Origin of the sequence: Blautia sp. aa_0143 (assembly GCF_004167315.1) — a bacterium.
GTDB lineage: Bacteria > Bacillota > Clostridia > Lachnospirales > Lachnospiraceae > Blautia_A > Blautia_A fusiformis.
In genome coordinates, this window is record NZ_RCXU01000027.1 from 1 (window position 1) to 53,955 (window position 53,955).

The following is a 53,955-nucleotide window of genomic DNA, read 5'->3' on the forward strand; positions in this document are numbered from 1 at the left end:
GGTAATCAATTTCGATGCCATTTTGGCATAAAACGGGGCTGCCGCCCAGCAAAAATATTTGCTAATGCGACAGCCCCATCCGGATATACCAGAATGCATGACACAGGGTGAAGATATGCAGGAAGCATATGAAATGGCTGTGGATGCCCTTGGCCTGGCGTTGACTGCAAGAGAAAATGAAAAGGAACCAATACCGGAAGCTTCAGCTCTTGATGCCGTAGATCCGGAAGATGGAACTCTAGTGATCATAGAGTTTGATATGGCGGAGTATCGCAGAAAGAATTGCTCCCGTGCAGTGAAGAAAACATTGAGCATTCCAGAATGTCTTAATGAAGCTGCAATCCGTGAGAACATTAACTTTTCTCAGATCTTGCAGGAAGCATTGATGGTAAAATTAGGGATGAACAGGTAACAGAACGGCGGTCCTTGCGGGATCGCCATTTTTTGAGTGAAAATAAAAAAAGTTCGGATTATTCGGAAAGTTCGTTGTACAATACAATAGAAGCCAAAGGCATAAAGGTCGGCGGCTTTAGGAGTCTACATTTATATGATAGGTCACAAGAAGGCATCTGGCGTCATCAGCCGGGTGCTTTTTATATATAAAATGGTAATAGACATAATAAAAAATTATAATAACTTGACAAAGTGATAATTTAATGATATAGTATGAGTGTAGCAATCGATTGCTAATAAGGAGGAAGACGAAATGGCAAGGGGCATAGCAGAGCGTATGGCAGAAATAATTTCTGACCGTAAAATGACGCAAAAGGATCTGGCATCTTTATCAGGAGTGACAGAATCTGCCATTTCCCATTATTTAAAGGGAGATCGTATACCAAGAGGCGCCACTCTGATTAAAATTGCAAAAGCACTCAACACAACAACAGATTATTTGTTGAGCCAAGATGAAAAAAGTGGTTCACAAAAAGATTTTGATGATGCACGGGTGATCTTAGCACGGAATGCTTCAAAAATGACAAAGGAACAAAAAATGGAACTTATTAAACTTTTAATGTAACAAACAGGAGAGTATATGCGTCTGGAAAATGAACAGTATGAAGAGATTAAGAGGGTGGCAATAGATACCTTTTCTCTATATGGAATCAGATGTATTCCAATTAGTGCATTTGAAATGGCTACGAAAATGGGAATTAAGATTGTTCCATATTCTGCTTTAAATGAGGAAAAGAGAATTGCAGCAATGCGTGAAAGCAAAGATGGATTTTCAATTGGCAGTTCTCAGAGTCAAGAATGGATTATTTTTTATAATGATTCGTGTGAAAGTTATGGGAGAATCAACCAAACTATAATGCATGAAATTGGTCATTATGCTATGGGACATATTAAAGATGGAGAAGAGGAAGAAGCAGAGGCAAATTTTTTTGCAAAATATGCACTTGCGCCACCACCACTGATTGACAATTTCATAGAGAATGTTACCCCGGATGCAATAAGGACTACTTTTGACCTTAGTAATCAGGCTGCCAAATATGCATATTGGTATTATCGAAGTTGGCTATATAATGGAATAGGGCATTATACAGACTACGAGGAAAAAATGCTTGATTTATTTAAAGCTGTATAAGTCGAAAGGCTTTATACATACAAAAAACCAAGCAACATAAATATGGTGCTTGGCTCTTGTGAAAATGTAAATACAGTTGTTCAACTGGTTACAATTCCGTCTCGACAACTGAATTGTAACACTGTATTTATCCTTTTGCAAGAGTTAATTGCGAAAGGAGGGGATATCCATGTGGATTTTTAGAACGTGGATTACCAGGAAAGATGGCACGAAAGATTATGCCAAGGATCATGGTAAAAAAGCCTTCAGATTCTGGGTAGGTCCTGGACCGGAACCAGATAAAAAGAAGAATCAGTAATAGTTAACGAAGAGGCGTATTTACCAGTTGGACGCTTCTACCCAAAAGAAAGGTATAGGTAGAAGAAGATGGCCAAAACAAAATCTAGTGTTAGAGGAACTCAGAATAAAAAGATTGTGGTTGTAAAACCGTATACGAGAAGTGATGGTGTAAAAGTTAAAGAACATAGACGTTCAACACCGAATTAATATTGTAAAGGGCGTGTGGGAAATGAGAAATCATTTTTCTACACGCTTTTTCTAATTGCGGACATTTAGCTCAGCAGGTCAGAGCAATCGGCTCATAACCGGTCGGTTCTGGATTCGAGTCCCAGAATGTCCATAAAATAACGCGGGATGAAGTAATGGAAACTTGCAGATCTCCTAAGTCTGAAATGATGGTTCAAATCCATCTCCCGCTATTTATGAAAGGATAAGATATGTTAAGAAGTTGCAAATACTGTGGCCGGATTCATGATAGTAAATATCAATGCAGCAGCAGGCCGGTACGCAGGAAGATACGGACAAAGCAGAATAGTTTTCGAAGCACTGAGGCATGGAAGCGAAAGAGCCTGGAGATCAGAGAGCGGGACAAATATCTGTGCCAGATCTGTATGCGAAAGCTGTACGGAACCACACAGCAATATAACAACCGGGAAATAGAAGTACATCATATTGTACCAATAGCAGAAGACTGGGACGGAAGGCTTGACAATGACAATCTTATTTCATTATGTGGTAGGCATCATGAGATGGCCGAAGCCGGGAAGATATCGCAGGCGGAACTGAAAGAGATTGCCAGGCAGCAGGAGGATGAAATGTAATCCCCCCCGCCTAAAAAAATCTGAAAATTTTGACTTTTTTACGACCACATATGCCCACAGATTTATAATAAATTCCCACATCAGCGTTTTTATTCTTGACGGAAGGAGGGAGCACAATGCCAACAACACCAAAGTCTGCAGATATTATTCGGATGGAAGGAAAATCACACAGAACCAAGAAAGAACTCCGGCAGCGTGAACAGGCAGAAAAGGCTCTGCTTACAGGGATTCCGCTGAAAGAACGGCAGGAAGTGAAAGACAATGAGATTGCACATAAGGAATTTCTTCGACTGAAAAAGCTCCTTGAAAAGATCAATAAATTCGATGATATGTATGGAGCTGTGATAAACAGATACTGTATTTTATATGCAGAAACGAAGGAATTTGAGGAAAAAAGAGATCAGTTTTATAAACAGTTATGTGAGTTTCAAAATGAAAAAGACGATATGCTTATCAACAGAGAACTGACACGGAAAGAATATTACGGCATTGAAGCTTCCATGCAGAAAAGTCTGGTATCTATGGATCGGCAGATCCAGGCAAAAAGAAGAATGCTGGCAGAGATTGAGAAAGAAAACGTTATGACGATCGCAGCATCCCTCAGATCTGTTCCGAAGAAACCGGAAAAGAAAACCAATCCACTGAAAGAAGCGTTGGGCGGATGAAAGAAGGAAAAGCATACAAATATGCCGTATGGTGTTCCACGGAGCAGGAAGGAAAAGTCCCGGAATATGTTAAAAAACAGGCAGAAAGCTGGTTACATATTGCGGATGGAAATGATGAGGACGCTTATGTAGATGAACAGGAGTATGAAAAAATATGCAAATTACTAAAATTAATGGTCCACCCGGATCTTAGATGTAGTATTTATGATGGCCTGGAGGATTATGCGTGGTTTATGATCGTAGCCGGGCTATGCACATATTGCCGGAATTCAGAACAAAGAAGCCGGTTTTATGTAACGATTCTTCTTGAAATCGCACGAAAAAATTTTAAAACATTCAATTCGGCAGTGATATTTATCCTGCTGATGCTTACAGAACCGGATTTTTCCCGGTTCTTTTCTGTTGCGCCGGATCTGCAGTTATCATCGGAACTGAAAAATGCTATCCGAAAAATTATAAAAGTTTCGCCAGCATTATACGATGAGGATGAACCTGCATTTAAGGTCTTGAGGAGCCAGATCATATGTCTGCTCAATGAAAATGAGTATACGCCACTTGCATATAGCCAGGATGGAATGGATGGAAAACTGGCAAATGCGTATCTGGCAGATGAAGCAGGAGCATTGGATGATTATCCGGTAGAAGCAATGAGATCTTCACAGATTACTTTGTTTAATAAACTTGGAATTATCATCAGTACACAGTATCCCAACGATAATAACGTGATGATCGATGAAATTGACATTGCGAAAAAGACTTTGGACGGTCTGCTGGATGATCGGCGATATTTTGCTTTGCTTTACGAACCAGATGATGATCTGAAGCAGGGAGAAGCCTGGCAGACTGATGATCGTGCGATTTATCAGAGCAATCCGGTTGCAGTATCCCATCAATATATTTTTGATGAGATAAAAAAGAAACGTACCTTAGCAGTCCTTTATGAGAATAAAAGAGAAAATTATCTTTGCAAGCATAACAATATTCTCTATAAGGGACTTGGTGTGGAAGGTTATATAGATATTCAGAAAGTGAAACTGTGCAGGATCCAACCAGATCCACAGTGGTGGAATGGCCGTCAGGTATGGGTTGGAGTAGATCTTTCCCAGACGGATGATAATACTGCGGTGGCGATGGTGACAGAAGATAACGGATATATTTACGCTAGGGTAATGGGATTTATTCCAAAAGAGAAAATTAACATAAAAACCCAGAAAGAACATGTGGATTATCAGAGAATGATCAGTAAAGGGGAGTGTATTGCATGTGGTGAGGAAGTAATTGATTACAGTGTAGTGGAAAATTATGTGATACATCTGCTGGAAGAAGAATACGGAGTAATTGTGGAACAGGTTGGATATGACCGCTACAATGCAATTTCAAGTGTCCAGAAAATGGAAGCAGAAGGGCTGGAGTGTGTGGAAATCAAACAGCATAGTTCCGTCCTGCATCAGCCAACAAAATGGTTAAAAGAGCTGATCCTGCAGCAGGCATTCCGATATGAAGAGAACCGGCTTCTGGAAATCAATTTTCAGAATGCGAGATGTACAGAAGACACAAACTTAAACAAATATGTCAACAAAAAGAAATCCACCGGTAAGGTAGATGAGGTAGTTGCATTGATCAATGCGATGTATCTTTTACAGCAATATTTACTGAACGGTGACAATTTTGTTGCCCAGACAGCATAGGAGGGATAGCAAGGGGAATTTGGAAACGGAAAAAACGTGCGGATCCGGATGTGGAACCGGAAGTAGATGCCGCTATTTTAAGAGCCTGGTTATCAGGAGAAAGTATTGGAAGGGAAGGAGCAATGAATATTCCGTCCCTGGCCGGATGCCTGAATAAGATCGCAGGGACAATGGCAGCAGTTCCAATAAAGCTGTATAAACGGGAAGATGACAGGATCACAGAAGTGACGGATGACAGGCGAACGATATTACTGAATTCTGAAACAGGGGATACGCTAGATGCTTATCAGATGAAACGGGCAGTTGTTCTGGATTATTTTCTTGGGAGAGGCGGTTATATTTACATAGATAAAGTCAGGAACGAAGTACGTTCTCTCAGGTATGTGGCAGAAAAAAACATAAGTTTTAACCAGAATCCGGATGTGATATTTAAAGATTATGACATTTTAGTACAGGGAAACACGTACAGGCCATATCAGTTTGTACGCCTTCTGAGAAATACGGAGGATGGGGCACAGGGGAAAAGCCTTATTGAAGAAAACAAGCAGCTTCTTAGTGTGGCGTATAACTCCATGAAATTTGAGGAAACCCTTGTTGCAACAGGCGGTAATAAGAAGGGCTTTATTAAGTCTCCGAGAAGACTGTCGCAGCAGGCAATCAATTCTTTGAAAGAAGCATGGAGAAATCTTTATTCAAACAATACAGAGAGTGTGGTGATCCTGAATGAAGGCCTTGATTTTCAGGAAGCGTCCAATACATCTGTAGAAATGCAGCTGAATGAAAATAAAAAGACGAATGGGGATGAGATCTGTAAAGTAATTGGGATCCCGCCATCGCTGTTAAGTGGCAATGCCGGAGAACAGGATGAAAAAAATTTCATTAAATATGAGCTTTCAAACCTGCTGGCAGAGTTTCGGACTGCATTAAACCGGGCAATGCTGCTGGAATCTGAAAAACAGATGTATTTTTTTGATTTTGATATTTCAGAACTGATCAAAGGTGATATTGACAAGCGGTATAACGCATACAGTGTTGGAATTGAAAAAGGATTTCTTCAGACAGATGAGGTCCGAAAAAAAGAAAATATGCCACCTCTTGGTATGAAATTTATCAAACTGGGGCTCCAGGACGGATTGTATGATCCGGAAAGCAATAAAGTGATTGTACTTAACACCAGTAAAACATTAGATTTGACAAAAATAAAAGAAGGGGGCGATGACCCAGGAGAATAGAGATCAGAGAGCAGTCAGTTACGATTGATGGCTATGTAAATGCTGTTGCCAGAGACAGCAGACCGATCCGGGACAGAAGCGGGGAACAGTTTATTGAGCAGATTGTTCCGGGAGCATTTGAGAGAGCCATTTCACGCGCAGATGAAATAAAGATCCTGTTGAATCATGATTACAGCAGGGAACTTGGAAGTACCAAAACAAATCTGCAGTTGTTTGAAGACAATATCGGGCTTCGTGCAATTGCAGAAATTACAGACGCGGAAGTGATCGAAAAAGCAAAAAAAGGAGAACTGAGAGGCTGGTCCTTTGGATTTATAGAAAGGGCCGCAAAAGAGGAAGATACCGATTCCGGACTGAAACGCAGATTTGTTGAGGATATGGATCTGAAAGAAGTATCCATTATTGATAACAGGAAAATTCCCTGTTATGCAAGCACTTCCATCGAGATGCGCGCAGACGGGAATGAAGTACTGGAGGTAAGAACTCTGGAAACAAAAGTAATCTCAAGTGAACAGAAAGAAAAAGTGGATTATTCGAAATATGAAGCTACCATCAGAAGATTAGGGGGAAAATCATGAAAAGTCATAGAGGAAGAATTACAAATAAAAAGGCATTCCGAGTAGCTGCCAGACGATACCTGCAGGTAAGGGCAGAGGAATTAAAGAACCTGGAGGAAAAAAGAGCTGCCCTTGTAGAAGAAATGGAAGGGATTTTAAATAAGGCCCAGGAAGAAGAACGTGCCTTTGAAGAATCAGAGCAGGCCCGTTTTGATGAAATTGAGAAAGAAATCAATGCCATTGACAAGACGATCGAAGCAAAAGAAAGAGCCAGAAATCTGGGAAATCCCGGAGGAAAGAAAAAAGAAGACGGGGAAAATGATGATCTGACCGTTGAGGAACGGGCATTTGTGGATTATGTGAGAGGAACACTTACAAACGAAAGAGCTGCGAACCTTACTTATGCGGACAATGGTGCAGTGATTCCGTCTTCTATTGTCAATAAAATCATTGAAAAGGTAGTAGAAATCTGCCCAATCTACAGTATGGCTGACCGGTATAACATTGGTGGAACAATCAATATCCCATATTATGACGAAGAAACCAGTTCCATTAAAATGGCTTATGCGGATGAGTTTACAGAACTTACCAGTACATCTGGAACATTCAAGAGTATTTCGCTTGGTGGATTCCTTGCAGGAGCACTGACGCTGATTTCAAAGAAACTGATCAATAACAGTAATTTTGATGTACTGAATAAGATTATCCAGTATATGGCGAAAGCGATTTCTGTATTTATTGAACATGAGTGTCTGATCGGAACAACTGGAAAAGCTGAAGGACTTACGAACGTTACACGGGGTATTACAGCAGCGGCAGCAGATAAAGTTAAAGCTGACGAGTTGATCGATGTACAGGAGTCCATTCCGGATATTTATCAGAGCGGTGCTGTATGGATCATGAATAAAGCCACCAGAACCGCAATCCGAAAGTTAAAAGATAGTGATGGCAATTATCTTTTGAACAGGGATGTATCAGCACGGTGGGGATATACGCTTCTTGGAAAAGATGTGTATTGTTCCGATGCAATGCCAAAGATGGCAGCAAAAGCTACAGCAGTATATTATGGAGACTTTTCCGGATTAGCGGTAAAAGTGGCAGAGGACGCAAATATCGAAGTACTGAGAGAGAAATATGCAACGCAGCATGCAGTAGGCGTAGTTGCATGGATGGAAATTGATACAAAAGTGGAGGATTCCCAGAAAATCGCAAAATTGACAATGGCATCCGCTTAAAGTTGCGCCGGCGCAAAAGGAGAGGAAATATGAAGATCAGTGAAATAACTGCTGCAGATATATGGCGGCATATCAGGGAATCTCCGGAAGATATGGAGACAGAAGACAATACGGAGATTCTGGTTATGAAAAAAGCCGCCGTAGAATTTTGTAAAGGATATACGGGGCTGACTGAGGAGCAGCTGGACGAGCATGAGGACATTACGATTGCCGTCCTTATGCTCATTGCGGATATGTATGATAACCGCCAGCTGCAGGTTGATAAAAATGTTATGAATAAAACAGCAGAAACTATTCTGGGAATGTACTGTATCAATTTTCTGTGAGGTGGCGAAATGATTTATACAGGAAAATTAAACCGGCGGCTCACTTTCCAACGCCTTGAAGCCAAAGAAGACGAGATGGGACAGGATAAGTCATCCTGGCAGGATTATAAGACCGTCTGGGGGAGCGTAAAACCATACAAATCTTCGGAATATAACTTTATGGGAAAGCTTAAACCAGAGGTATCTCACAGGATATATGTGCGGTTCCGGAATGATATTACTGCAGATATGAGGATCAAATATCACGGCAGGATCTTTACAATAGAAGGTCCGCCGCTGGACATTGATGAAAGACATGAACTTCTTGAGATACAGTGCAGGGAGGTGTTTGAAGGAAATGAGTATCAAGTTTGATATAACTGGAGATGGAGAATTTGCTGAGGCTATGGAAAAGGCTATGAAGCAGTTTCCTGCTTCTGCGGAAAAGGTTTTGAGGAAAGAAGCAAGGAATATTGCTGAGGATCTTGGAACAAGGGTAAATGCAGAAGCAAAAGGGCATCATTGGAAAGCTAAAGATTCAGAGGAAGAACCAGTTAGATTAGCAGAAAGCTTCCGGCAGGGAAAAGTGATCCGATCAGGAACTAACTACACGGTTGCTGTTACAACGAAAGCTCCACATTATCATCTTTATGAAGAAGGACACGACTTGGTTACTCATAACCGGAAAAACCGTTGGGGAAAAGGAAAACCGGGAACTGGAAGAAAAGTTGGTAAGGTATACGCTAAAAAGACTGTTGGAAAATATATGGCACGACGTTCAGAATATTCCGAAGCAATCGGCCAGGAGCTTCTAAATTCAATACTGGAGGATGCAGGATTTGACTCTTAAAGATATTAAGCAGGCTGTGAACCTCACATTAAAGGAATCCTATCCCGGTACAAAAATATACGGACCAGACACAATAGAGGGTTATACCAGACCTTCTTTTTTTGTTTATGTGACACAGACGTTTTCAGAGAGAACGAAAAATGCGGTCCATAAAAATGTTGAGATCGAAATTGACCTTATCCAGAAACGGTCTGACGAACTTGCGGCAATGGAATTCTTTGAAAAAATGGAATTTGTTTTTGGCTATAAACTTGAGGTTGGCAGCAGGAAACTGAATACCGATAACATAAACTGTATGTTTGAGGGGGAAAACAACAATATCCCTGTAGTGACATTTGAAGTGGAATTCTGGGATGAGGTGAAAAAGGAGGATAACAGTGAAATTATGAAAAACATGGAAATGAGACAGGAGGTAGGAAACTGATGGGATTACCAGCAATGAACATCACATTCGTGGTACGGGCGCAGAATTCGGCAAAAAGGCTGGACCGCGGATCTGTTGGAATGGTGCTCAAAGATGCAAAGGTTCCAAGTGGGAATCCGATAACAATTTTTTCAAGTGAAGATATCCCGGAGGAGCTGGGGACAGATAATAAAAACCAGATTGCCCTGGCACTCCGTGGAAATGACACGGCACCGCAAAAAGTTGTGGTATATGTTCTTGCTACTGCAGAGACAGATTACAATAAAGCCTTCAAATATTTTGAGCGGAAGAAAGTAGACTGGATGTGTTTCCCAAGTGCAAAAAAAGATTCCCAGACACAGAAGATCACAGACTGGGTGAAAGCTCAGAGGGAAGCTCATAACAGAGTGAAAGCTGTGTTACCGGAAACAGAAGCAGATACAGAGGGAATTGTAAATTATGCAACGAAGACAGTAACTGCAGATGGAAAGAGCTATACAGCAGAAACGTTCTGTTCTAGGATTGCCGGTCTGATCGCAGGAACAGGAAGTGATCAGTCCGTGACCTTTGCTGTTCTGGACGATGTAACAGCCTGTGAAGATCTGGACCGTAAATCGGTTGAAGCAGCCATTGATGCAGGAAAGTTTGTTTTGTTTGATGACGGAGAAAAAATCAAGGTTGGAAGAGGCGTGACATCGTTAACCACTTTAACCGGAAAGCAGAGCCCATGGAAAAAAATCCGTGTTGTAGAGACTATGGACATGATCAACAACGATATTGTTGAGCTGGCCGAGGATAACTACATCGGAAAATATCAGAATACATACAGCAATAAGTGTCTTCTGTTATCTGCGATCAAAACCTACATGGACGAAATCCTTGTAAATGGCCTGATCGAAGATTACAGCATTGAGTTTGACGTGGAGAAAATTCGAAAATATGTGATCGAAAATGAAAAGATCAAAAAAGAAGATGCAGAAGCCATGTCAGATGAGGAAATGCAGAAACAGTATACCGATGAAAAAGTATATTTCAAAGCAACTGTGACAATTTCAGATGTCATGGAAGACATCTATCTGGATATCACGGCATAAAAGGAGGGATTAACGAGGAAAGGTTATACACCGGACAGGGTTATTAATGGAACGTTTGGAGAGCTGTGGATTGATGCTGAATATATGGCAGAAACCACTGCACTTCAGGCAAAAATGAAATTTGATACCGCAGAAGTGACACAGGCAAGGACCTTAAAAAAGGGGTATAAAGTAACGGGAATCAGCGGATCAGGAACTGTAAAACTTAATAAAGTGACATCATACTGGCTGAAAAGAGCAGCACAGGCGATCAAGGAAGGAAAAGCAATCAGAGGCACGATCATCTCCAATCTGGATGACCCGGAAGCCTTTGGCGGCGAACGTGTACGGCTTAAGGATTGTATTTTTACAGAAATCCCAATTGCAGACTGGGAAGCCGGAAAGCTGGGCGAAGAGTCCATTCCGTTTAATTTTTCGGATTTTGATGTATTGGATGCTATTTGACAGGAGGAAAAGAACATGAATCTGATTGAAAAGCTGATCAGAGTTGATAAAGAGACAGTAGAGAAAAAGGAAACAAAGAAGATCCGATCTGCAAGGCTGACAAAGCTTCTGGGAGAGGAAACAGAGATCACGATTCAGGAAGTTTCGGGTCGGAAGCACAATGATATCATGCAGATGATGTTTGATGAGAAAGGAAAAAGAAATATTTCAGCAGCTTACGACACAAACCTGATGTTCTGTGTGAATGGAATTGTTGAACCGGATTTAAAAGATCCGGCTTTGCTGGAGCATTTTAATGCTGCGACTCCAAAAGATCTTGCCGCAATTCTGTTTCAGGCAGAAGCCGGAACCATTGCAGATGAGATTATTGCTTTATCTGGGCTTAAGACTGAGGAGAAGGAAATAAAAAACTGATCAGGACGGACAGGGAAGCAAGCATTGCTTATGCACTGTTCCGTTTGAAAAAGTGGAAAATTTCGGATTATTACAATATGGGTGCGGGTGAACGTCTGATCACCCGTGCTTTTTTGATGCAGGAGATCGAAGACATAAAAGAGGAGGCGAGGGAACGGGGCAAATAAAACAGTAGCAGCGGTAGTAAAGCTGATCGATGAATTTTCAGATCCATCGCGGACAGTAGCAAGACAGTCAAAAAATCTGGAAAAAAGAATTGGCAATCTTGGAAGTGTATTTGAAAATGCAGGGCAGTTTTTGGAAGGAGCCGGAGAAAGCCTTACAAAATCGGTTTCTGTGCCAATGGCAGCGGCTGGAACAGCTGCAATAAAGTTCGCTTCTGAATCACAGGATGCCTACAAACAGTTTGCGGCCGCAACTGGGACAGCAACCGAAAACCTGGGCAAATACCAGGATATGATCAACAATGTCTACAAGGACAACTTTGGAGAATCCATAGGAGATGTGGCGGATGCAATGGCAAAAGTTGACCAGAACATGTCCTATCTGGATGATTCTGCACTGCAGAGATGTACGGAGTACGCTTATACGCTGGCAGATACCTTTGATGTTGATATCGGGGAAAGTACCAGAGCAGCAGACAGCCTGATCAAGAATTTCGGCGTTTCCGCAAGAGAAGCATTCAATCTTATGGCACAGGGGGCTCAGAATGGCCTGGATTTTTCAGGAGAATTGTTTGATAACATTGATGAATATTCCGTACAGTTCCAAAAGCTTGGCTTGGATGCGGAGGACATGTTTTCGATTTTCGCAAATGGAGCGGAAAATGGAGCATTCAACCTGGATAAGATCGGTGATGCGGTAAAAGAATTTTCCATCCGTGCGATCGATGGATCAGATACAACAAAACAGGGATTTGAAGCCATCGGAATGAATGCCGATAAGATGGCAAAAAGATTTGCGGCCGGAGGCCAGGATGCGAAAGCGGCCTTTAACGAGGTAATCCAGGGACTGGCCGGAATGGAAGATCCGGTTGCCCAGAGTGCGGCAGGGGTTAATCTTTTTGGAACCATGTGGGAAGATTTAGGTCCGCAGGTTATTACAACGCTTTCAACAACCAATGGTGCCATCGACGAAACTAAAGAGACGATGGAGGAATTGGTCAACACCAGATATGACACACTCACAGGAGCACTGGGAGGGTTGTGGAGGACGATCCAGGTTGATGTCCTGCAGCCGGTAGGAACGATGCTGATCCCGTATGTGGAGAAGGGAATCACTGTGATTGATTCCCTGGTAGATCACTGGAACGAGCTGGACCCGGCTACACAGAAAACCATTGTGAAGTTTGCAGCCGTGGCTGCAGCAACCGGTCCGGTATTGCTAGGAGCCGGAAAGGTATCATCTGGAATTGGTGGAGTGATAAAAGACTCTGCAAAATTGAGTGGAGCAATTGAACGACTTACGGATGGAAAAACTGGTTTTAAAGCTCTTGGAGTAATTATGAAAGGGCCGGTTGGAATTGGCATAGCAGCTGTGGCAGCAGGAGCGTTTCTAATCTATAAAAACTGGGACAGAATCAGTCCTCTGCTCGGAAAAACAGCTGCACGGTTTGAATCGTTCTGGAATACCGTACAGCCACAGCTCCAGCCGTTTTTAGGACTATGTACAGAAATAGGCTCTTATCTGGAGAGCGGATTTATAAAAGCTGTACAATTTGTATTCTCAGAAGGATCGGATGTGATTGTAATATTCTTTGAAGGTGCAAGCCAGTATATAGACGGTTTTCTTGGCGTTCTTGAGGGAGTTACAACATTTATGAATGGAGTGTTCACTGGAAACTGGGAAAAAGCATGGAAAGGCTTAAGGGATATTGTTTCCAATTCTTTCGGAATGCTGGAAGCCCTTGTAAAAACCCCGATGAATGCAGTCATTTCCATTGTAAATGGTGCGATCAGCAGGATTAATTCTATCCATTTCACAGTTCCGGATTGGGTACTTGGAATTGGTGGTAAAAGCTGGAAAGGGCTTAACATTCCGCAGATTCCAGCTCTGTCAAAAGGAACCGATAACTGGCAGGGCGGTATTGTACAGATCAGTGAGAAGGGCGGAGAGATCGTTGACCTGCCAAGAGGTACAAGGGTATATCCACATGATGAATCTGTCCGAATGGCACGTTCCGAGAATAAAGGTACAGTAATTACCATAGCGAAACTGGCAGACAGCATTATTGTTCGTGAAGAAGCAGACATTGACCGGATCGCGGAAAGAATTGTAAAGAAAATAAAAGAAACCAATGATAATCTTCCGCAGACAGCGGTAGTATAGGAGGCGTAAATGATTAGTAAGATGGAAATATGGCTGAAATGCGGAAAAGATTCCATACAGCTTCCGATACTGCCAGCATCCTATAACGTTACAAGGGATGCCGGACATGAAACCGTGAACGTCCAGAACCTTGGAGATGTCACAATCCTTGGAAAAAGAGGACTCAGTTCCATAGAACTGGAGTCCTTTTTTCCAAATAAGGATTATTCCTTTGCAGCATATAAGAAAAAGCAGAGTCCATGGGAATATGTGAAGAAAATACTTTCCTGGCAGGAAAAAACACTCCGTCTGGTTGTTACCAAAACCAAGATCAATATGCAGGTGGTGATCAGCTCCTTCTCATACGGGGAGGAAGATGGAACTGGAGATATCAAATATAAGCTGTCTTTGATGGAATACCGGGCACCTAAGTACACAAAACCAAAAAAGAAAAAGACATCAAAGACTGCAGCTTCCACAACGAAAAAGAATATAAAGCAGGGAACGAAACGGGAAACGTCCAAAACGAAAGCAAAGGTGCATATTGTTTCCGGAAACGATACCTTGTGGAGTATTTCCAAGAAATATTACGGAACTGGATCATATGCGAACAAGATCTACGAAGCAAACAAGACCATTATCGAGCGGACTGCAGTAAAACATGGATTCCGCAGCAGTGCCAATAAGGGTGTGAACGGATGGTGGATCTTTGATGGAGAAAGGCTTGTGATACCATGAGATTAAAGTGGAAAGAGAATGATATAACAAAATATGTCACAAGCGTTACCTGGTCCGGAAGTGCACGTCAGGCAGCCCGGACCGTTGCGTTTTCTGTAGCATACAGTCCGAATGATAAAAGTGTAGAGACACTGGATATCAAGCTGGGAGATAAGATCGTATTTTATCCGGATAGCAATCAGAAAGTGCATTTTTTCGGGGCAGTTACGGAAAGAAACAGGAGTTCAGATGCCGGAGAGCTGCAGTATACGGCAAAGGATCATATGATCCATCTGCTAAGATCCAACGGGACATACCGGTTCCGGAACAAAACGCCGGAAAAGATTACGGAAATGGTATGTAAGGATATCGGTATAAACGTCAGAAACCTTGCAAAGACTGGACTGGTGTTAAATAAGATGTTTTTCCAGGAAAGGCCATATTATGAAATTATTATGGCTGCATACACAAAAGTGTACAGGAAGAATAAAAAGCCGTACATTGCCCAGATGAATGGGGATACCCTGGAAGTGATCGAAAAGGGGAAGACGATCCCGGGATTTCACATTAAGCAGGGTGAACGGATCCTTGAATCGTCTTACAGCGAGAATATGGATGATATGGTAAACCGGGTGTATGTATATAATTCTTCAAATAAGAAGATCGGGATCCTTACCAACACACGCTGGGCGAACATGTATGGAATATTCCAGAGCGCGATCACTGTGGATTCCGGTAATGGCAAGCAGGAAGCAATGAACGAGCTGAAAGGAATCAGTAAAAATGCAAGCCTGACATCAACAGGGGATTACCGGTGTGTTTCCGGTCTTGGGGTGATCATAGAAGATTCCAGGACAGGACTGAAAGGGAGATTTTGGATTGAGAGTGATTCCCATGAATGGAAAAATGGATCCTATACGATGAAGCTTGATCTGGAATTTAAGAATATCATGGACACGCAGGAAGAGGATGAAGAACAGACATCCTCAAGCTTGTCTGATTTATCAGAGAGTTCTGCTTTGGAAGATGTTCTGAACCAGGCAAGATCCTGGATCGGGATTGGGGAAAATCCGCCTGGAAGCAATCATAACGAGATTACGGTTTTGTATGGAATGGATGCTGCCTGGTGCTGCATGTTTATCTGGGCCTGTTTCAATAAGAGTGGACATGCAGATCTGTTCATGGGAGGAGCAAAAGAAGCTTATTGTTTTAATGTCCGGGATTACTACCAGGCTCGCGGAAAATGGGGCAGTACCCCGAAAAAAGGAGCTTTAGTAATTTATGGTGGTCAGGGACATATTGGAATTGTTGAAAGTGTCAATAGTGCTGGTGGATACACAAGCATTGAAGGCAACTATGGCGATGATGTGAAAAGAAGAGATTCCCATCAGAATGTCCTTGGATTCTGTTACATAGATTATCCGGTTACAAAATCGGCCGAAGGAAGCGATGAGGTGATAAGCGGAACAACCGTAGCGGTTCCGGGATCTGTAGCACAGACAGGGATCATAAAAGACTACACAAACTATTCCTATTTCTTTGGAAGATGGAACAGTGGCAGCACCCAGAAGATAATAGCAGATCTGTGGGAAAATAATGGAAAGCAAGGGAAGAATGGTATTGCAACCATCAATGGCTATTACCTGATAGCTCTCCGTCCGGTGTTTGGTTCCGCAGGTGATGTTGTAAGCGTGGTTCTGGAAGACGGAGCACGCTTCAATGCGATCATAGCAGATGAAAAAGGTGATGATGCCGGAAACCAATGGGGCCATGTGTATTCCGGTGCTGTGTCGATCGTGGAGTTTGAAAGCCTGGGAAATTCCGAGACAAATAATGGAGCGCAGCTTAATATCGGGCAATGGGCCGGAAAGAAAGTGACGGCGATCATTAACGGAGGGAGGTACAGCGGGCTATGACTCCTTATGAAGAGTTAATTGAGCAGATGAGAAAGGCGGGACGTTTTTACAACCCTCAGGTGCCGGAATTTGGCATAATGGGCCATGACGGGAGAGTAAAAATAGGATCGGGAATAATAAATAAAAGTGACTATTCAGTAAGCAGCAACCTGGCTGTTGAAGACGGAATCAATCATCTGGAAGAAGGTGATAAAGTCTTATTGATGAAGATGAATGATACTGAGGAATTTGTACTGATTGCAAAGGTGGTGGACCCGGTATGATGTTTCCGTTTGCAGATACGGAATCCGATGATATTACAGAAGAGGAATACGTTCCGAAAGAATATGGAATTGATTTCAAAACAGGACAGTTGTCCGGGAAGATCGTGGAGGGCGTAGATGCTCTCATGGTATGGTGCTGGATCGCATTACATACGCCAAGGTACAGATATTATATATATTCAGATGAATATGGACAGGAGTTTGAGGACCTGATCGGAAAACAGTATTCTGAAGGATATACGAATTCAGAGCTGGAAAGAATGACGGAGGAGTGTTTATGTGTAAATCCATATATAGAAGGGATCACAGATTTTGAATGTGTGAAAAAGGATGAAAAGATCATGCTGTCATTCAAACTTATAACAACACTGGGAGAACAGGAGGCGGAGATCTATGTTTGAGGATATGACATTTGAAAATATCATGGAAGCCATGATGAAGGAGATGCCGGACGATATCGATACATCAGAGGGAAGTCTTCTGTATAATGCCTGTGCAAAACAGGCGGTCCAGCTGGAAGAGACATATATGTTTATGGCCGGGATAGAAAAGAACATGTTTGCAGATACGGCGGATCTGGAACACCTTATCCGGATTGGAAATGACATCGGATGTTTCATAAATGAAGCTACCTATGCAGAATTTGAAGCACAGTTCAATTGTGCAGTTCCGGCCGGCAGCAGGTGGAATTGCGATGAGTACAACTATACAGTGTTCAATGTGATTGATGAAAACAAGCATATATACAGGCTCGGATGTGATACATCTGGAAGCGGCCCGAATACCCTTTTATCTGATCTGGACCCGATAACTTTTGTGGAAGGGTTTGAGTGGGGAAAGATACTGAAATGCAGGCTGCAGGGAAAAGACCAGGAGGATACCGAACTGTATCGGTCAAGAGTGCTGAACAGCTACAATTATCGAGGTTTTGCCGGAAACAGGGAGTATTACAAAGGTAGGATCAATGAAATGCCTGGTGTAAAGGCCTGTAAGTTGGAAAGAGTTTCAAAACCAGATGATCAGATCAAGGTAATGATTGCAGGAGATTCTTTCCGGACTCCTGATGAGGACGTTGTGAAAGAAGTGCAGAATACCGTTGATCCGGTGGTGACAAGCGGAGAAGGCGATGGAATTGCTCCAATCGGACACAGGGTAAAAGTGGTTGGTGCAGAGGAAGAGACCGTAAATATCAATACAGAAATTACATTTGAATCCGGATACGCCTATGAAGACATTAAGGAATATATCAATCAGGCCGTTGAAGAGTATTTCCTTGAAGTAAGGGAAAAATGGGAGAAGAATGATAATCTGGTTGTAAGGATTCTGCAGGTTGAGAGAGCAATCGTGGATGTGACAGGGGTAGAGGATGTTGCAGGAACAACCCTGAACGGAGCAGCCAAAAACTATACAGTTGGGAAAAACAAGCTTCCTGTGAAGGGGGAACTGACATGCACGTCAAAGTAAACTATCCGGATGCCGTGATGCAGATCAGGGAAATCAAGTGTTCTGTTAAAGCTGGGGATATTATTGGAGAAAAACTGGAGAATCATATCCAGGAACTGGATGATAATATCACGGTAAAAGAATCCAGGAAAAGTGGAATTGAAAGAAGAGAGCGGATATTAAATATCCAGCCTTCAAGCAGCAGTGATTTGGAAACACGAAAAATTGCCGTGATTGCAAGATGGTGTATCTCGACTATGTATACGGAAAGGATTCTTCAGAAAAGACTGCAGAGTATGCTTGGGGATGGATACAACCTGGAAGTGAACATACAGCAGAAAACAGTATCCGTTACGTTGCAGTTGAAACACTATAAAAACAGAAAAGTAATATGGGAAATGCTGGAAGGAATCGTACCGCTGGACCAGATTATAGACGTTATCATTATTTATAATACATACCGTGCATACAAGCCCTTTACCTATAAAGAACTTAAGGTAAAAACATACGATCAGCTTCGAACGGAGGTAATACAGTGAAGAAAACAAAGAATTACGCAATGCCTTATCCGGAACAGGATGATTATTTCAATGTTGAAGATTTTCAGGATATGATGGTTTCCGTTGACAATCTCATGAAGAAATTATCAGATTCAGGAGCTCAGATAAGTAGCGATGCTGAACATTTATATAATCAGACAAAAGCCCAGATGGACAATATCCAGAAAAGAATGAATGCTTTTACGGCATTAAGAGATGGTTCAACAACCGGAGATGCAGAGCTGAAGGATATACGTGTTGCCTATGATGGAAAAGAATATGGAAACGCCGGAGAAGCGGTAAGGGAACAGGCTTCGGATATACATAAAGCTCTCTTTGGTGCCGGTGCTTCCATCTGGTCAAAGGCGAAATCAGAATCCACGAAATATGTTGCGGAAACCAAAGGAATTTGTATTTTAAATGAACGCTTTACGGCAGCAGGCGTGGTTGCCAAAATAAGCAGAGGTACTTTTGCACAGAATGAAAGTACATTAAATTTGGACAGAGAATGTTCGGCTTATATTGTAGAATTTGAAAAAAATCCAGGAACCGTATACATGCCCAGTGCTGAGACCATAAAAATAGTAAGCACAACGAAAATAATATTTGAAGCAAACGGCAACGCACGCTGCTGGATCCCCGTAGAAAAAGGCCAATACCTTGCCGTAGACAGCACCGCCACTGCATACACAAGCGAAAGCAACCATGTGCCCTACATGCTCTACGATCAGGCGAACAAAACCCTGGAATTCCGGGGCTTTGGCTCTGCCGGAAGCATAGAACCCGTAGCTCCATATTCCCTCGCCCTGGAATATAAACTCGAATATGATATGGACGACACAGGCCTGGTGAAGCAGATTGATGCAAATAGAGAGGCTGCTGCTTCGCTAAAGGAAGATTTAGAGGGTATCGCAAAAAAACATGTTAACCTATTGGAAAATTTACAATTTTATCCAGGAGAATTTTATACTTATGAAAGTCATAATGTATCAGAAAATTCTGATTTTGGTAGATTTGAGTTATTTAATATTAACGCTAATGAAAATTATTATTTTATAGATATTTTTTCTAGTTTCTCTTGTGTTAAATATGATGATGGTAGTTATTCAAGAATTGAAAATACAACTACAGGTTTCGTGAGTGGAATTTTTAAACCAACGCAAAATGGTGTAGTTGCTATTACAGGCGTACGTAGCTCAAGTTCTAAGAATACGTTATTCACGTCAAGTAAAGAAATGTATGAAAATAAGATTTATGAATCTTATTTATCATTTAGCGAAAAAGCAAGTGATGAAGTAAGAAAAATTATGGATTATTTACCAAAAACATACTATGTTGAAAAAGACGAAAGTGGTGATTTTGTAAAGTTATCTGATGCGATTGTTACTGCTACAAAGTATATGGATTCTGTTGTATATCTAGGTGATGGAACATGGGATTTGATTGAAGAGTTTGGCTCTGATTTCTTTAATAATGCAACAGGTGGGGGCGCACCACGGTCGCCGGTTAGGGGCTTATTATTAAAAAATAGAATCCATATTATAGATAGCAGTAAATCAAAAATTATTTGCAATTATACAGGGGATAATGCTGTTATAAAGAAATGGTTTTCTGTATTTAATTCAGATATATACGGATTCACACTTGAAAATATAACAATTGAAGCAAGCAATATTAGATACATTATACATGATGAAAGAGATTCAGATACTGATTCATATATTAATAGATATATTAATTGTCATTTCAAATTTGATAATAGTGACAATGATACACCTGGTAGGACAGCGCAATGTATCGGTGGAGGATTAGGTATTGATGGATATATTGATATAAATGGTGGTGTGTTCGAATCTATTGATACTACAAAGACAGGCCACATATGTGTCGTTTCATATCATAATTCTGCTGGTGCTAATGCTAAAAACCACATAAGTATTAAAAACACATATCTTAAAGCATTGGGATATTTCAGAATTAATTCATACGGAGAGAGTACCGAAATTACGGAGTGTGAAATCACAAACTGTTCTATGGGAAGAAGTGTTCTGATTGGACATGAAACTGGAGGTAGTAACATGAATATAAATGTTACTCAGTGGAACAACGAAATCAGATAACTTAACTAAAGGGGGCGATAGTTAATTAGTAACGATTGAATAGTGATTAAAAATCTGTTATAATTTTTGTAATATTTATGAAGAGAGATGTACTAATGAATAATGATGAAATACAAAAAATCATATATGCTGTTTCAAAAGAACTTGAGATCAATTATGACAAGAATAAAACCGAACATTATGGATTATCAGATAGAGCATTGGTTCCTTTTGCTACAATTAAAAGCACAAGTAGAGTAGTTAGAAGTGAAGGAACAGATGAAGATAACGATATAGTGATATGCTATAATGAAAATGGTTGGTTTATATATGATATTACAGTTCAAGTTGGTGCCGGAGTGCAGAAGGTAATAGAAGAAAATATTACTCCAATATCCCCAAAAGATGTTTTCGAAAAATATAAGGAATTAAATTTATTCGAAAAAATGAATTTCATAAATACAGCCTATGAAATTTTAAACTTTTCCTCGAGCAAAATGTATTTATTTTGAGTAAAATGATAGATTATTCAGTGATATGAAAGGAGTATATAATGAGTAAAGAAGCAGAGTTAATTCTAAAGGCGTTTATTAATGAGGCACATGGTGAAATTGTTGATTTTATGGAGGTTACACCAAAATTACTGAATATGTCAGAAAATGTGTTTTATGCAGCATTGAAAGAGCTTGAAGATACCGGGTGTGTAAAAAATATTTTGTGGGGAAATGATGGAGAATGTTTGTATGATGACATTAAAATAGAAACAGATAATTTTAAAATGAAATAAATTTATATTCAAAAATGTCAATTACCGTTTGGGTGATTGACATTTTTTAGAAAGACAGGTGAAACATAAGAATTAAAGCAGAGCCGGGAGGCTCTTATTTTTATACTAAATTTTAAGAATTGTGTCGGCGCAACACCGGAGAAAGGAAAAAACAATGAAAGAAAATTACATTAAAGCATTATTTACAGCAATCTTTGCACTGATCAGCTCCATTTTGGGAGTTTTGACAGTGCCAGTTCTCCTGATGGTGGCCTGCAACGTCCTTGACTATGCCACCGGCCTTATGGCATCCACATACAGATCTGAGGACATCAACTCATATAAAAGCATCCGTGGAATTATGAAAAAGGTGTGTATGTGGCTTTTGGTAATCGTGGGAGCAATCATTGACCAGCTTCTTTTATATGCGTCCCAGACTGCAGGTATCACATTACCATTTACATTCCTGGTAGCCTGTATTGTAGCAATCTGGATTATCTGCAACGAGATCATCAGCATTCTGGAGAATATCAAAGATATGGGAGTAACAATCCCGGCATTCCTGATTCCACTTGTAACACATGTAAAATCTCAGGTGGAAGATAAAGTAAATATCGATACAGAAAAAGAGGATTCAGAGGGCGAGTGATCGTCCTCTTTTCTTATCAGTAAAGGAGAAACAATATGCTAAAAATCATGGGTAAATCCCAGGCAAGCATTGAACAGATGAGAACCTATATTAAGGAGGTTAATCCGCAGGTACCGGATTCCGTAGTAAAGATGATTCCTTTATACATTGCCGAAGGAACAGTCGAAGGAGTTCGCGGTGATATTGCTTTTGCCCAGTCCTGCTTGGAAACCGGAGACTTTACCTTTTTTAATTCTGCGGTGACATTCAATCAGAACAATTTTTGTGGCCTGGGTGTAACCAAAACGGGCATGAAAGGCAACAGTTTCAAGACACCAGCGGAAGGAATTCGGGCACAGATCCAGCATCTGCAGGCTTATGCCTCTACAGACAAACTGCAGAATCGTTGTGTAGATCCGCGTTACACATACGTCAACAGAGGTTGTGCGGAATATGTCGAGCATCTCGGCACGCATGAAAACCCGAAGAGCCAGGGCTGGGCATCCGGACAGAACTACGGCCAGAAGATCATTAACATTCTGAACAGCATATTATCAATTAAGACAGAGAAGGAGAATGATATTATGAATATCAATACAAGTTTTATCAGCAATAACAACAGCTATGCAGGTCAGACACCGGTGTATATTGTTATTCACAACACAGATAACTATGCAAAGGGAGCAAATGCAAAAGCACACGCAAAGGCCCAGCATGATGGAAATTTTAAAGGCTATTCCGCGCATGTATTCGTTGATGATACAGAAGCATACCAGGCACTTCCGTATGATCGTGGCGCGTGGCATGTAGGAGTTAATTATGGCGGCCGTTTGTTCGGGACAGTCAACAACAGAAATGCGGTAGGAATCGAGATGTGCGTCCAGGAGGGCTACAATTACGAGAAAGCATTCCAGAATACAGTCCAGGTATGCAAACAGATCATGAAACAGCTGGGAATCCCGTCAGACAGAGTTGTACAGCATTATGATGTATGCGCCAAGAACTGCCCGTCAGCAATCCGGGCCAAGGGTGACTGGAATCGTTTCAAGCAGCTGATCGGAGCCAAGACCACCACGGCAACAGTAGATAAATACTACCGCACAAGAAAATCCTGGGCTGACAGTAAGAGCCAGATCGGAGCATATAAGAGTCTTGAAAATGCAAAGAAAGAATGGAAAGAAGGCTACACCATCTACGACTGGAACGGAAAAGCGGTGTATCCGGTGGAAAAGACAAGTGCAATAACACTGACAAAAGAAATTAAAGTTCAGCTTCCGGTTATTAAAAAAGGCAGTTCCGGAGCAGCAGTATCTTCCCTGCAGGCCGTGCTTGGTGTTGAAGTAGACGGTTCTTTCGGAAACGATACAGAAACATCTTTGAAAGTATTCCAGAAAAACGTTGCTATTACTGCAGATGGCTCATGCGGAACAGACACCTGGACAAAGGTGTTTGAGCACATGAAGGCCAACACAAAATAAGTATAAGAACAGGTAAGAATGAAACGATAGCTAACAAATAGCTAACATCATGCGGAAAAAGCATGAAAATAAAGGAACAGCTGTTTCCGTACAGGAAGCTGCTGACGCTGGCAAATTCTGATTTCAGATAACGAAAAATAGTGAGAAAGGCTGTAAACCTTAGGGTTTATGGCCTTTTTCTTTTTGCTCTGCAATAGAAAAAAATATTCTCAAAAAGTGCGAAAAAACAGCAATAGCGAACACGTAGCTAACATTTTTGGGGAATTTATGAAATATTTTTTGGAGAAATTCATAAAATAAATCAAAGCGGCAGGGGAGATACTGAGAATATTTATGGAAGCGCTTGTGGATTATATTAAACCAGAATTGCTGATCACAGCGATCGCTTTGTATTTTATGGGGATCGCACTGAAGGAGGCTCAGGCTGTGAAGGACAAATATATTCCGCTGATACTGGGGTGTGCAGGGATCCTTATATGCGGAATTTATGTTTTTGCTACCTGTTCCTGTAAAAATGCACAGGATATTGCAATGGCAGTATTTACATCCACGACACAGGGAGTCCTGGTGGCGGGGCTTTCTACATATGTGAACCAGCTGATCAAACAGCTGGAAAAAGATGAATAATGGATTTTGTAAGGTAGTTTCAGATACTTGCAGCAGCTGCAGGAATTTATGTGCCAGAAGAAAGCCGTTCAGAACAGGATGCAGGTAATTGGCGGAAATGCCATAATTGAGAGTAGGAGAAAATATATCATAAAAAGGAAGGATACATCATGCATGAGCAGATGTATCCTTCCTTTTTGAATTGGTTATTTATGCATTTTTCAGTGCCTGATCCAGATCTTTGATAATATCATCTACATTTTCGATACCAATGGAAAGACGGATCATTCCGGGAGAAACTCCTGCTTCAACCAGCTGCTCGTCGTTCATCTGACGGTGGGTATGGCTGGCTGGGTGAAGGACCATAGTGATGGAAGCAGCAACATGAGTTGCGATGGTGGCAAGCTTCAGACTGTCCATAAAACGGACTGCTGCATCACGGCCACCGGTCAGTTCAAAGGAGATAACGCCGCAGGTACGGCCATCCTTCATATATTTCTGAGCCAGTGCGTGATATTTATCCTCCGGAAGTCCTGCATAATTTACATGAGAAACCTTTTCGTGTGCGTTTAGGTATTCTGCGATCTTCTGGGCATTGGAGCAATGGCGTTCAACACGCAGTGGAAGCGTTTCCAGGCCGAGGTTCAGAAGGAAGCAGTTCATCGGAGACGGAATAGAGCCCAGATCACGCATCAGCTGGGAAGTAGCCTTAGTGATGTAAGCTTTTTTTCCGAACTGCTTTGTATAGACAACACCGTGATAGGATTCATCCGGCTCTGTCAGGCCGTGATATTTATGGCCATAGGCATCCCAGTCGAAGTTACCGCTGTCGACAATGGCGCCACCTACCTGAACGGCATGCCCGTCCATATATTTGGTGGTGGAGTGGGTAACGATATCTGCACCCCACTCGAAGGGACGGCAGTTTACCGGTGTGGCAAAGGTATTATCCACAATAAGAGGCACGCCGTTCTGGTGTGCAACGTGTGCAAATTTCTCGATGTCCAAGACGACCAGAGCTGGATTGGCGATGGTTTCTGCAAAGAGAACCTTTGTGTTCGGTTTAAATGCGGCAGCAATCTCTTCTTCTGTTGCATCGGTATCAACAAAGGTGCAGTCAATGCCAAGCTTCTTGAAGGTGACGGCAAGAAGGTTGAAGGTTCCTCCGTAAATGGTAGAAGCGGCAACAACGTGATCGCCTGCCTCACAGATATTAAATACTGCGTAGAAGTTGGCTGCCTGTCCGGAAGAAGTCAGGATCGCAGCAACACCGCCTTCCAGATCTGCAATCTTTGCAGCTACGGCATCGTTGGTCGGGTTCTGGAGACGGGTGTAAAAATATCCGTCTGCCTTCAGATCAAATAACTGGCCCATTTCGTCAGTGGTGTCATATTTGTAAGTAGTGCTCTGATAGACAGGAAGTGCACAGGGCTCGCCCTTGGATGGGGTATAGCCGGAGTGGATACATTTAGTTTCTAAATTATAGTCGCTCATAGGGATAAGTCCTTTCTGCTGTGTTTTTCGTATGAATTTAACCGAATCAGGGAAGCCTGCCTGCGTTTCAGGGATTTCTGAGAGAATCTTTGATCCTTGCAGTTCGGCTAAATAAAGTATGAAAAATGCATTTGTGTATTTTAAATAAAGCTACATATAAGTATAACTCTTTATGTGTTGAAATACAACAATATTCTACATAAACTCCACTGTGGTATAAGGGAAATGAAATGTTGCGTTCTGGTGCACATAATAAAATGCTACATGATCAACGTTCGTAATAAGCATAGTAAGTCATTTTATATATGCGGAAATTTGAGCGAAGGTCGGAAAAATACTGTAAAACAAACAAAATATGTGAATAAAGTAACAAATAGTGAAAATCGCATAAAAACAAAATGGATATTTTGTACAAAAAAGATATTACGTTCACGTGCACAAGATGATAATATAACATCATCAAAAAGAACACAAAAACAGAAAACAATAAACAATAAAAAATGAACGGAGGAATTTAAAATGTTAAGAGTAGGAGTTATCGGATGCGGCGGAATGGGAAGAGATCATATCAGAAGACTGACAGAGAAGATCCAGGGAGCAGAAGTAGTAGCTGTTTCCGATGTATTTGAGGAAAGTGCCAAGAAAGCAGCCGAGATCTGCGGAGCAAAAGTCTATGCAGACAGTAAGGAGCTCATCAATGCAGAGAACGTAGATGCAGTATTTATCGTATCTCCGGGCTTCGCACATGTAGATTCTCTTCTTCAGGCGATCGAGGCCGGCAAGAGGATTTTCTGTGAGAAACCATTATGTACAACTGCTGAGGACTGCCTGAAAGTAGTAAAGGCAGAGGAGGCAGCCGGCAAACATCTCATCCAGCTTGGATTTATGAGACGCTATGACAAGGGATATCAGCAGATCAAGGAAGCACTTGCAACCGGAGAATACGGCGAGCCGCTGATCCTTCACTGTACACACAGAAATCCAGAGGTAGGTACCAATTACAATACACCAATGGCTGTGCACGATACCGCAATCCATGAGATCGATGTCCTTCACTGGCTTGTAGATGATGAGTATGAATCAGCACAGGTAGTAATGCCAAGAGTGACGAAATATTCCCACTCTGAGCTGAAGGATCCGCAGATCATGATGCTCCGTACTAAAAAAGGTGTATGCATTGATGTAGAAGTATTTGTAAACTGCAAGTTTGGATATGACATCAACTGTGAAGTTGTATGTGAGGACGGTGCACTGAAAATGGCACAGCCGGCTTATCCGTCTATCCGCAAGAATGCGGCAGTGTCCACTGCTATTGACACAGACTGCTTCGTAAGATTTAAAGACGCTTATGATAAAGAGGTTCAGGACTGGGTTGATAACGCAGAGGCAGGAGTGATCACAGGACCGAATGCATGGGATGGATACCTGGCAGCGATCACAGCAGATGCTCTTGTAAAAGCGCAGGAAACCGGACAGATCGAGAAAATCGTTTCAGCAGTTGAGAAGCCGGAATTTTATAAATAAATATATTTTACGAGCTCTACCTCATCAAGTGTGAGTTATCATACCAACTTATTGCTACAGACTTCCCCAATGAGTCTGCGGCGGCAGTTACCGGCAGGATCCGATTCCGCTTCGGCTTTGTTGAAAATGCAGTGGAAAACCTGCCGGTGAGATTAACTGGAAAAATTGGCTGAAAAGTAAAAACATATGGAGGGTATTGAAGATGAAATTAGGATTTAATGAAGCAACTGCACTGGAATGTAAAGGACAGTCTCTTATGGCAGACCTGGAGATGTGCGAGAAATATGGTTTTGATTATATTGAGATCCGCTTTGACTGCGTAAAGGACTATCTTAAAGAGCATACACTGGAAGAACTTGCAGACTGGTTTAAGAATCATCATCTGAAACCATGGGCATACAACACTCTGATCTTCTTTAACCAGAGAGATGAGGCAGGGGAAAAAGAGATTGACGAAGAAGTTGATTTTATCCTGAAGGTTTCCAAAGCGATCGGAATGAAAATGCTGATCACCGTTCCAAGCTTTGATGTAAAAGACAAATCTGTCAGTGAGATCAAAGAAGAAGCAGTTGCACGTCTTCGTTATCTTTCCGATAAGGTTGGCGCGGATATGAAGATCTCCTTGGAGTTCTGTGGTGCACCGAACTGCTCCATCAATCAGTTTGGAACAGCCTATGATGTGGTAAAAGCAGTAGACAGAGATAATGTAGGCGTTACCGTGGATACCTTCCATTTCCATGAGATGTGCTCCCGCCTTGAGGACCTGAGAGCTGCTGATGGCAAGAAGATTTTTGCATACCATTTAAATGACTGTGAGGATCTTCCGCTTGGCTCCTGCGGAGACGACAAGAGACTGTGGCCGGGTGAGGGTGTTGTAGATCATGCAGGAATCGCAGCTGCACTGAAGGAGATCGGTTTTGATGGCGTTTGCACCATCGAAGAGTTCCGTCCGGAATACTATGCAATGAGCCATGAGGACAACGTGAAAAAGGCTGCGGAAGTTACCAGAGACTTTGTGCAGAAATATTTCGGATAATTCATTCAGAAAGGTCCGACCTTAAACCGATAGGAGGTAGATACTATGGCTGGTAAGGGAATCCCTGAATTGTTGAATTACAAGCAGAAGGGGAAAGACTTGAATGAATTCATCAAGGTTCCGTTGTCGGAAAAGCTGGCATACTGTTTTGGTGATCCGGCACTGACCTTGATGTATACCATGACTACAACTCTGCTGATCTATTTTTATACCAACGTTGTTGGAATATCAGCAGGTGCGGTAGGAATGATCATGCTTTTGTCCCGTGTTTTTGATGGATTTTCCGATGTGCTGATGGGAACTATTATCGACCGGACTCATTCCAAGTATGGAAAAGCCAGGATCTGGATCTTAAGACTTGCGGTTCCTTATGCGCTGGCAGCGGTGCTTTTGTTCACCATGCCGCCAATGGGAAATATGGGAAAAATCATCTATGCTTTTGTTACCTATAATATCATGAATACGGTTGTATACACTGCTATCAGCCAGCCATTCCATGCACTGGGATCTCTGATGAGCCGTGACCGTCGTGACCGTGATGTGATCTGTAACATCCGCATGGTATTGTCGATCACAGCAAGTATGATCATTACTGCGTTCACACTGCCGCTGATCAATATCGTAGCGAATATTACCGGCAATCAGCAGATGGCCTGGATCCTAGTAACTGCCGGCTATGCGATCATTTCTGTCGGTGTACTTGTGAATACTTATATGGTCTGTACAGAGCGTGTTTCTGCAGCAAAACAGGAAAAGGAAGATATTCCTTTTGTGGAAGCATTTAAAGCAACCGTTACCAACCGGTATTTCCTTATCGCTCTGGGGCTGATGATCTTTTATACCGCATATCAGATTATTATCGGAACGGACCTTACTTATTACTGCCAGTATGTACTCGGAAATGTAGACCTCGTCATGCCTCTTTCCGCAGCTGAGAAACTGGCAACTGTGGCAGGAATTGCCCTTTTGCCGAAGGTGCTTCCCCGCTATGGAAAAAGAAATCTCATCTGTGTCGGCTGCATCCTGGGCGTTGCAGGACAGCTTCTGTTCCTGATGAATATTACCAGTGTTTCGCTTGGTGTTGTAACCTGTATCATGAGAGGTATCGGAATCGCCCCATTCTATGGTGTGCAGTATTCTCTTCCAAGCGATGCTATTGAGTATGGCCAGTGGAAAACAGGCAAGCGTGTGGAGGGTCTGATGTTCTCATCTATGAGCATGGGTCAGAAAGCCGGTTCCGGACTGACTTCTGCTATTATGGGAGGAATTCTTTCGGCGGCATACTTTGACGGAACAAAGGCGACAGCGGCAGAGCAGTCTGCAGAGGCAATCAGCGTGATCAAGGGATTTTATCTGTATGTTCCGATAGCAATCTGGGTAGTGATGTTTGTGATCGCAGCATGCTACCAGCTGGACAAAGTTTATGACAAAATGATGCGTGAACTGATCCAGCGAGAATCGGGAGAGGAAAGCGTCTCTGTGCCGGGCGAGATTCAGTCCATGCCGTTACCGGAAGCTTCCGGAAACCGGATCAACGTGGCAATTGGAAGACTGTATGGCAGCAGTGGAAGAAAGATTGCCGAGGATGTTGCAAAAGCACTGGACTGCAAGGTTTATGATCGTCAGATCATCTGTCTTATGGCAGAAAAGTTCGGTATGGAAAAAGCAGATCTGGAAAGTGTAAGGCAGTATCTGGATTCCTACAATTATGAGGATTCTGAGCTTACATTTTCCCCGTATGGACATTCATCGGCAGGTGCGGCAGCAGATTATACAGGTGTTCAGATGTTTGAGGTGCAGAGCCGGATCATCCGTGAGCTTTCTGAGAGAAGACCAGGTGTATTCCTGGGAAGATGTGCCAACTATGTGCTTCGTGGAGAGCCACATGCATACAGCTTTTTCGTTTATGCAGATGATGCTTACCGGGAAAAAGAGGGCCAGGAATATTATAAAGGCCAGTCTCTTGGAGAACTGGAGAAACGTGATCAGATCCGAAATGAATACTATGAGAAGTTTACCGGAATCCGCAGAGACGATCCCCATTATTACGATATGGTGATCAATGTATCCAAAACAGGTGCAGCCGGAGCGGCCAGCCTGATCCTGGATTATATCCGGAATAAAGAAGAGGAAAAAGGAGGGAATGCATCATGAAGATCGCATTTGACGTAGATGTTCTTGCAAAACAGATGGATATCAACCGTATGGTCCATCAGGTGGCGGACTGGGGATATAAATATATTGAACAGTCTCCGCATCCGAGGATCAATCCGTTCTATAAGCATCCACTGTTTTCAAAAGAATGTGAACAGGAATACAGACAGGCTCTTAAAGAGACTGGCGTTGAGATTTCGTCCTTTATCGTGGTGTATCGCTGGTCTGGTCCGACGGAGGAACAGAGACAGTTTGCAGTTGCAAACTGGAAACGGATGATCCAGATCGCCGGAGATATGGGAGTGAAGGTTATCAATACAGAGCTTTCGGGTGATCCGAACCAGCAGGAGATCTGCAATGGAATGTGGTTTAGATCCATGGAGGAATTGCTTCCGCTGATCGAGCGTGAGGGTATCCGTGTGGAGATCCAGTCTCATCCTTATGATTTCTGTGAGCTGAATAATGAGACCTGTGATATGGTGAAATCCTTCCGTTCTCCAAATCTTGGTTATGTGTATTCTTCTCCTCACGGCTTCTTCTACGATGAGGGCAAAGGAGATGTGCGGTCCATGTTGAAATATGCGGGAGATGAACTGACCCATGTACTTTTTGCGGATACCTTTAACCAGACCATGGACTGCAGATACATTTTAAATCCGCCGTGGCTGAATGGCCGTGGAAAAGCGGATGTGACGGTGCATCAGCATCTTGCAATGGGTGAGGGTGATGTGGATTTTGATGGTATTTTTGAAACATTGAGAGAAATGGATTTTGCCAGCAAGCAGCTGAAACCGGATGCACCGAAAGCCGGCGGCGATAACATTGCCTGCGTTTCCATGTTTGGTTTTCCGGAAAAGATGGATAAGCAGGCACCGGAAGCAAGAGAGCGGATTGAGAGAGAACTGCTGGGGAAATGATCGGGTGATCGCGGCAGATCAGAAAGAAAACTGTAATAAATGAGTAGCTGACAGTACGCAGAACGGTGAATAAGACTGATAAAATAATGAATGTGTGCAGAAACACGGTTTCCAGGATGAAAGTTTCATTGTGGAAACCGTGTTTTTTGATGTCTTTCTTTACAAAAAAACTTTACATATATCAAACAACTGTCTTGTCACATGTAAAGGACTGTGGTATTATGTGTAAGATGTTTTGAAAAAAGTTACATGATAATAAAAAAGCAGATCAGAAGCATCTGCATAATAAAGACTAGTACAGCGAAAATTAAGTTTCTGCTATATTGATGCAGCAGATGAAAAATCAGACAAGTCAATATGGCGGTTACTTAATATTCGCTGTACTAGAAAGCAAAAGCAGGAACTCAAAAAAGAAATCCTGCAGGAAAGGTGAAAGATAATGACAGTTGCAGAAGAAATCCAGAAATTAAAAAAAGAAAAAGATGCCATCATCCTTGCACACTACTACGTGCGTCCCGAAGTACAGGATGTAGCTGACTATATAGGAGATTCCTTTTATCTCAGCAAGATCGCAGCCAGCGCGAAAGAGAAGACGATCGTGTTCTGTGGAGTAGGATTTATGGGAGAGAGTGCGAAGATCTTAAGTCCGGATAAAACTGTTCTGATGCCTGCCATGGATGCAGACTGTCCGATGGCTCATATGGCAACAGAAGAAGGCATCCGCAAGGTGCGAGAGGAATATGACGATGTGGCAGTTGTCTGTTACATTAATTCCACAGCAGCATTGAAGGAGCTTTCTGATGTATGTGTTACCTCCGCAAATGCAGTAAAGATCGTAAAAGCGCTTCCGAACAAAAACATCTTTTTTATCCCGGACAGAAATCTTGCACATTTTATTGCAGAACAGGTTCCTGAGAAGAACTTTATTTATAATGAAGGTTTCTGCATTGTCCATGAATTTATGGATCCGGAAGAAGTAAAAGCAGCAAAAGAAGCACACCCGGATGCACTGGTTCTGGCACATCCGGAATGTCCTCAGACAGTTCTGAAACAGGCTGATTACATCGGAAGCACATCGGGGATCATCAAATATGCACAGGAAAGTGACAACAAAGAGTTTATCATCTGTACAGAATGTGGCGTTCAGTACAAGCTGGAAACTACCTGCCCGGATAAAAAATTCTACTTCACAGAAACCGTACCGGTCTGCAAAAACATGAAAAAAGTATTTCTGGAAAAAGTTCTCCACGTTCTGAAAACCGGGGAGAATGAGGTTCATGTAACAGACGAGACACGTGAAAACGCGAAGAGACCGCTGGAGCGGATGCTGGAACTGGCAAAATAAATAAAACACATTTGTATAAAAGATTTGTCTAAGTTGGATGAAAAGAGAAATCAGGACAGAGAGGCGAAAAGCAATGAGAATTAAAACAGACGTAGTGATCGTGGGAACAGGTGTTGCAGGTATGTTCAGTGCCTTGAAGCTTCCGCGGGACAAAAAGATCGTGATCATCACAAAAGAGGATATGAGGAGCAGTGATTCTTTCCTGGCCCAGGGCGGGATCTGTGTGCTCCGTGATGAAAACGATTACGACAGCTATTTTGAAGATACCATGAAGGCAGGACATTACGAAAACAGAAAAGAGTCGGTAGACATTATGATCCGAGGCTCCAGAGACATCATTAATGACCTTGTCGGATATGGTGTGGATTTCAAGATGGATGGAGATGATTTTGCTTATACAAGAGAAGGTGCACATTCCAGACCGAGGATCCTTTATCATGAGGATATCACAGGAAAAGAAATTTCCGAAAAACTGCTCCAGCAGGTTCTGAAGCTTGAAAATGTAACAATTCTGGAATATACTACCATGCAGGATATTCTTGTGGAAAATGGCAAATGTACAGGCCTGAAGGCAGTTTCCGCAGAAGCGAACAGGACACGTCTTGAAGCTATGGAAGCCGAAGAAGCGGTGAAGACCCAGGAAGAGATCCAGCCGGGCGGAGAGATCCAGGTAGAGATTTATGCACAGGATACGATCCTGGCCAGCGGCGGGATCGGAGGAAGATATGAGCATTCCACCAACTATCCGCATCTCACAGGGGATGCTCTTGATATTGCAAAAAAACACAATGTGCGTCTGGAACATCTGGATTATGTGCAGATCCATCCGACAACGCTGTATTCCAAGAAACCGGGCCGCAGATTCCTGATCTCAGAATCGGTTCGCGGAGAAGGCGCAGTACTTTATAACAGCAAAAAAGAGCGTTTTGTCAATGAACTTCTTCCAAGAGATGTAGTAACAAATGCGATCCGGGAAGAAATGAAAAAAGAAGGAACAGACCATGTATGGCTTTCCATGGAAAATATTGATAAAGATACGATCCTGAATCATTTTCCGAATATTTATCAGAGGTGTCTGGAAGAAGGCTATGATGTGACAAAAGAATGCATCCCTGTTGTTCCTGCTCAGCATTATTTCATGGGCGGTATCTGGGTGGATTCTGACAGCAAGACCAGCATGGACCAGCTTTATGCAGTGGGAGAAACCAGCTGCAACGGTGTACATGGCGCGAACAGACTGGCAAGTAATTCCCTGCTGGAGAGCCTTGTATTTGCAAAACGTGCAGCCAAAGCAATCTCAGCAGAAAAGAAAAGTGCTACAGGTGCGGCGTGAATGCAGCCGGAATATAAATATCCGTATTATGAAAGACAGGAGCAGCCTTGCTTTGGAGAACAGGGCTGCTGTGATGATTAAGAAAGAGAAGGGATTGTAAAATGAATAAGATCACAATGACACTTCAGGTAGATCACCTGATCCTGGAGGCTTTAAAGGAAGATATTTCAAGCGAAGACGTTACCACAAACTCTGTTATGAAAGAAGCAGTTCCGGGAGAGGTAGATCTGATCTGTAAAGAGGATGGAATCATTGCGGGACTGGAAATCTTCAGCCGTGTATTTACGCTTCTGGATGCTGACACAAAAGTGGAGCTGTTCTGCAAGGACGGCGATGAAGTAAAAAAAGGTCAGAAAATGGGAAAAGTTACAGGAGATATCCGGGTGCTTCTTTCCGGCGAGCGTGTGGCGCTGAATTATCTTCAGAGAATGAGCGGGATCGCAACCTATACACATTCGGTTGCGTCACTTCTTGAGGGAACAGGGATCACATTGCTGGATACCAGAAAAACGACGCCGAATATGCGTATTTTTGAGAAATATGCTGTTCGTGTAGGCGGCGGACAGAACCACAGATATAATCTTTCAGATGGAGTTCTTTTGAAAGACAATCACATCGGAGCAGCAGGAAGCGTTGCAAATGCTGTAAAAATGGCGCAGGAGTACGCTCCTTTTGTCCGCAAGATCGAAGTTGAGGTAGAAACTCTTGATCAGGTAAAAGAAGCTGTTGAGGCCGGCGCAGATATCATCATGCTTGATAACATGACTCCGGAGATGATGAAAGAAGCGGTGCAGCTGATTGGTGGAAGAGCAAAAACTGAATGCTCCGGAAATGTTACAAAAGAAAACATTGCAAAGATCAGGGATGTTGGTGTAGACTATGTATCAAGTGGTGCATTAACGCATTCTGCACCGATCCTTGATATTTCGCTTAAGAATCTTCATCCACTTTCCTGAAAAATGCAGGATTTTACAGAATACCGGGTGCTGTGACAGGAAATACCCGGAATATCAGAAAAGAAGCGTGAATTGCCGGAAGCAGAGGCATAGCAGGTGATGTCGGGCCGGGTTGGAGATATCGCGAGAATGAAGGAGAGAGGTATCGGAATAAAAAGTACAGGCACAGCCAGGAAAGGGGAACTTAAATGACTGGTTCAGAACGCAGGACAGCGATCATGGATCAAATTAAAAACAGTGAACGGCCGGTCTCAGGAAGTGCTCTGGCCAGAACATTTCAGGTCAGCAGACAGGTGATCGTGCAGGATATTGCGCTGATACGCGCGGAGGGGAATGACGTGATCTCCACCAACAGAGGATATATTTTTACTGCTCCCCATACTGTGAGCCGGATATTCAAGGTGCATCATACAGATGCGGATCTGGAGAACGAGCTCTGCGGGATTGTGGATCTTGGCGGAAAAGTGATCAACGTAATGGTGAATCACAGAGTTTACGGACATATCGAGGCAGAACTGAATATCAGCTCCAGGCGCCAGGTTGAGAATTTTATGGAGGATATCCGAAGCGGCAAGTCCAGTCCTCTGAAGAATATCACATCGGATTATCATTATCATAAAGTAGAAGCAGAATCCGAGGAAATCCTGGATATGATCCAGGATATGCTGAAACGGCGAGGATTTCTGATCGAAGCAGAATAGCAGAAGTCAGATACAAAAAGAAAAGATATACAGAATGAGAAAATTCTGTTAATATGAAAATAGAGTGATCACGAAAATAGGAGAAGGAATCCTGCATGGCAGGGTTCCTTCTTGCACCCTGCGGAAATGTGCACCTTGTGGAAATGTACAAACAGGGAAAACAGGATGCAGATATGAGGGTGAGAAAAAATACGGTTGGATATGTATGGAGGGGAAATGGATTATCAGAGTATGTTTACATTTATGCTGGAGATGGCAGGAACTATTGCGTTTGCTGCTTCCGGAGCTATGGTGGGGGCGCAGAGAGGAATGGATATTTTCGGGGTCTGCGTTCTTGGAGTGGTGACTGCAGTAGGCGGAGGAGCTACCAGGGATATTATCCTGGGAATCGTGCCGCCGGGAATGTTTCAGGATCCGCTGTATACCATTGTGGCAACCGTGACGTCCTGTATTGTTTTTGCAGTGATGTACTGGAAGCAGGAGCTGCTGGAAGGCGGGAACCGGCTGGTCTATGATAAGGTGATGCTGGTGATGGATACGGTTGGCCTTGGTGTGTTTACTGTCATGGGGGTTGATAAGGGGATTTCCCAGGGATATATGGGAAGAACTTTTTTTCTTGTGTTTCTTGGGACTGTCACAGGAGTTGGAGGCGGTCTGATCCGTGATATGATGGCAGGAGTACCGCCATATATTTTTGTGCGCCATATTTATGCCTGTGCGTCTATTGTAGGGGCCATTGCCTGTGTTTGGATATACAGGCTGTGGGGCGGAGTGCCGGCCATGGTGATCGGAACGGTAGTAGTGATCCTGATCCGGTACCTGGCGGCACATTACCGGTGGAATCTGCCGAGACTGAGAAGAGAATAAAAAAAGATATGAAAAGCTCCGGAACATTTAAGGAATAATGTTCCGGAGCTTTTTGGCTTTTATTTGGTTTATATTGCGTAGAAGATTTTATCGGTTCCTCTCATAAGAGAATCATGCGTCTGTATCCTGCAGAGCCAGGAAGCCTTCCTCGCCGGTACGGATCTTGACAACGTTTTCGATATCGTAAACGAAGACTTTACCATCGCCGATCTGACCGGTATGAAGAACTTCTTTTGCAGTATCAATAACCTTCTGAACCGGTACAAGACTTACAACGATCTCGATCTTAACCTTCGGACGGAGGTTCATGTCAACCTCAACACCACGATAGTAGGTTGGAGCACCCTTCTGAACACCACAGCCCATAACGTTTGTGATAGTGATACCGGTTACGCCGATCTCGTTCATAGCCTGCATAAACTCATCCAGCTTGTTCTGACGTGTGATGATAACAACCTTTGTCAGTTTGTGTACGCCGTCTGCAGGAATTTCAGGAACAGATTCAGCAGGAGCAGAAGGAGCATGTTTTACAACAGGGGCTTTTACGGAAGTTCCCATTGGAGTCGGAGCCTTTGTCATGGTATCCTGTACAAAGAATCCATCGTATGCACTTGCGAGGCCATGCTCTTTCATATCCAGACCTGCGATCTCTTCCTCAGCGGAAACACGAAGACCGATCGTGTGTTTGATCACCTGGAAGATAATTGTCATAGTAACAGCAACCCATGCGATGGTGATAACCATACCAATAAACTGAACACCGAAGCCATGGAAACCACCGCCTGTGAGAAGACCTTTCCACTCGGTACCTGCACCGTCGGAGAAAAGACCGACAGCAAGAGTTCCGAAAGCACCGTTAAGACCGTGAACGCCAACAGCACCAACCGGGTCATCAATTTTGAGAACTTTATCAACAAATTCAATACCAAATACTACAATGAATCCGGAGAGGATTCCGATGATAGCTGCAGATGTAGGAGATACGGTATCACAGCCTGCTGTGATGGCTACCAGTCCTGCAAGAGAACCGTTCAGGGACATGGAAACATCCGGTTTTTTGTAGCGGATCCATGTGATCAGCATAACTGTTACAGTAGCAACAGCAGCTGCAAGGTTTGTTGTTACGAAGATCTTTCCGGCGCTTACAATGGCATCGCCTTCCATGCTGACAGTAGATGCACCGTTGAAACCGAACCAGCAGAACCAGAGAATGAATACACCAAGTGCACCAACCGTAAGGTTATGTCCCGGGATCGCTCTGGATTTACCGGATTTGGAATATTTTCCGATACGAGGTCCGAGGATGATGGCACCGATTAGTGCAGCAACACCACCAACCATGTGAACGGCACAGGAACCTGCGAAATCATGAAATCCCATCTGGCTGATAAAGCCGCCGCCCCAGATCCAGTGACCGGATACAGGATATACAACGAGACTGATCAGTAAACTGTAGATACAGTAGGAGATGAATTTAGTACGCTCTGCCATGGCACCGGATACGATGGTAGCAGAAGTAGCACAGAATACAGTCTGGAAGATGAGAAATGCCCAGAAAGGAACTCCATCCGGAAGCATTGCGTTTCCGTAGTTTGCCTCTGAGGCGATTCCGCCGATCTTGCCGAAGAAACCGTTTCCTGCACCGAACATGATACCAAATCCAACCAGCCAGAAGACCGGTGTACCGATACAGAAGTCCATCAGGTTTTTCATGATGATATTTCCTGCGTTTTTTGCTCTTGTGAATCCTGTTTCGACCATTGCAAATCCAGCCTGCATGAAGAAGACCAGTGCTGCACCGACGAGGACCCAAGTTGTGTTTACTGAAGAATACATAATAACACTCCCTTTCCCAATTTTTTTCTTTCCTATTATGTATAGAAAGAATTTTTGTAATACCGGACAGAAAAAACAGACAGAATTTATCCAGTATCAGTATAACGAAAAAGCGCAGGAGAGAGGAAATTCTCTTCCGCGCCTTTACGAAATCAAAATTAATATATGTAAAACAGGGAATATCTGTATCGTGTGATTAATGGATGAGGAAATCGATAATGAATTATGAAGTAGAGTTCATAAGGGATATCCCCTGTATTTACCGTATGAAATTGTTATCTGATATCTGTGATCAGATGGAGAATAACAGCTCGTCGTAGGTCGGATAAGGAAGTAACTCATCCGGGATCAGAGCCTCTGCCTCATCTGCAGATTTTCTTAAAGTTTCCATGTCTTCCAGAACAGTTTCCTGATAAGCCTTGGAGCATGCAAGTACATCGTCAGAAGAAGCAAGAGCTTTTGCTATATCTGCTTTCAGAGTTTCCAGATCTTTTGCCATGGTGTCTGCAAGTGTACTCAGTTTGGAGATCAGAGCAGCTTCACTTGCTACAGAAATATCAGCTACTACGGATTTCTTTGCAGCTGCAGTATCTGCAAGCTTTTCAACATATGTATATACAGAAGGAATTACCTGCTTCTGGATCATCTCAGCCAGAGTGTTGGACTCGATGTTGATGGTCTTGTAATAGTTCTCAAGCCAGATCTCGTAACGGGAGAAAAGCTCTTCCTTTGTAAAAATGCCATGCTTTGTAAACAGCTCAATGTTCTTCTCAGCAATGAAATGCGGAAGTGCATCCGGAGTTGTTTTCAGATTGTAGAGACCACGTTTCTCAGCTTCTTCAACCCATTCGTCTGTATATCCGTTTCCGTTAAAGATGATGCGTTTATGCTCTTCAATGGTCTTCTTAAGAAGTGCATGTACTGCGTTTTCCATTTCTTCTTCCGGAACATCCTTAAGAGCTGCGCTGAATTCTGCAAGAACCTCTGCAACAGCGGTATTCAGTACGATGTTCGGGTTTGCGACAGATGCTGCAGAACCAAGCATACGGAACTCAAATTTGTTTCCGGTAAATGCAAATGGTGAAGTACGGTTTCTGTCTGTGGTATCCTTTATGAAGTGCGGAAGTACCTTTGCTCCGATATCCAGCTGTACCGCATGCTTATTGCTGAAGAAGGTATCGTTTTCAATAGATTTCAGTACGTCTGTCAGCTCATCTCCAAGGAAGATGGATACGATCGCAGGCGGTGCCTCGTTTGCTCCAAGACGATGATCGTTTCCGGCGCTTGCAACGGATACGCGGAGAAGATCAGCATAATCGTCAACGGCTTTGATGACAGCTACCAGGAATACTAGGAACTGTGTATTTTCTGCCGGTGTTTTTCCTGGATCAAGAAGGTTTACACCTGTGTCTGTGCTCATGGACCAGTTGTTGTGTTTACCGCTTCCGTTGATTCCCTCAAATGGTTTCTCGTGAAGGAGGCAGACCATGTTGTGCTTATCGGCAACCTTCTTCATGATTTCCATGGTCAGCTGGTTGTGGTCAACAGCAACATTTGTGGTATCAAATACAGGAGCCAGTTCGTGCTGTGCAGGAGCAACCTCGTTATGTTTTGTTTTGGCTGGAATGCCAAGCTTCCAAAGCTCTTCGTCAAGATCATGCATGTAAGCAGCAACGCGAGGCTTCAGGGCTCCGAAGTAATGATCTTCCATTTCCTGTCCTTTTGGTGCAGAAGCGCCCAGAAGAGTACGGCCGCAGAAGATCAGGTCTTTTCTCTTTTTGTAAAGATCCTTGTCAACCAGGAAATATTCCTGCTCAGGTCCTACGGTTGTGTCGATGTGACGGACCTCTTTGTTTCCAAGGATGTGAAGAATACGAACCGCTTCTTTGTTCAGAACATCCATGGAACGAAGAAGAGGAGTTTTCTTATCCAGTGCCTCTCCGCTGTAGGAACAGAATGCAGTAGGAATGTAAAGAGTTTTATCTTTAATGAATGCAGGTGAAGTAGGATCCCATGCTGTATATCCTCTTGCTTCAAAAGTAGCACGAAGTCCGCCTGACGGGAAGCTGGATGCATCCGGCTCACCTTTTACCAGCTCTTTACCGGAGAAATCCATGATCACCTGTCCGTCACCTGTAGGGGAGATGAAGCTGTCATGCTTCTCAGCAGTTACGTTTGTCATCGGCTGGAACCAGTGTGTGTAATGTGTCGCACCGTTTTCAGTAGCCCATTCTTTCATTGCAACTGCTACGGAATTTGCAACGTCCAGTTCCAGATGAGTTCCGTTTTCAATTGTTTTCTTTAATGCTTTGTACATGTCCTTTGGCAGTTTGCTTCGCATCACTTTGTCATTGAATACAAGGCTGCCATACATTTCAGGGATACTCTGTGCCATATAGGTACACTCCTTTCGATTTCACTCATTCATTATAATTTTTAATTATTTTATAAGGACCGCTGCCGGAAGAACCGGGTATAAACGGACCGGAAAACAAAAAAAGCGCTTCAGATACCTGCCGTATCCAAAGCGCCTTTGCTTTATGTGTTGCAGTATACACCAAAATAAAATATTGTCAAGAGCTTTTTTGGAAAAATCTAAAAAATTGACCAGGGCGATCGGACTGTCGGAAAATAGGCAGGGTTGACAAATCTTGTCCTTTTATTATAATCTGATATCGTAGTTATACAGTCGAAAAGTCAGCGATCGCTATAAGTGATCGAGGCAAAAGAAGCTTTTTGACCAGTGACAAAGATGTACAATACGGAAAGAACAGATGGAGGAAAATATGTCAGGAGTAAAGGAAGAATGTGGCGTATTCGGGATTTATGATCTGGATGGAGGGAATATTGCACCATCTATTTATTATGGTCTTACCTCGCTGCAGCACAGGGGACAGGAGTCCTGCGGAATGGCCGTTTCAAGGACGGACGGAGAAAGAGGAAACGTACAGTTCCATAAAGATCTCGGACTGGTAAGCGAAGTTTTGCGAAAAGATGTTGTACATAATATGAATGGGGATATCGGAATCGGACATGTTCGTTATTCCACCACCGGAGAATCTGTCGCAGAGAATGCACAGCCGCTGGTACTTTCTTATATCAAGGGAAGTCTGGCACTTGCGCACAACGGAAATCTGGTTAATACAGAAGCTCTGAAATGGGAGTTGATCCAGACAGGCGCAATTTTCCATACAACTACCGACTCAGAGGTTATCGCGTTCCATATCGCAAGAGAACGTGTGCATTCTGCCACTGTAGAGGAAGCAGTACATAAAACCGTAGAGAAGATCCGCGGAGGATATGCTCTTGTGATCATGAGCCCCCGGAAGCTGATCGGTGCCCGTGATCCTTACGGACTGAAACCCCTCTGTCTTGGAAAAAGAGATAATGCCTATGTCCTTGCATCCGAAAGCTGCGCGCTGACATCTGTAGGAGCGGAATTTATCCGTGATATTGAACCGGGTGAGATCGTCACGATCACCAAGAACGGACTGAAATCCAGTAAACTGACTGAGAAGAAAAAGCATGCTCATTGTGTTTTTGAATATATTTATTTTGCAAGACTGGACAGCACCATGGATGGCGTGAAAATCTATGATGCAAGGATCCGTGGAGGAAAATCTCTTGCAAAATCCTATCCGGTAGAAGCGGACCTGGTGACCGGTGTACCGGAATCCGGACTTCCGGCAGCAAAAGGTTATTCTGAGGAATCCGGAATCCCGTTTGGTTTTGCGTTCTATAAAAACAGTTACATTGGAAGAACTTTTATCAAGCCTACACAGCAGGAGAGAGAGTCCAGTGTCCATCTGAAGCTGAGCGTTCTGGAATCCGTGGTGAAGGGGAAGAGAATCGTTCTGGTGGATGATTCCATTGTCCGCGGAACTACCATTGCCAATCTGATCCACATGCTGAAAGAGGCAGGAGCAAAAGAAGTCCATGTACGTATCAGCTCCCCGCCATTTTTACATCCCTGTTATTTTGGTACCGATGTGCCGTCCAATGACCAGCTCATCGCAGCACAGCACAGCACGGAAGAAATCCGTAAGATGATCGGTGCAGACTCCCTGGGTTATATGCAGATCGATTATCTGGAAGGCATGGCAGGTGGACTTCCGCTGTGTAAAGCATGTTTTGATGGCAATTATCCGATGGAAATACCGGCAGAAATCAAACAGGATTAATGAACTATGTGGAATTAATCTCACAGTAAAAAATAATGGATTGAAAAACGAAAATGTAAAAACTGCACAATAAATATATAAAAAACCCGGATTTTGTCATATAAAATCCGGGTTTTTATAGAAAGACTCTTAAAAACGATAAAAAACATCAACTTGACAAATCTGACAATATGAGACATAATGTGGGACAACCAGATGAAAAAGGCCGCTGGTCTGGAATATACAGGAAAACAGCAAGACCGAAAAAAGGCCGGTTTTTTGCCGAGATAAAAGAAAGGATGATATTTATGTCTAAAAAAATTAGATTGAATGCGACAGAGGATGTTAAAGAATTTGTTAAGGCTGCAAGTAAATGTGATTTTGATGTAGATATTTCATATAACAGAATTTTAATTGATGCAAAATCTATTCTTGGAATCCTCAGCATGGATCTGACCAGAGTTCTTACAGTAACCTGTCATGGCGAGGATCATGAGTTTGATCGTTTCCTTCAGAAATATGCAGTTGCCTGACAGACAGTGCAGAGACAGACAAGATATGAAAGACATAAAAAGAAAAAGCAGACGTGACTGCAGAGACAGGAGATCAGTTTGAAATCCTCAGCAGGCGTCTGTTTTTTCTTTACATCCATTTCATAGGAAGAAATTCCGCAGACTATATGAAAAATCAGTTATTGACAAATAAAAAAAAATAGTTTATAGTAAACCATATTTTATATGAAAGATAACTGACAAAGGCGTCAGGAACGGATACCACAGGGGAATTCTCACCCCTTGGAATCTGTTCCGGACGCCTTTTTGTTGTGGGACACAAAATGGAGGAGGAAATCGAAGATGGCAGTAAAGTATGTTTTTGTAACAGGTGGAGTTGTTTCTGGTCTGGGAAAAGGAATTACCGCAGCGTCTCTTGGGCGCCTTCTGAAAGCCAGAGGGTATCAGGTGACCATGCAGAAATTTGATCCCTACATTAATATTGACCCGGGAACTATGAATCCCATTCAGCATGGAGAGGTTTTTGTAACGGATGACGGTACAGAGACTGACCTTGACCTTGGACATTATGAGCGTTTCATTGATGAAAGCCTTGACAAAAATTCCAATGTGACAACCGGTAAGATTTACTGGTCTGTTCTTCAGAAAGAACGTCATGGTGATTTCGGCGGAGGTACCGTTCAGGTGATCCCGCATATTACCAATGAGATCAAGAGCCGTTTTTACAGAGCAAAATCCGCAGACGAAGACAGAATTGCCATCATCGAGGTTGGTGGTACAGTCGGTGATATTGAGAGCCAGCCGTTCCTGGAATCCATCCGTCAGTTCCAGCATGATGTGGGACATGACAATGCGATCCTTATCCATGTAACTCTGATCCCGTATCTTCGTGCTTCCGGAGAGATGAAGACCAAACCCACCCAGGCCAGTGTAAAAGAACTTCAGGGAATGGGAATCCAGCCGGATGTCCTGGTATGCAGAAGTGAGTATCCTCTTACCGAGGATATCCGTGGAAAGATCGCCCTGTTCTGTAATGTGCCTGTAAGCAATGTGCTTCAGAATCTGGATGTGGAATATTTATATGAAGCTCCTCTTGCAATGGAGAGAGAAAAGCTTGCAGACGTAGTACTGCAGAGCTTAAGACTGGAGAATCGCAAACCAGATCTTACAGACTGGGAAAATATGGTAGAAAATCTCCGCCACCCGGATAAAACAGTAAAGATCGCCATGGTTGGTAAATATACACAGCTTCATGATGCATACTTGAGTGTTGTGGAAGCACTGAAGCATGGCGGGATCTCTTGCCGTGCAAAGGTTGATATCACCTGGGTGGACTCCGAAGAACTCAATGAAAAAAATTTGGATCAGACTCTCCATTCTGTAGATGGAATCCTGGTTCCGGGAGGATTCGGAAACCGTGGTACAGAAGGAATGATCCTTGCGGCACAGTATGCAAGAGTTCATAAGATCCCATACCTTGGGATCTGCCTGGGAATGCAGATGGCTATTGTGGAATTTGCCCGCCATGTGCTTGGATATGAAGATGCCAACAGTATTGAGCTGGCACCGGAAACAACACATCCGGTCATTGCCCTGATGCCGGATCAGGAGGATGTGGAAGATCTTGGAGGAACTCTTCGTCTTGGAAGCTATCCGTGTGTGCTTGCAGAAGGCTCCAAATCCTATGAGCTTTTTGGAAAGAAAGAGATCCAGGAACGTCACAGACATCGTTATGAGGTAAACAACGCATTCCGTAAGGAACTGGACGAAAAGGGAATGTCCATTGTAGGAACATCCCCGGATGCTCACATTGTTGAGATGATCGAAATTGCCGGACATCCGTTCTTTGTGGGAACACAGGGACATCCGGAATTTAAATCCAGGCCAAACCATGCACATCCGCTGTTCCGTGGATTTGTGCAGGCGGCAGTTGATAAAAAGACGGCAGAAGAAGCTGCAATGAAAGGATGAGAAAAATGAGAGAAGTAGCAAATCAGCAGCAGGGCCTCTACCGCCCTGAATTTGAACATGATAACTGCGGTATCGGAGCCGTTGTTAATATAAAAGGAAAGAAAACACATGATACAGTTGTCAATGCTCTTAAGATCGTAGAGAATCTTGAGCATCGTGCTGGTAAGGATGCAGAAGGAAAAACCGGTGATGGTGTCGGTATCCTTCTTCAGATCTCCCACAAATTTTTTAAGAAGGTCTGTAAAAAAGAAGGCTTTGATATCGGCGGAGAGAGAGAATACGGTGTAGCCCAGCTCTTTTTCCCACAGCAGGAGATCAAACGTGCCCAGGCAAAGAAGATGTTCGAGATCATCGTGGAAAAAGAGGGTCTGGAGCTTCTTGGATGGCGTACAGTACCGGTCTTCCCGGAGGTTCTTGGTCATAAAGCGAAAGAGTGCATGCCGTGCATTATGCAGGCATTTGTTAAAAAACCGGAGGATGTGGAAAAAGGTCTTGCCTTTGACCGTATGCTTTACATCGCACGTCGTGAATTTGAACAGAGTAATGATAATACTTACGTAGTTTCCATGAACAGCCGTACCATCGTATACAAAGGTATGTTCCTGGTAGGACAGCTCCGTACCTTCTTTGGCGATCTTCAGAGCCAGGATTACGAGTCTGCCATTGCAGTGGTACATTCCCGTTTCAGTACCAACACGAATCCAAGCTGGGAGAGAGCACATCCGAACCGTTTCATCGTACATAACGGTGAGATCAACACGATCCGCGGAAACGCCGATAAGATGCTTGCACGTGAGGAAAACATGGAGTCTCCGTATCTGAAGGATGAGCTTCACAAGGTCCTTCCTGTAGTTAACCGCAATGGTTCTGACTCTGCAATGCTTGACAATACCCTGGAATTCCTGGTTATGAGTGGAATGGATCTTCCACTTGCAGTGATGATCACGATTCCGGAGCCATGGGCAAACAACGATACGATTTCTCAGGAGAAGAGAGATTTTTATCAGTACTATGCGACTATGATGGAGCCATGGGACGGTCCTGCGTCCATTCTGTTCTCAGATGGTGATGTGATGGGAGCGGTTCTTGACAGAAACGGTCTTCGTCCATCCAGATACTATATCACATCGGATGGCTATATGATCCTTTCCTCCGAGGTTGGTGTTCTTCCTGTGGATGAGGAGAAGATCGTATTAAAAGAACGTCTTCATCCGGGAAAAATGCTTCTGGTTGATACCGTTCAGGGTCGTGTCATTGATGACAATGAGCTCAAAGAAAAATATGCGAAAAAACAGCCTTATGGTGAGTGGCTGGACAGCAATTTGGTACAGCTTCGTGATATCAAGATCCCGAATCAGAGAGTTGTCGAATACACTCCGGAGGAGAGAGCACGCCTTCAGAAAGCCTTCGGATATACTTATGAGCAGTACCGTACTTCGATCCGAAACATGGCATTAAACGGCGCAGAAAGCATCGGAGCCATGGGACATGATACTCCCCTTGCAGTATTTTCCAAGGAACATTATCCGTTGTTCGATTATTTCAAGCAGCTTTTTGCACAGGTAACAAACCCGCCGATCGATGCGATCCGTGAGGAGATCGTTACTTCTACAAGTGTATATGTAGGAAAAGACGGAAATCTTCTGATCCAGAAGCCGGAGAACTGTCAGGTGCTGAAGATCAACAATCCGATTCTGACCAACACCGATATGCTGAAGATCAAGAATATGAAAAAGGACGGCTTCAAGGTTGTAACACTTTCTACATTATATTATAAGAGCACAAAGCTTGAACGTGCCATTGACCGTCTGTTCGTAGAGGTAGACAAAGCCTTCCGTGAGGGAGCAAACATCCTGGTCCTTTCTGACCGCGGTGTGGATGAGAACCATATGCCGATCCCGTCCCTGCTGGCGGTTTCCGCAGTACATCAGCATCTTGTAAAAACAAAGAAGAGCACTTCCCTTGCCCTGATCCTGGAGTCAGGTGAGCCGAGAGAGGTACATCATTTCGCAACACTCCTCGGATATGGTGCAAGTGCAGTCAATCCGTATCTGGCACTGGATACGATCCATGAGCTGATCGATACACATATGCTGGATAAGGACTATTACGCAGCCGTTGATGATTACAATCATGCAGTGATCAGCGGTATCGTAAAGATCGCTTCCAAGATGGGTATTTCCACTATCCAGTCCTATCAGGGATCTCAGATCTTTGAGGCAATCGGAATTTCCCAGGATGTGATCGATCGTTACTTTACAGGAACCGTAAGTCGTGTAGGCGGAATCACATTGGAAGATATCGAGGATAATGTAGAAAAACTTCATTCTGAGGCATTTGATCCCCTTGGACTTGCCACAGATCTTACTCTGGACAGCGTAGGTGCCCATAAGATGAGAAGCCAGGGTGAGGAGCACAAATATAACCCGCGTACCATTCATCTTCTCCAGCAGTCCACAAAACAGGGCAGCTATGAGATGTTCAAGGAATATACAAAGCTGGTGGATGACGAGGGTCATGGAAACTTAAGAGGTCTTCTGGACTTTAAGTTTGCCAAGGAGCCTATTCCGATCGACCAGGTTGAGAGTGTTGAGGATATTGTAAAACGATTTAAGACAGGTGCCATGTCCTACGGTTCTATTTCACAGGAAGCACATGAGACATTGGCTATTGCCATGAACCATCTCCATGGAAAATCTAATACCGGTGAGGGTGGTGAAAGTGATGAGCGTCTGGATTCAGCAGGAACAGACAATGACCGTTGCTCTGCGATCAAACAGGTAGCCAGCGGACGTTTCGGCGTTACCAGCCGTTATCTGGTTTCCGCAAGAGAGATCCAGATCAAGATGGCACAGGGTGCAAAGCCGGGTGAGGGCGGACATCTTCCTGCAAAGAAGGTATATCCGTGGATCGCAAAAACCCGTCATTCCACACCGGGAGTCAGCCTGATCTCTCCGCCGCCACATCATGATATCTATTCTATCGAGGATCTGGCAGAATTGATCTATGACCTGAAAAACGCCAATAAATATGCGGATATTTCCGTAAAGCTGGTTTCTGAGGCGGGTGTTGGTACGGTTGCAGCCGGTGTTGCAAAGGCCGGTGCACAGACTGTTCTGATCTCCGGATATGACGGAGGTACAGGAGCAGCGCCAAGAAGCTCTATCCATAATGCAGGACTTCCATGGGAGCTTGGACTTGCAGAAACACACCAGACGCTGATCATGAACGGACTTCGTAACCGTGTACGTATCGAGACAGACGGTAAGCTGATGAGCGGCCGTGACGTTGCCATTGCAGCACTTCTCGGTGCAGAGGAATTCGGTTTTGCAACAGCGCCACTTGTAACGATGGGCTGCGTGATGATGAGAGTCTGCAATCTGGATACCTGCCCGGTAGGTGTGGCTACACAGAACCCGGAGCTGCGTAAGAGATTCCGCGGAAAACCGGAGTATGTGGAGAACCTCATGCGCTTTATTGCACAGGAGCTGAGAGAGTACATGGCACGCCTTGGTGTTGCCACCATCGATGAGATGGTAGGTCGTACAGACCTTCTTACAGTTTCTGACAGTGTGCAGGAGCCGCATAAGGGTAAGGTTGACTTAAGTGCCATCTTGAATAACCCATATGCAGGAAAGGGCAAAGTAACCTTTGATCCGAAGGCTGTATACAATTTCAATCTTGAGAAAACTCTGGATGAAAAAGTTCTGGTCAAGAAATGTGCACCGGCGATCCAGAAGGGTGAGAAAGTTTCTGTTGATGTAAATGTTACCAATACAGACCGTGCATTTGGTACCATCCTCGGATCTGAGATCACAAGAAATCATAAGGATGGACTTCCGGAGGATACGGTAACTGTAAACTGTACAGGTGCAGGCGGACAGAGCTTCGGTGCCTTTATTCCGAAAGGACTGACATTGAAACTGACCGGTGACAGCAACGACTACTTCGGAAAAGGCCTTTCCGGTGGAAAGCTGATCGTTAAGGTTCCAGAGAAGGCCGGATACAAGGCTGAAGAGAACATCATCGTCGGAAACGTGGCACTCTATGGTGCGACCAGCGGAACTGCATTTATCAACGGTGTTGCCGGTGAGCGTTTTGCAGTACGTAACTCCGGTGCGGTTGCAGTTGTTGAGGGTGTTGGCGAGCATGGCTGCGAGTACATGACAGGCGGTCGTGTGGTAGTTCTTGGAAAAACAGGAAAGAACTTTGCAGCAGGTATGAGCGGCGGTATCGCTTATGTCCTTGATGTGGATAACGTTCTTTACAAGAACCTCAATAAAGCAATGATCTCCATTGAAAAAGTGGATAATAAATATGATAAAAAAGAGCTTCGTGATCTTATCGAGGCTCATGTGGAAGCAACAGGCTCTGAGATCGGTAAGAAGGTGCTGGCTGATTTTGATTCCTATCTGCCTCACTTCAAAAAACTCATTCCGGATGAGTACAAGAGAATGATCACATTAAGTGCAAAGCTGGAAGAAAAAGGTCTGACCAGCCAGCAGGCACAGATGGAAGCGTTCTATGAGAGCATCGGCGTGAAACATTAAGGAGGATGAGGAAATGGGAAAGCCAACTGGATTTTTAGATTATGAAAGAGAAACGGCAAAGGTTCTGCCGCCAAAGGAACGTATTCAGAATTTCAACGAATTTCGTATTCCATTAAATAAAGAAAAACAGAAACTTCAGGGAGCACGCTGCATGGCCTGCGGCGTCCCCTTCTGCCAGTCAGGTATGATGATCGGCGGAATGGCTTCCGGCTGCCCGCTGCACAACCTGGTTCCTGAGACAAATGATCTTGTGTACACAGGAAACTGGAAGCAGGCATTCCTTCGTTTAAACAAGACACACAGCTTTCCGGAGTTTACATCCAGAGTGTGTCCAGCACTTTGCGAAGCTGCATGTACCTGTAACCTGAACGGAGATCCGGTCAGCACAAAGGAGAATGAGAAAGCGATCATTGAGACAGCCTATGCAGAAGGATGGGTAAAACCGCAGATCCCGCCTGTCCGCACAGGAAAGACGATCGCAGTCATCGGAAGTGGTCCTTCCGGACTGGCAGCAGCACAGCAGCTGAACCGCCGTGGCCACAGCGTAACCGTATTTGAGAGAAACGACCGTATCGGAGGACTTCTCCGCTACGGCATTCCGAACATGAAGCTGGAGAAAAAGGTCATTGACCGCAGACTGAAGCTGATGGAAGAGGAAGGCGTGAAATTTGTTACCAATATCAATGTTGGTGTTGACATCACGGCAGAACAGCTTCTGAAGGATTATGACCGTGTCCTTCTCTGCTGTGGAGCTTCTCATCCGAGAGATATCAAGGTTCCGGGAAGAGATGCCAAGGGAATTTACTTTGCAGTGGATTTCCTGAAGCAGGTAACAAAAAGTCTTCTGGATACAGATTTTGCAAAATTTCCATATGAGCTTGCAAAGGGCAAAAATGTTCTGGTCATTGGCGGTGGTGATACCGGTAATGACTGTGTGGGAACATCTATCCGTCTGGGGGCGAAATCTGTAACACAGCTTGAGATGATGCCGCAGCCTCCTGCAGCAAGAACTCCTTCCAATCCATGGCCGGAGTGGCCGAAGGTCCTGAAAACCGATTACGGCCAGGAAGAGGCTATTGCAGTATTCGGCCATGATCCTCGGATCTATCAGACAACCGTTACCGAGTTTATCAAGGACAAAAAAGGAAATGTCTGCAAGGCCAAGATCGTAAAACTGAAGAGCGTAAAGGATGAAAAGACCGGAAGATTCAATATGGTGCCGGTTGAGGGCAGTGAGGAAGTGATCCCTGCAGATGTGGTCCTTATTGCGGCAGGCTTCCTTGGCAGCGAGAAATATGTGACAGATGCTTTCCGTGTAGCGCTTACACCAAGAACCAATGTGGAAACAAAACCGGAGCAGTATGCAACAAGCGTAGATCGTGTGTTCACAGCAGGTGATATGCATCGTGGACAGTCCCTTGTCGTATGGGCGATCCATGAGGGACGTGAGGCTGCGAAAGCAGTGGATGAATCACTGATGAGCTATTCATATTTACAGTAAAATAACAGATACCAGGGGCAAAAGGTCAAAAAAACTGTTCGTGTTTCCGCGATAAAGCTTTTGAACTTTTGCCCCTTTTAAAAAATGGTTGACAAAGAATTGACCGATTGCTATAATTACGTCCATGAACAAGGGTGTTCTTCAGGAGCGGAAGCTCTCTGAAGTGCACCCTTTTTCTGATTTTGAGGGTAATTATTTTGTGTGATGAGGAAATAAAGGAGAGAATACTATGGGGAATTATACCAGAGAAGAGATTCTTGCAATGGCAGAGGAGGAAGACGTAGAGTTCATCCGCCTCCAGTTTACAGATATGTTTGGAACTCTGAAAAATATTGCGATCACAGCAAGAGAGCTTCCAAGAGCCCTGGATAACCAGTGCGTTGTATATGGCTCTCATATTGCGGGCATTGTGGGAGAAAAGGAGCCGGATCTGATCCTGTATCCGGATTATAATACTTTTTCAATTCTTCCATGGCGTCCTCAGCAGGGAAAGGTTGCAAGACTGATCTGTGATATGCGCCGTGCAGACGGATCAGAGCATGAGATGAGCTCCAGATATATTCTGAAAAAAACAGCGCAGGCAGCAGAGGAGGCAGGGTATACCTGTTATGTTGACCCGGAATGCGAGTTTTTCCTGTTTCATATTGATGATAACGGAATGCCTACAACGGTTTCTCACGAAAAGGCCGGATATCTGGATGTAAGTCCGGTGGACTTAGGCGAAAATGCAAGACGTGACATGGTACTGACTCTTGAGGATATGGGATTTGAGGTGGAATCCTCTCATCATGAGACAGCACCTGCACAGCATGAGATCGCCCTTCATTACGGGGAAGCACGTGAGATGGCAGACGAAGTTATAACCTTTAAGATGGCAGTAAGAACTGTAGCCAAACGTCATGGACTTCATGCGACATTTATGCCGAAGCCAAGACGGGAAGTAAACGGTTCAGCCATGCATATCCATTTTTCACTGTTTAAAAATGGAAAAAATATTTTCGTGGATCCGGAGGATCCGTCCAGATTAAGTGAAGAGGCATACTATTTTATCGGAGGTCTTCTGGCTCACAGCCGTGAGATGACTCTGATCACCAATCCGCTTGTAAATTCTTATAAGCGTCTTGTACCTGGATTTGATGCGCCTACAGAGCTGACCTGGACGAGAAATAACCAGAATTCACTGGTAAGGATCCCGAGAGTCAATGGTGCTGATACCAGGATCGAGCTTCGAAGCCCGGATGCTGCATCCAACCCATACCTTGTTTTTGCGGTATGCCTGGCAGCGGGCCTGGATGGAATCCAGAAGAAGATCTATCCTACAAAAGCTTCTAACCGTTCTCTTTCCGAGTCGGATCAGAAGGAACAGGGTATCGAGAATTTACCGGAGAACCTGCGGGAAGCGATCACACTGTTTGAGGACAGCAGCTGGATGAAGGAAATCCTTGGAGAAGCTTTCTGCAAACAGTATGCGCAGGCCAAGAGAAAAGAGTGGCTACGTTATTCCCAGGAGATTTCCGACTGGGAGATCGAGGAGTATCTGTATCGGATCTGATGAACGAGGCATAATGGGACGAAAGAGAGTGGCGGCTTATGAACACGAGTATCGTGATTGCATTACCGAAAATAGAAGATGCAAAAAAGATCCGCACAGTCCTTAACCGATATGGATTCACGGTGGCGGCAGTATGCAATTCAGGTGCCAATGCCCTTGCCAGTATCTCGGAGCTTGATGGCGGCGTTCTGCTTTGCGGTTATCATCTTCAGGATATGTACTACCGTGATCTTCTGGACTATATGCCGGATTATTTTGAAATGCTGCTTATGGCTTCCCGGGGAGTGATCAGTGAGGCGCCAACATCCATTTTATGCGTGGGAATGCCTCTGAAAGTCGGAGATCTGGTAAATACGGTAAGCATGATGCTTTCCCAGATCGAAAGGCGTTGGAAAAAAGATAAGAAAAAGCCGAAACAGCGTTCATGGAAAGAACAGAATTATATTTCAAATGCAAAGATGCTTCTAATGGAAAGAAATCACCTGAGCGAGGATGACGCATACCGCTATATCCAGAAATGCAGTATGGATTCCGGGACCAATATGGTGGAGACAGCCCAGATGGTTCTGATGCTTTTATATGATTCTGTGTAAAAAAACAATAGGGCGGACAGAAATGATCTGCTTTGAATGCCTGATATCACACCGAATCGGGAAAAATTCCGCAGGGGATTTCCTGATTCGGTGAAACTACTTTGAATTGGAGGATGAGGGAATGGAATTTATGGATGGAATCTGTAAGACTAGAGAATGTGCCTGGGATGTGCTTCTTTCCGAGAGCATGAAAGACCAGGAAGCAACAGTGGAAGGTGCAATACACAGCATCCGTAATATGGGTGACGTGGCATTTGTGATACTTCGAAAAAAAGAAGGGCTTTTTCAGACTGTATATGAAAACGACAAGACAAATGTTTCCATTCATGATCTGAAGGAGGCAATGTGTGTGCGCCTCACAGGAACTCTTCATGAGGAAGAAAGAGCGCCTCACGGAAGAGAACTCCGCATCAGCCATGTGGAGATCCTTTCCTCACCTGCAGAGCCTCTTCCGCTGGCCATCGACAAATGGAAGCTGAACACTTCCCTGGAGGCAAAGCTGAATTATCGTCCTATCGCCCTGCGTAATGTGCAGGAGCGTGCAAAATTCAAGATCCAGGAGGCTCTGGTGCGGGCATTTCGTGATTACCTCTATGAGAAGGGGTTCACCGAGATCCAC

At 43.6% G+C, this 53,955-nt stretch carries 50 protein-coding genes and 2 tRNA genes; 49 read left to right on the forward strand and 3 right to left on the reverse strand.

Features of this window, described 5'->3' with window-relative positions; genetic code table 11:
- The first annotated feature begins 64 nt into the window (after window positions 1-64).
- From EAI83_RS13305 to EAI83_RS13455, 32 genes are all read left to right on the forward strand, one after another.
- Window positions 65-412, forward strand: coding sequence for a type II toxin-antitoxin system HicB family antitoxin (locus tag EAI83_RS13305; protein WP_129975685.1), 348 nt, complete (start codon window positions 65-67; stop codon window positions 410-412).
- Window positions 413-706: 294 nt separating this feature from the next.
- Window positions 707-1,018 carry a helix-turn-helix domain-containing protein gene (locus tag EAI83_RS13310; protein WP_243113506.1) on the forward strand — a complete coding sequence of 104 codons (312 nt, stop codon included), beginning with the start codon at window positions 707-709 and terminating at the stop codon, window positions 1,016-1,018.
- A gap of 15 nt (window positions 1,019-1,033) precedes the next feature.
- Window positions 1,034-1,585: an ImmA/IrrE family metallo-endopeptidase gene (locus EAI83_RS13315; protein WP_129975687.1), complete on the forward strand. Its 552-nt coding sequence runs from the start codon at window positions 1,034-1,036 to the stop codon at window positions 1,583-1,585.
- Between the two features lie 169 nt (window positions 1,586-1,754).
- Window positions 1,755-1,883, forward strand: a complete 129-nt coding sequence (locus EAI83_RS17705) for a hypothetical protein (RefSeq protein ID WP_255363765.1) — start codon at window positions 1,755-1,757, stop codon at window positions 1,881-1,883.
- Between the two features lie 247 nt (window positions 1,884-2,130).
- Window positions 2,131-2,204 (forward strand) — tRNA-Ile (locus EAI83_RS13320).
- A gap of 8 nt (window positions 2,205-2,212) precedes the next feature.
- Window positions 2,213-2,283: transfer RNA gene (locus tag EAI83_RS17095), tRNA-Arg, on the forward strand.
- An 18-nt stretch (window positions 2,284-2,301) separates the two neighbouring features.
- Complete coding sequence (locus EAI83_RS13325; protein WP_129975689.1) at window positions 2,302-2,685, forward strand: HNH endonuclease; 384 nt, start codon at window positions 2,302-2,304, stop codon at window positions 2,683-2,685.
- Window positions 2,686-2,801: 116 nt separating this feature from the next.
- Complete coding sequence (locus EAI83_RS13330; protein ID WP_129975691.1) at window positions 2,802-3,350, forward strand: hypothetical protein; 549 nt, start codon at window positions 2,802-2,804, stop codon at window positions 3,348-3,350.
- On the forward strand, window positions 3,347-5,038 hold the full coding sequence (locus EAI83_RS13335) for a terminase TerL endonuclease subunit (RefSeq protein WP_129975693.1): 1,692 nt from the start codon (window positions 3,347-3,349) through the stop codon (window positions 5,036-5,038). Before EAI83_RS13330 ends, EAI83_RS13335 begins: the two co-directional genes overlap by 4 nt.
- Window positions 5,039-5,088: 50 nt before the next feature.
- On the forward strand, window positions 5,089-6,270 hold the full coding sequence (locus EAI83_RS13340) for a phage portal protein (RefSeq protein WP_129975695.1): 1,182 nt from the start codon (window positions 5,089-5,091) through the stop codon (window positions 6,268-6,270).
- A gap of 2 nt (window positions 6,271-6,272) precedes the next feature.
- Window positions 6,273-6,848 (forward strand): HK97 family phage prohead protease, encoded by a 576-nt coding sequence (locus EAI83_RS13345; protein ID WP_256163595.1) that lies wholly within the window; start codon window positions 6,273-6,275, stop codon window positions 6,846-6,848.
- Complete coding sequence (locus tag EAI83_RS13350; protein ID WP_129975697.1) at window positions 6,845-8,062, forward strand: phage major capsid protein; 1,218 nt, start codon at window positions 6,845-6,847, stop codon at window positions 8,060-8,062. The genes EAI83_RS13345 and EAI83_RS13350 overlap by 4 nt, the downstream gene beginning before the upstream one ends.
- Before the next feature lie 29 nt (window positions 8,063-8,091).
- Window positions 8,092-8,388, forward strand: a complete 297-nt coding sequence (locus EAI83_RS13355; RefSeq protein ID WP_129975699.1) for a head-tail connector protein — start codon at window positions 8,092-8,094, stop codon at window positions 8,386-8,388.
- Window positions 8,389-8,397: 9 nt separating this feature from the next.
- Window positions 8,398-8,742, forward strand: a complete 345-nt coding sequence (locus tag EAI83_RS13360; RefSeq protein WP_129975701.1) for a phage head closure protein — start codon at window positions 8,398-8,400, stop codon at window positions 8,740-8,742.
- Entirely contained in the window at window positions 8,726-9,217 is a 492-nt protein-coding gene (locus tag EAI83_RS13365; protein WP_161206379.1) for an HK97 gp10 family phage protein, read from the forward strand. The genes EAI83_RS13360 and EAI83_RS13365 overlap by 17 nt, the downstream gene beginning before the upstream one ends.
- Window positions 9,207-9,641 (forward strand): phage tail terminator family protein, encoded by a 435-nt coding sequence (locus EAI83_RS13370; protein WP_129975705.1) that lies wholly within the window; start codon window positions 9,207-9,209, stop codon window positions 9,639-9,641. Before EAI83_RS13365 ends, EAI83_RS13370 begins: the two co-directional genes overlap by 11 nt.
- Complete coding sequence (locus EAI83_RS13375) at window positions 9,641-10,714, forward strand: phage tail sheath subtilisin-like domain-containing protein (RefSeq protein WP_129975707.1); 1,074 nt, start codon at window positions 9,641-9,643, stop codon at window positions 10,712-10,714. The genes EAI83_RS13370 and EAI83_RS13375 overlap by 1 nt, the downstream gene beginning before the upstream one ends.
- 42 nt (window positions 10,715-10,756) lie before the next feature.
- Complete coding sequence (locus EAI83_RS13380) at window positions 10,757-11,158, forward strand: phage tail tube protein (protein ID WP_129975709.1); 402 nt, start codon at window positions 10,757-10,759, stop codon at window positions 11,156-11,158.
- 15 nt (window positions 11,159-11,173) lie between these two features.
- Window positions 11,174-11,572 carry a phage tail assembly chaperone gene (locus EAI83_RS13385; RefSeq protein WP_118514836.1) on the forward strand — a complete coding sequence of 133 codons (399 nt, stop codon included), beginning with the start codon at window positions 11,174-11,176 and terminating at the stop codon, window positions 11,570-11,572.
- Window positions 11,573-11,869: 297 nt separating this feature from the next.
- Window positions 11,870-13,900 (forward strand): phage tail tape measure protein, encoded by a 2,031-nt coding sequence (locus EAI83_RS13390; protein WP_129975711.1) that lies wholly within the window; start codon window positions 11,870-11,872, stop codon window positions 13,898-13,900.
- 9 nt (window positions 13,901-13,909) lie between these two features.
- Window positions 13,910-14,617 carry a LysM peptidoglycan-binding domain-containing protein gene (locus tag EAI83_RS13395; protein ID WP_129975713.1) on the forward strand — a complete coding sequence of 236 codons (708 nt, stop codon included), beginning with the start codon at window positions 13,910-13,912 and terminating at the stop codon, window positions 14,615-14,617.
- Window positions 14,614-16,512, forward strand: a complete 1,899-nt coding sequence (locus EAI83_RS13400) for a CHAP domain-containing protein (RefSeq protein WP_129975715.1) — start codon at window positions 14,614-14,616, stop codon at window positions 16,510-16,512. The genes EAI83_RS13395 and EAI83_RS13400 overlap by 4 nt, the downstream gene beginning before the upstream one ends.
- Window positions 16,509-16,775, forward strand: coding sequence for a hypothetical protein (locus EAI83_RS13405; protein WP_129975717.1), 267 nt, complete (start codon window positions 16,509-16,511; stop codon window positions 16,773-16,775). The genes EAI83_RS13400 and EAI83_RS13405 overlap by 4 nt, the downstream gene beginning before the upstream one ends.
- Window positions 16,772-17,176 carry a DUF2634 domain-containing protein gene (locus EAI83_RS13410; protein WP_129975719.1) on the forward strand — a complete coding sequence of 135 codons (405 nt, stop codon included), beginning with the start codon at window positions 16,772-16,774 and terminating at the stop codon, window positions 17,174-17,176. The genes EAI83_RS13405 and EAI83_RS13410 overlap by 4 nt, the downstream gene beginning before the upstream one ends.
- Window positions 17,169-18,239, forward strand: a complete 1,071-nt coding sequence (locus tag EAI83_RS13415; RefSeq protein ID WP_129975721.1) for a baseplate J/gp47 family protein — start codon at window positions 17,169-17,171, stop codon at window positions 18,237-18,239. Before EAI83_RS13410 ends, EAI83_RS13415 begins: the two co-directional genes overlap by 8 nt.
- Entirely contained in the window at window positions 18,224-18,757 is a 534-nt protein-coding gene (locus tag EAI83_RS13420; protein WP_129975723.1) for a putative phage tail protein, read from the forward strand. Before EAI83_RS13415 ends, EAI83_RS13420 begins: the two co-directional genes overlap by 16 nt.
- On the forward strand, window positions 18,754-20,877 hold the full coding sequence (locus EAI83_RS13425) for a hypothetical protein (RefSeq protein ID WP_129975725.1): 2,124 nt from the start codon (window positions 18,754-18,756) through the stop codon (window positions 20,875-20,877). The genes EAI83_RS13420 and EAI83_RS13425 overlap by 4 nt, the downstream gene beginning before the upstream one ends.
- A 95-nt stretch (window positions 20,878-20,972) precedes the next feature.
- Complete coding sequence (locus EAI83_RS13430; protein WP_129975727.1) at window positions 20,973-21,368, forward strand: hypothetical protein; 396 nt, start codon at window positions 20,973-20,975, stop codon at window positions 21,366-21,368.
- 41 nt (window positions 21,369-21,409) lie between these two features.
- Complete coding sequence (locus tag EAI83_RS13435) at window positions 21,410-21,643, forward strand: hypothetical protein (RefSeq protein WP_129975729.1); 234 nt, start codon at window positions 21,410-21,412, stop codon at window positions 21,641-21,643.
- 154 nt (window positions 21,644-21,797) lie between these two features.
- Window positions 21,798-22,271 carry a phage holin family protein gene (locus tag EAI83_RS13440; protein ID WP_129975731.1) on the forward strand — a complete coding sequence of 158 codons (474 nt, stop codon included), beginning with the start codon at window positions 21,798-21,800 and terminating at the stop codon, window positions 22,269-22,271.
- Between the two features lie 35 nt (window positions 22,272-22,306).
- Window positions 22,307-23,728: an N-acetylmuramoyl-L-alanine amidase gene (locus tag EAI83_RS18035; protein ID WP_161206380.1), complete on the forward strand. Its 1,422-nt coding sequence runs from the start codon at window positions 22,307-22,309 to the stop codon at window positions 23,726-23,728.
- A gap of 333 nt (window positions 23,729-24,061) precedes the next feature.
- The gene (locus EAI83_RS13455; protein ID WP_059086307.1) at window positions 24,062-24,355 is read left to right on the forward strand and encodes a phage holin family protein; all 294 of its coding nucleotides are present in this window, start codon (window positions 24,062-24,064) and stop codon (window positions 24,353-24,355) included.
- 189 nt (window positions 24,356-24,544) lie between these two features.
- On the opposite strand, the gene EAI83_RS13460 is transcribed toward EAI83_RS13455, so the two are convergent.
- The gene (locus EAI83_RS13460) at window positions 24,545-25,828 is read right to left on the reverse strand and encodes an O-acetylhomoserine aminocarboxypropyltransferase/cysteine synthase family protein (RefSeq protein WP_118752456.1); all 1,284 of its coding nucleotides are present in this window, start codon (window positions 25,826-25,828) and stop codon (window positions 24,545-24,547) included.
- A gap of 519 nt (window positions 25,829-26,347) precedes the next feature.
- Between EAI83_RS13460 and EAI83_RS13465 the strand changes: the two genes are divergently transcribed.
- The 9 genes from EAI83_RS13465 (at window position 26,348) to EAI83_RS13505 (ending at window position 36,661) form a co-directional block, all read left to right on the forward strand.
- A complete protein-coding gene (locus EAI83_RS13465; RefSeq protein ID WP_021651115.1) occupies window positions 26,348-27,352 on the forward strand; it encodes a Gfo/Idh/MocA family protein in 1,005 nt (334 codons plus the stop codon).
- A gap of 202 nt (window positions 27,353-27,554) precedes the next feature.
- Complete coding sequence (locus EAI83_RS13470) at window positions 27,555-28,388, forward strand: sugar phosphate isomerase/epimerase family protein (RefSeq protein WP_021651116.1); 834 nt, start codon at window positions 27,555-27,557, stop codon at window positions 28,386-28,388.
- A 45-nt stretch (window positions 28,389-28,433) separates the two neighbouring features.
- Complete coding sequence (locus EAI83_RS13475) at window positions 28,434-30,542, forward strand: cytidylate kinase family protein (RefSeq protein ID WP_059086304.1); 2,109 nt, start codon at window positions 28,434-28,436, stop codon at window positions 30,540-30,542.
- Window positions 30,539-31,459, forward strand: a complete 921-nt coding sequence (locus tag EAI83_RS13480; RefSeq protein ID WP_015525733.1) for a sugar phosphate isomerase/epimerase family protein — start codon at window positions 30,539-30,541, stop codon at window positions 31,457-31,459. Before EAI83_RS13475 ends, EAI83_RS13480 begins: the two co-directional genes overlap by 4 nt.
- A 439-nt stretch (window positions 31,460-31,898) precedes the next feature.
- On the forward strand, window positions 31,899-32,804 hold the full coding sequence (gene nadA / locus EAI83_RS13485) for a quinolinate synthase NadA (RefSeq protein ID WP_021651119.1): 906 nt from the start codon (window positions 31,899-31,901) through the stop codon (window positions 32,802-32,804).
- A gap of 73 nt (window positions 32,805-32,877) precedes the next feature.
- A complete protein-coding gene (locus tag EAI83_RS13490; protein ID WP_044961276.1) occupies window positions 32,878-34,137 on the forward strand; it encodes an FAD-binding protein in 1,260 nt (419 codons plus the stop codon).
- Window positions 34,138-34,238: 101 nt separating this feature from the next.
- On the forward strand, window positions 34,239-35,093 hold the full coding sequence (gene nadC, locus EAI83_RS13495; protein WP_021651122.1) for a carboxylating nicotinate-nucleotide diphosphorylase: 855 nt from the start codon (window positions 34,239-34,241) through the stop codon (window positions 35,091-35,093).
- A gap of 188 nt (window positions 35,094-35,281) precedes the next feature.
- A complete protein-coding gene (locus EAI83_RS13500; protein WP_021651124.1) occupies window positions 35,282-35,794 on the forward strand; it encodes a transcription repressor NadR in 513 nt (170 codons plus the stop codon).
- Window positions 35,795-36,010: 216 nt separating this feature from the next.
- Window positions 36,011-36,661, forward strand: a complete 651-nt coding sequence (locus EAI83_RS13505) for a trimeric intracellular cation channel family protein (RefSeq protein ID WP_044961278.1) — start codon at window positions 36,011-36,013, stop codon at window positions 36,659-36,661.
- Window positions 36,662-36,772: 111 nt separating this feature from the next.
- Here the strand turns inward: EAI83_RS13505 and EAI83_RS13510 are convergent, their stop codons facing one another.
- Both EAI83_RS13510 and EAI83_RS13515 read right to left on the reverse strand, forming a co-directional pair.
- Window positions 36,773-38,497, reverse strand: a complete 1,725-nt coding sequence (locus EAI83_RS13510) for an ammonium transporter (RefSeq protein ID WP_022426742.1) — start codon at window positions 38,495-38,497, stop codon at window positions 36,773-36,775.
- 292 nt (window positions 38,498-38,789) lie between these two features.
- Entirely contained in the window at window positions 38,790-40,892 is a 2,103-nt protein-coding gene (locus tag EAI83_RS13515; protein WP_021651128.1) for a glutamine synthetase III family protein, read from the reverse strand.
- Between the two features lie 391 nt (window positions 40,893-41,283).
- Between EAI83_RS13515 and purF the strand changes: the two genes are divergently transcribed.
- The 8 genes from purF to EAI83_RS13555 form a co-directional block, all read left to right on the forward strand.
- Window positions 41,284-42,678 carry an amidophosphoribosyltransferase gene (purF, locus tag EAI83_RS13520; RefSeq protein ID WP_015525743.1) on the forward strand — a complete coding sequence of 465 codons (1,395 nt, stop codon included), beginning with the start codon at window positions 41,284-41,286 and terminating at the stop codon, window positions 42,676-42,678.
- 287 nt (window positions 42,679-42,965) lie between these two features.
- Complete coding sequence (locus EAI83_RS13525) at window positions 42,966-43,190, forward strand: HPr family phosphocarrier protein (RefSeq protein ID WP_022426744.1); 225 nt, start codon at window positions 42,966-42,968, stop codon at window positions 43,188-43,190.
- Between the two features lie 321 nt (window positions 43,191-43,511).
- On the forward strand, window positions 43,512-45,140 hold the full coding sequence (locus tag EAI83_RS13530) for a CTP synthase (protein ID WP_021651134.1): 1,629 nt from the start codon (window positions 43,512-43,514) through the stop codon (window positions 45,138-45,140).
- Complete coding sequence (gltB, locus tag EAI83_RS13535; protein ID WP_129975733.1) at window positions 45,137-49,690, forward strand: glutamate synthase large subunit; 4,554 nt, start codon at window positions 45,137-45,139, stop codon at window positions 49,688-49,690. Before EAI83_RS13530 ends, gltB begins: the two co-directional genes overlap by 4 nt.
- A gap of 13 nt (window positions 49,691-49,703) precedes the next feature.
- Entirely contained in the window at window positions 49,704-51,191 is a 1,488-nt protein-coding gene (locus EAI83_RS13540) for a glutamate synthase subunit beta (protein ID WP_021651136.1), read from the forward strand.
- Between the two features lie 229 nt (window positions 51,192-51,420).
- On the forward strand, window positions 51,421-52,743 hold the full coding sequence (gene glnA / locus EAI83_RS13545) for a type I glutamate--ammonia ligase (RefSeq protein ID WP_021651138.1): 1,323 nt from the start codon (window positions 51,421-51,423) through the stop codon (window positions 52,741-52,743).
- A 38-nt stretch (window positions 52,744-52,781) separates the two neighbouring features.
- Window positions 52,782-53,336 carry an ANTAR domain-containing response regulator gene (locus tag EAI83_RS13550; protein ID WP_015525749.1) on the forward strand — a complete coding sequence of 185 codons (555 nt, stop codon included), beginning with the start codon at window positions 52,782-52,784 and terminating at the stop codon, window positions 53,334-53,336.
- A gap of 121 nt (window positions 53,337-53,457) precedes the next feature.
- Window positions 53,458-53,955 (forward strand): OB-fold nucleic acid binding domain-containing protein (locus tag EAI83_RS13555; RefSeq protein WP_243113509.1); only part of this gene is annotated, 498 nt, incomplete at its 3' end.

What these genes read in the sequence shown, in the direction of transcription:
- EAI83_RS13325 (WP_129975689.1), top strand. Translation starts at nt 2,302, where the DNA reads ATGTTAAGAAGTTGCAAATACTGTGGCCGGATTCATGATAGTAAATAT.
- EAI83_RS13475 (WP_059086304.1), top strand. Translation starts at nt 28,434, where the DNA reads ATGGCTGGTAAGGGAATCCCTGAATTGTTGAATTACAAGCAGAAGGGG.
- EAI83_RS13360 (WP_129975701.1), top strand. Translation starts at nt 8,398, where the DNA reads ATGATTTATACAGGAAAATTAAACCGGCGGCTCACTTTCCAACGCCTT.
- EAI83_RS13465 (WP_021651115.1), top strand. Translation starts at nt 26,348, where the DNA reads ATGTTAAGAGTAGGAGTTATCGGATGCGGCGGAATGGGAAGAGATCAT.
- EAI83_RS13330 (WP_129975691.1), top strand. Translation starts at nt 2,802, where the DNA reads ATGCCAACAACACCAAAGTCTGCAGATATTATTCGGATGGAAGGAAAA.
- EAI83_RS13310 (WP_243113506.1), top strand. Translation starts at nt 707, where the DNA reads ATGGCAAGGGGCATAGCAGAGCGTATGGCAGAAATAATTTCTGACCGT.
- EAI83_RS13490 (WP_044961276.1), top strand. Translation starts at nt 32,878, where the DNA reads ATGAGAATTAAAACAGACGTAGTGATCGTGGGAACAGGTGTTGCAGGT.
- EAI83_RS13420 (WP_129975723.1), top strand. Translation starts at nt 18,224, where the DNA reads ATGCACGTCAAAGTAAACTATCCGGATGCCGTGATGCAGATCAGGGAA.
- EAI83_RS13315 (WP_129975687.1), top strand. Translation starts at nt 1,034, where the DNA reads ATGCGTCTGGAAAATGAACAGTATGAAGAGATTAAGAGGGTGGCAATA.
- EAI83_RS13510 (WP_022426742.1), bottom strand. Translation starts at nt 38,497, where the DNA reads ATGTATTCTTCAGTAAACACAACTTGGGTCCTCGTCGGTGCAGCACTG.
- EAI83_RS13530 (WP_021651134.1), top strand. Translation starts at nt 43,512, where the DNA reads ATGGCAGTAAAGTATGTTTTTGTAACAGGTGGAGTTGTTTCTGGTCTG.
- EAI83_RS13350 (WP_129975697.1), top strand. Translation starts at nt 6,845, where the DNA reads ATGAAAAGTCATAGAGGAAGAATTACAAATAAAAAGGCATTCCGAGTA.
- EAI83_RS13365 (WP_161206379.1), top strand. Translation starts at nt 8,726, where the DNA reads ATGAGTATCAAGTTTGATATAACTGGAGATGGAGAATTTGCTGAGGCT.
- EAI83_RS13385 (WP_118514836.1), top strand. Translation starts at nt 11,174, where the DNA reads ATGAATCTGATTGAAAAGCTGATCAGAGTTGATAAAGAGACAGTAGAG.
- EAI83_RS13430 (WP_129975727.1), top strand. Translation starts at nt 20,973, where the DNA reads ATGAATAATGATGAAATACAAAAAATCATATATGCTGTTTCAAAAGAA.
- EAI83_RS13455 (WP_059086307.1), top strand. Translation starts at nt 24,062, where the DNA reads ATGGAAGCGCTTGTGGATTATATTAAACCAGAATTGCTGATCACAGCG.
- EAI83_RS13440 (WP_129975731.1), top strand. Translation starts at nt 21,798, where the DNA reads ATGAAAGAAAATTACATTAAAGCATTATTTACAGCAATCTTTGCACTG.
- nadA (WP_021651119.1), top strand. Translation starts at nt 31,899, where the DNA reads ATGACAGTTGCAGAAGAAATCCAGAAATTAAAAAAAGAAAAAGATGCC.
- EAI83_RS13400 (WP_129975715.1), top strand. Translation starts at nt 14,614, where the DNA reads ATGAGATTAAAGTGGAAAGAGAATGATATAACAAAATATGTCACAAGC.
- EAI83_RS17705 (WP_255363765.1), top strand. Translation starts at nt 1,755, where the DNA reads ATGTGGATTTTTAGAACGTGGATTACCAGGAAAGATGGCACGAAAGAT.
- EAI83_RS13500 (WP_021651124.1), top strand. Translation starts at nt 35,282, where the DNA reads ATGACTGGTTCAGAACGCAGGACAGCGATCATGGATCAAATTAAAAAC.
- EAI83_RS13550 (WP_015525749.1), top strand. Translation starts at nt 52,782, where the DNA reads ATGAACACGAGTATCGTGATTGCATTACCGAAAATAGAAGATGCAAAA.
- EAI83_RS13480 (WP_015525733.1), top strand. Translation starts at nt 30,539, where the DNA reads ATGAAGATCGCATTTGACGTAGATGTTCTTGCAAAACAGATGGATATC.
- glnA (WP_021651138.1), top strand. Translation starts at nt 51,421, where the DNA reads ATGGGGAATTATACCAGAGAAGAGATTCTTGCAATGGCAGAGGAGGAA.
- EAI83_RS13395 (WP_129975713.1), top strand. Translation starts at nt 13,910, where the DNA reads ATGATTAGTAAGATGGAAATATGGCTGAAATGCGGAAAAGATTCCATA.
- EAI83_RS13460 (WP_118752456.1), bottom strand. Translation starts at nt 25,828, where the DNA reads ATGAGCGACTATAATTTAGAAACTAAATGTATCCACTCCGGCTATACC.
- EAI83_RS13305 (WP_129975685.1), top strand. Translation starts at nt 65, where the DNA reads ATGCGACAGCCCCATCCGGATATACCAGAATGCATGACACAGGGTGAA.
- EAI83_RS13505 (WP_044961278.1), top strand. Translation starts at nt 36,011, where the DNA reads ATGGATTATCAGAGTATGTTTACATTTATGCTGGAGATGGCAGGAACT.
- EAI83_RS13525 (WP_022426744.1), top strand. Translation starts at nt 42,966, where the DNA reads ATGTCTAAAAAAATTAGATTGAATGCGACAGAGGATGTTAAAGAATTT.
- EAI83_RS13470 (WP_021651116.1), top strand. Translation starts at nt 27,555, where the DNA reads ATGAAATTAGGATTTAATGAAGCAACTGCACTGGAATGTAAAGGACAG.
- EAI83_RS13410 (WP_129975719.1), top strand. Translation starts at nt 16,772, where the DNA reads ATGATGTTTCCGTTTGCAGATACGGAATCCGATGATATTACAGAAGAG.
- EAI83_RS13435 (WP_129975729.1), top strand. Translation starts at nt 21,410, where the DNA reads ATGAGTAAAGAAGCAGAGTTAATTCTAAAGGCGTTTATTAATGAGGCA.
- nadC (WP_021651122.1), top strand. Translation starts at nt 34,239, where the DNA reads ATGAATAAGATCACAATGACACTTCAGGTAGATCACCTGATCCTGGAG.
- gltB (WP_129975733.1), top strand. Translation starts at nt 45,137, where the DNA reads ATGAGAAAAATGAGAGAAGTAGCAAATCAGCAGCAGGGCCTCTACCGC.
- EAI83_RS18035 (WP_161206380.1), top strand. Translation starts at nt 22,307, where the DNA reads ATGCTAAAAATCATGGGTAAATCCCAGGCAAGCATTGAACAGATGAGA.
- EAI83_RS13355 (WP_129975699.1), top strand. Translation starts at nt 8,092, where the DNA reads ATGAAGATCAGTGAAATAACTGCTGCAGATATATGGCGGCATATCAGG.
- EAI83_RS13335 (WP_129975693.1), top strand. Translation starts at nt 3,347, where the DNA reads ATGAAAGAAGGAAAAGCATACAAATATGCCGTATGGTGTTCCACGGAG.
- EAI83_RS13515 (WP_021651128.1), bottom strand. Translation starts at nt 40,892, where the DNA reads ATGGCACAGAGTATCCCTGAAATGTATGGCAGCCTTGTATTCAATGAC.
- purF (WP_015525743.1), top strand. Translation starts at nt 41,284, where the DNA reads ATGTCAGGAGTAAAGGAAGAATGTGGCGTATTCGGGATTTATGATCTG.
- EAI83_RS13375 (WP_129975707.1), top strand. Translation starts at nt 9,641, where the DNA reads ATGGGATTACCAGCAATGAACATCACATTCGTGGTACGGGCGCAGAAT.
- EAI83_RS13540 (WP_021651136.1), top strand. Translation starts at nt 49,704, where the DNA reads ATGGGAAAGCCAACTGGATTTTTAGATTATGAAAGAGAAACGGCAAAG.
- EAI83_RS13405 (WP_129975717.1), top strand. Translation starts at nt 16,509, where the DNA reads ATGACTCCTTATGAAGAGTTAATTGAGCAGATGAGAAAGGCGGGACGT.
- EAI83_RS13415 (WP_129975721.1), top strand. Translation starts at nt 17,169, where the DNA reads ATGTTTGAGGATATGACATTTGAAAATATCATGGAAGCCATGATGAAG.